Below are 57,671 nucleotides of genomic sequence, written 5' to 3'. Positions count from 1 at the left end.
TGCTTTGCGCTGAGACGGTCAAAGCGGTTATGGTCATATGAGGGTGGCGATTTACGTAGCTTACAAGCTCTGCGCCCGCATAACCGCTAGCGCCTACAATCAGCGTATTCAACATCGGGTTCCTTTATGCTCAACGTTAATGTATTTTTATTCATATTTATTGCATGAATATTGATACTATCACGACCTAAGGTGTGTCAACAATGAAAATGAACTTACCGCCATTTATCGAGATTTACCGCGCCCTGATTGCCACGCCGTCCATCAGCGCCACCGAAGAAGCGCTGGACCAGAGCAACGCGACTTTAATCAATCTGCTGGCGGGGTGGTTCAGCGATCTTGGCTTTAAGGTGGAGGTTCAACCGGTTCCGGGAACCCGAAACAAATTCAATCTGCTCGCCAGCGCCGGACAGGGCGCGGGCGGTCTGCTGCTAACGGGCCACACCGACACCGTGCCGTTTGACGACGGGCGCTGGACGCGCGACCCCTTCACGCTCACCGAGCACGACAACAAGCTCTACGGTCTGGGAACCGCGGACATGAAGGGCTTCTTCGCGTTTATTCTCGACGCCCTGCGTGACGTCGACGTGACGACGCTGAAAAAACCGCTGTACATTCTGGCGACTGCCGATGAAGAAACCAGTATGGCGGGCGCGCGCTATTTTTCTGAAAATACATCGATTCGCCCGGACTGCGCCATCATCGGCGAGCCAACGTCACTGCAACCGATTCGTGCCCATAAGGGCCATATCTCCACGGCGGTGCGGGTGCTCGGTCAGTCCGGTCACTCCAGCGATCCGGCGCGCGGCGTGAACGCCATTGAGCTGATGCATGACGCGATAGGCCGCATCATACAACTGCGCGACTCGCTAAAAGAACGCTACCACTATGACGCGTTCACCGTACCGTATCCGACACTGAACCTCGGCAGCCTGCACGGCGGCGACGCCTCGAACCGCATCTGCGCCTGCTGTGAGCTGCACATGGATATCCGTCCCTTGCCGGGCATGACGCTGAGCGATCTTGACGGCCTACTGAACGAAGCGCTGGCTCCGGTGAGTGAACGTTGGCCGGGTCGCCTGACGGTGGCGGAACTGCATCCGCCTATTCCGGGCTACGAATGTCCCCCGGATCACCAGTTGGTTGAAGTGGTGGAAAAACTGCTCGGCGAAAAAACCGACGTGGTGAACTACTGCACCGAAGCGCCATTTATTCAAACACTGTGTCCGACGCTGGTCCTCGGTCCGGGTTCTATTAATCAGGCCCATCAGCCGGATGAATATCTGGAGACGCGTTTTATTAAACCGACCCGGGAATTAATCACTCAGGTCGTGCATCACTTTTGCTGGCATTAAATGTTCATCGCCGCGTTAACACTTTTGAGTTAATCGCGGCGTTTATTTTACATTTTCATAAGTAATGCTTATTTGATCCACGAGGAATTAACTTTCGTAAATTGGCCGCGATTTATCGGTTTGCTGAACCGATTTCGCAGCAATTGACGACAGGGGTTTTACGTGGCTTTATAAAAGACGACGAAGAACAATGTCCAACATATTTCGTGGTGTAGCAAGGCGGCAAACAAGCACATCCAGGGGACTGACATAAGCCGGTAACCTCGAGTGTCGAGCGCCGCTACAACGCGAAAAGCGCAGGACAATTACAACAGAGATGGGGTGTCTGGGTTAATATGAACGAACAATATTCCGCGTTGCGTAGTAATGTCAGTATGCTCGGCAAAGTGCTGGGAGAAACCATCAAGGATGCGCTGGGAGAGAACATTCTTGATCGCGTAGAAACAATCCGTAAGCTGTCTAAATCTTCACGCGCTGGCAATGAGGCAAACCGCCAGGAGTTGCTCACCACGTTACAGAATTTGTCGAACGATGAGCTGCTGCCCGTTGCCCGCGCGTTCAGCCAATTCCTCAATCTGGCCAATACCGCCGAGCAATACCACAGCATTTCGCCGAAAGGCGAAGCCGCCAGCAACCCGGAAGTGATTGCCCGCACCCTGCGTAAACTCAAAAATCAGCCGGATCTTAACGAAGCGACCATCAAAAAAGCGGTGGAATCCCTGTCGCTTGAACTGGTGCTAACCGCCCACCCGACGGAAATTACCCGCCGCACGCTGATCCACAAAATGGTGGAAGTTAACGCCTGCTTAAAACAGCTCGACAACAAGGACATCGTCGATTACGAACGTCACCAGCTGATGCGCCGTCTACGCCAACTGATCGCCCAGTCCTGGCATACCGATGAAATTCGTAAGCTGCGCCCCAGCCCGGTAGACGAAGCAAAATGGGGCTTCGCGGTGGTGGAGAACAGTCTCTGGCAGGGTGTTCCTAACTACCTGCGCGAGCTAAACGAACAGCTTGAAGAGAATCTGGGCTACCAGTTGCCGGTTGATTTCGTGCCCGTGCGATTCACCTCGTGGATGGGCGGCGACCGTGACGGTAACCCGAATGTTACCGCCAACATTACCCGCCATGTCCTGCTACTGAGCCGCTGGAAGGCCACCGACCTGTTCCTGAAAGATATTCAGGTTCTGGTCTCAGAATTGTCGATGGTTGACGCCACGCCGGAACTGTTAGCGATGGTGGGTGAAGAAGGCGCCTCGGAGCCTTATCGCTATCTGATGAAAAATCTGCGCGCCCGCCTGATGGCGACACAGGCCTGGCTGGAGGCACGCCTGAAAGGCGAAAAGCTACCGAAACCGGCGGGTTTGCTGACGCAAAACGAACAGCTTTGGGAACCGCTTTACGCCTGCTATCAGTCCTTACAGGCTTGCGGTATGGGGATTATCGCCAACGGCGAACTGCTCGATACCCTGCGCCGCGTGAAATGTTTCGGCGTACCGCTGGTGCGTATTGATATCCGTCAGGAAAGCACTCGCCACACCGAAGCGCTGGGTGAACTAACCCGCTATCTCGGCATCGGCGACTATGAAAGCTGGTCAGAAGCGGACAAACAGGCGTTCCTGATCCGCGAACTGAATTCCAAGCGTCCATTGCTGCCGCATCACTGGGAGCCAAGCAACGACACCCGTGAAGTGCTCGACACCTGTAAAGTCATCGCTGAAGCGCCGAAAGGGTCTATTGCCGCCTACGTGATTTCCATGGCGAAAACGCCGTCTGACGTGCTGGCGGTACACCTGCTGCTGAAAGAAGCGGGCATTGGTTTCGCCATGCCGGTTGCCCCGCTGTTTGAAACCCTCGACGACCTGAACAACGCCGACGATGTCATGACCCAACTGCTGAACATCGACTGGTATCGCGGTTTGATCCAGGGCAAGCAGATGGTGATGATCGGCTATTCCGACTCGGCGAAAGACGCCGGAGTCATGGCGGCGTCCTGGGCACAGTATCAGGCACAGGATGCGCTCATCAAAACCTGCGAGAAAGCGGGTATCGAACTGACGCTGTTCCACGGTCGCGGCGGCTCGATTGGTCGCGGCGGCGCGCCAGCTCACGCCGCATTGCTGTCGCAGCCGCCAGGCAGCCTGAAAGGCGGTCTGCGCGTGACCGAACAGGGCGAAATGATCCGCTTTAAATACGGTTTGCCGGAAGTGACCGTCAGCAGCCTGTCGCTGTATACCAGCGCCATCCTGGAAGCGAATCTGCTGCCGCCGCCGGAACCGAAAGACGGCTGGCGTCATATCATGGACGAGCTGTCGGTGATCTCCTGCGATCTGTACCGGGGCTATGTGCGTGAAAATAAAGACTTCGTGCCTTACTTCCGCTCTGCAACGCCGGAACAGGAACTGGGCAAACTGCCGCTCGGTTCACGTCCGGCGAAACGCCGTCCGACCGGCGGCGTGGAATCACTGCGCGCCATTCCGTGGATCTTTGCCTGGACACAAAACCGTCTGATGCTGCCCGCCTGGCTGGGCGCCGGTACCGCGCTGCAAAAAGTGGTTGAAGATGGTAAGCAAAGCGAACTGGAAGCCATGTGCCGCGACTGGCCGTTCTTCTCCACCCGTCTCGGCATGCTGGAAATGGTGTTCGCAAAAGCGGATTTGTGGCTGGCGGAATATTACGATCAGCGTCTGGTGTCGAAAGAACTGTGGCCGCTGGGTAAAGAGCTGCGTGACCTGCTGCAAGAAGACATCAAGGTGGTGCTGGATATCGCGAACGATTCACATCTGATGGCCGATCTGCCGTGGATTGCCGAATCTATCCAGTTGCGTAATATCTACACCGACCCGCTAAACGTCCTGCAGGCAGAGTTACTGCACCGCTCGCGTCTGACGGAAGAACAGGGTAAAGAGCCGGATCCGCGCGTTGAGCAGGCGCTGATGGTGACCATCGCTGGGGTGGCGGCTGGTATGCGTAACACCGGCTAACGTTCCTTCTCTCGTCACCCTCGTGCGATGGCGCGAGGGTGATCTGAAATATAACTGTCATAAATACTTCGTTTTAAATATATTCCTGTCTGTTTTTTCCACCGTAAGAATTTTCAGGCGCTCCCTTCCCCCTTCGGGCGGGGGAGCGCTTCAGAATTTCTTAAGGTTTTGTCGTTACGTTTTGCATCACGTTTAAAGACAGGCTATTCACATGCATTCCACAAAACTCCCGTCTCCTTCTGCGTTTAGCGGAAAAGCGCTGGGCTGGGCGCTTCTCTATTTTTGGTTTTTTTCAACTTTACTTCAGGCAACCATTTTTATCAGCGGCTACAGCGGCACCAACGGGCTGCGGGACTCTTTGCTGTTCAGTTCCCTGTGGCTGATTCCGGTGATCCTGTTTCCGAACCGCATCCGCGTCATTGCGGCGGTCATCGGCATTATCCTGTGGGCAACGTCACTGGCCGCGCTCAGTTATTACGTCATTTACGGCCAGGAGTTCTCGCAAAGCGTCCTGTTCGTCATGTTTGAAAGCAACGCCAATGAAGCCAGCGAGTATCTGGCACAGTATTTCAGTCTGAAACTTGTGCTTATCGCACTGGCCTATACGGCGGTCGCGATCTTCCTGTGGACGCGTCTGCGCCCGGTTGTTATTCCTTCGCCGTGGCGCTATCTGGTGTCATTTGCCCTGCTTTACGGGCTGATCCTGCATCCGATGGCGGTGAATACGTTTATCAAGCACAAGCCGTTTGAGAAGACGCTGGACAGCCTGGCGTCACGCATGGAGCCCGCCGCGCCGTGGCAGTTTATCTCGGGCTATTATCAGTATCAGCGCCAGCTTTCTTCGCTGAATAACTTGCTCAGTGAAAACCACGCTCTGCCGCCGCTGGCGAATTTCAAAGACAGCAGCGGCGACGCGCCGCGCACGCTGGTACTGGTCATTGGCGAATCCACTCAACGTGGTCGCATGAGCCTGTACGGCTATCCGCGAGAAACCACGCCGCAACTGGACGCGCTTCGTAAGACTGACCCGAATCTGACCGTCTTCAATAACGTGGTGACCTCGCGCCCCTACACGATTGAGATTCTTCAGCAGGCGCTGACCTTCGCTAATGAGAAGCATCCGGACCTGTATCTGACCAAACCGTCGCTGATGAACATGATGAAACAGGCGGGATATAAGACCTTCTGGATCACTAATCAGCAGACGATGACCGCGCGTAATACCATGCTGACGGTGTTCTCTAAACAGACTGATAAGCAGTTCTATATGAACCAGCAGCGCACGCAGAGCGCGCGTGAATATGACACCAATGTGCTTGCGCCGTTTAAAGAAGTCATGGCCGACCCGGCGCCGAAAAAATTCATCATCGTCCATTTGCTGGGAACACACATTAAGTACAAATTCCGCTATCCCGAAAACGAGGGGAAATTTGATGGAAATACCGACCACGTCCCGCCAGGTCTGAGCGAAGAGGAGCTGGAGTCGTACAACGATTACGACAACGCCAACCTGTACAACGACAAGGTGGTGGCGAGTCTGATCCGCGATTATAAAGCGACCGACCCGAACGGCTTCCTGCTCTATTTTTCCGATCACGGTGAAGAAGTGTACGACACGCCGCCGCACAAAACGCAGGGACGTAACGAAGACAATCCGACGCGCCATATGTATACCGTACCGTTCCTGCTGTGGACGTCGGAAAAGTGGCAGGCGGCGCATCCGCGCGACTTCTCGCAGGACGTAGACAGGAAGTACAGCAGTTCTGAACTGATCCACACCTGGTCGGACTTAGCGGGTTTAAGCTACGACGGTTTCGATCCTACTCGCTCTGTCGTCAACCCGCAGTTTAAAGAGATCACGCGCTGGATTGGCAATCCGTACAAGAAAAAAGCGTTGATTGATTACGACACCCTGCCGTATGGCGATCGCCCCGGCAATCAGTAACCCACGGCAGTGCCGAATGGCGGCGGCCCCCTTACCCGGTCTACAAATGTAGGCCGGGCAAACGACGCGCATCCGGCAATAATCACTTGAGACCATCGGTTTTCAACGATACTGTTTCCCTGTCTGCGCTCTGCAAGGGATCAACATGTTTCAAGACGTCAGCCATCTTCTTTCCCGCCTGATTAATGGCCCCGCTCCGCTGCGCCAGATTTACTTTGCTGGTACCAGCGCGCCTTCACCGGAACTGGCCTATCAGGTGGATTTTCCTCGGCTGGAGATCGTACTGGAAGGCGAACTGACCGACGCCAGCGTTGGCGATACGCTGACAGACTGCGACGCGCTCTACGTTCCGGCGGGCGGCTGGAACCTCCCACGCTGGCAGGCGCCGACAACGACGCTCAGTATTCTGTTTGGCAAACAGCAGCTAGGCTTCAGCGTTGTGCAATGGGACGGAACAACCTTTCAGAACCTGACGAAGCAGCACGTTGCGCGACGCGGCCCACGCATCGGCTCTTTCCTGCTACAAACGCTTAATGAAATGCAGATGCAGCCGCAGGAGCAGCAAACCGCGCGGTTAATTGTCGCCAGCCTGCTTAGCCACTGCCGCGACCTGCTCGGCAGCCAGATTCAGACCTCATCCCGGAGCCAGGCGCTGTTTGAAGCCATTCGCGATTATATCGACGAGCATTACGCCTCGCCGCTCACCCGTGAGTCAGTGGCCCAGGCGTTTTATATTTCGCCTAACTATCTCTCGCACCTGTTTCAAAAAACAGGCGCTGTCGGCTTTAACGAATACCTTAATCACACACGGCTGGAACACGCGAAAACGTTACTGAAGGGCTACGATCTGAAAGTAAAAGAGGTGGCTCACACCTGTGGATTTGTGGACAGCAATTACTTTTGCCGCCTGTTTCGTAAAAATACGGAACGCTCGCCGTCTGAGTACCGTCGCCAGTACCACAGTCAATTGACGGAAAAGCAGGCTAGTTCAGAATAAAATGGGTTTGCTGCGGGGCGGAAAGCAGTTTACGTACCACGCTGATTACCCGCTGCGGTTCGCGCAAAAAAGCGCTGATCCCCGACTGCACGTAGCGGCTATGAATAAAACGCTCCGCGCCAGCCAGCTCGATGTCGGTAATCAACAGAACGGCGTCGGCCCGGCTGATATCCTCTTCCGTTAATCGGTTTTCTATCCCCAGCGCGCCCTGCGTTTCAATTTTAATGCTCCACTTTTCCTGCTGACAGAGCTTCTCCAGACGTTCTGCCGCCATGTAAGTATGCGCCACGCCGCTGACGCACGCGGTCACCGCAACCAGATAGCGTCCCGTTGAGCTGGACATATTAACCTCCTGTGGTCACCTCAAAACCAGCTCTCTCGGCCATGGCGCGGTAAATCGCCACGGTTTCTGCCGTCGGGGCCGGAATATCTTTCATCGCCCACGCCTGCCCGAGCAGGCGATATTTCGGTTCACCGTACAAATGAAACGGTAACAGGTGAACGTGTTTTATACCAAGCGATAACAGCAGGCTCAGCGCGTGCTGCATATTCCCGGGCGTGAGGGTATAACCCGGGATCAGCGGCAGACGCGGAATGACATGAACACCTTCCGCTACCAACAGTCGCAGATTCGCCAGCACCCGCGGCTGGTTCATGTTTACGATATCGCGCGCCTGCTCCGGCGACATGATTTTTAAATCAAAGAGCACCTCATCGCAGGCTTTCGCCAGCGGCAGAAGACGACTGGCAGGCGCATCACCCGCGGTTTCAATCGCGCAGCGCACGCCCCAGCGCCGCAGGCGGTGCAGGAAGCGGGTTGCGAAGGGAGCCTGCATCAAGACCTCGCCGCCGGAGAGGGTCACGCCGCCACCGGACGTGCGAAAGAAAATGTCGTCTTTCATAACTTCACCCTCCAGCTCATCCAGCGTGATATCACGCCCAATTCGCTCAAACGCCCCGGAAGGACACTCGTCAGCATCCCGCAGACACGGCGCGCAATGCAGGCATTTGCTTTCCCGCCGCACGGTTTCGATACGCGGCGAAATGGATTCAGGATTGGCGCACCACGGACAGGTATGTGGGCAGCCTTTAAAAAAGACTACCGTGCGTATCCCCTGTCCGTCATTCAGCGAGTAACGCTGAATATTGAAGATGCGCGCAACGTCTTCGCGACGCGGATCCAGCACCTCACAACTGATGCGCGGTGCGCCGAATGATGTCAGCCTGGATCTCCTTCGACAGCTCAACAAAGAAGGCGCTGTAGCCCGCCACGCGAACCACCAGACCAGCAAAATCCTGAGGACGTTGTTGCGCTTCGCGCAGCGTTTCGGCGTTCACGACGTTAAACTGGATATGCTGCAGCTTCAATTGGGTAAATGCACGCAGGAAATCGGCCAGCTTGCGCAGGCCCGCTTCGCCTTCGAGGGTCGCTGGCGTAAACTTCACGTTCAGCAGCGTGCCGTTAGAGAGCAGCGTGTTGTCGAGTTTACTGACTGATTTCAGCACCGCCGTCGGCCCTTGCATATCCTGCCCAAGCATGGGCGACAGCCCCCCGTCCGCCAATTGTTCACCGGCGAAGCGACCGTCTGGCGTCGCTCCAACTACCGCGCCCAGCGGCACATGCGCGGAAACGGTATAAGAGCCAGGCGTAAACTGGCCGCCGCGCGGGTTCTGATATTTTTCGACTTCTTTGCAGTAATGACGCAACAGTTCAGCGCTAATGTTATCGACATCATCAATGTCGTTACCGTATTTTTCGAAGCGGTTGATCAGCCGGGCGCGGATTTTTTCCCCTTCCGGCGTCTCAAAATTGGCTTTCAGCACTGCGAGCAGTTCATCGAAACTCAGGCGCTGCTGCTCAAACACCAGCCCGTTCAGGGCATGCAAAGAGTCGCTCAGGTTGGCGATGCCAATTCCCTGAACGCCCGAGAAGTTATAGCGCGCACCGCCGTCGGTAATATCGCGGCCCTTCTCCAGGCAGTCGCTAATAAACGATGAAAGCAGCGGCACCGGCGCCCAGTCACGATGGCCGATATCGCAAATATTGCTGCCTTCCACCATCAGAGTGATGTAGTGGCTGATTTTAGCGCGAATATGCGCCAGCAGGCTTTCATAGCTGAGTTCGTTATTGCCTTCGTTTTCAAACAGGCTGATTTCCATAACTTTCAGCAGGTTAAACATGGCGATGTCATGCAGACCATAGGTTCGTCCCGGTATCGACAACTCCACGCAGCCTACCACGGCATAATCTCGCGCATCTTCCAGCGACACGCCGCGATTCAGAAATGCCGGTACCACCACTTCATCATTGAAGATTTGTGGAATGCCGGTGCCGAGACGAATGGTCTCCGCCGTTTTCATCAGGAATGGCGTATCGATTAACGCATTGGTGCGCACGCCGAGGTTTGGCTGCGGCAATTGAACGCTCTGGTAGGCATCAAGACACAGGAAAGAGAGGATGTTTACCGCGCTGCGTCCGTTTTCGGTTAATCCGCCAAGCAACGCAGTGTAACCCGTTGGGAAACCGGCGAAATAGCGGGCGCTGCTGGTCGAGCGCAATAACACGATGTCGTTGCACTTTACCCACAGGGACTCGAGCAACTCTTTCAGAAACGCAGGATCGTCTCCCTGCGTCAGCGATGCCTGATAAAACGGCAGCATATACTGGTCGAAACGCCCAAGCGACAGCGAACTGGCGTTAGACTCATATTGCAAAATGATGTTCATGTACCAGAACAACTGACACGCCTGCCAGAAGGTCTGTGGTTTATGCGCGGCGTTATGCCGCGAATTTGCCGCGATGGTGTGTAATTCCTGACGACGCGTCTCGTCTGCGCAACTTTCTGCCATCTCCTCCGCCAGCGCGGCATAGCGCAGAATATGACGCTGCGACGCCTCCAGCAGCAACAGCGCGGCCTGATAAAAGTGATTATCCGGCGCCCGCTGACAGTGCGCGCGCATTTGCGCCACCAGTTCACCCAGCCCGTTATTCAGCAAGCGCGGATAATCAATGATAATGTGCCCCTGCCCTTTATCCGTCTGGTTGACGCTAAAAATCTGCGTGCTGACGGCGGCTTTGACCTCATCAGTCATCTGACCGTTGATGAAGTCCTTCATCGAACGCTTCTCCCAGTACGGGTACAGCGTTTCGCGATAAAGGCGTTTGTCCTCATCGCTGATATCAAAACGGTCCTGCGGTCGCGTCGGAAACTGATCGAGTTCCTTGAGCAACCAGTACGGATCCATTTCCGGAGACATAATGCCTGCGCGCGGTTTAACGGTACGGTTTCCGGCAATCAATTCTTCATCACGAATCGAAATGGCAACATGTTCAAGAATATACGCTGTCGCTTTAGCACGGCGCAGAATAACCGGCTCGCCTTCGGTTTGCTGGTGGCTGGCGGTGTAAAGCAGCGCACGTTCCAGCGAGATTTCCCGGTTGTTCTGGAACAGCGCGCTTTTCAGGCGTTGGATACGGTCTGTCATAAGGAACTCCCTGAAGTCTGACCATCAGGCTCTTAAATCCAAAACGGTTACGCGGTTTGCGCCAGATGCGCGTCAATCTTATTCATGATGGCGTCGGCACGTTTAACCGCATCGCTGATGTTGACGCGCACGATGGTCTTCCCGGCAAAACGCTCTTCAAACTTAATGCCGATATCTTTGGTCAGAATCACCATATCCGCGCTCGCCACGTCGTCTGGCGTCAGTTCATTTTCCAGGCCAATCGAACCCTGGGTCTCCACTTTCACTTCCCAACCCTTGGCTTTCGCCGCGCTTTCCAGCGCTTCGGCTGCCATATAGGTATGCGCAACGCCAGAAGGGCATGCGGTCACGGCAATAATTTTCGTCATGGTTTATTCCTCACTTAATTCATTTCAAAATCTAAATCGAGATCGTCTTCTTTTTCATCGACCTGAGAGACATTCTTCCGCGCCAGGCTTTTCAGTACGTTCACGCAGAGCGCAGTAACGAGCGCGCCAACCACAACCGCAGCGATATACCCCAGTTTTCCTTCTACCACCGGCAACACGATTAACCCGCCCCAACCGGCGTAGCACTGCGCGCCGAACAGCGCGGCGGTAACCGCGCCGCAGGCAGAACCGAGCATGATGGAGGGGATCACGCGCAGCGGGTCAGCGGCGGCAAACGGTATCGCCCCTTCGGTGACGCCCACACAGCCCATCACCAGCGCCGCTTTTCCGGCTTCGCGTTCTTCAGAAGAGAAGTTTTTACGCCCCAGCAGCGTCGCCAGCCCTAAGCCCAGCGGCGGTACGCAGATTGCGACGGCGGCAATCGCCACGACGGTATAGACCCCCTGCGCTACGCAGATGAGCATGAAGGCATAGGCCACTTTGTTCACCGGACCGCCCATATCAAAGGCCAGCATCAGCCCCATAATGACCGCTAACATGACGATGCTGCCTTGCTGCATCCCTTGTAACCATTGCGTCAGGCTGCTGGTCAGCGCACCCACCGGCTCACCCAGCCCCCACATCATGATACCCGCGGTGATAAAGGTGCCGACGATAGGGATAACGAAGATCGGCATGACCGAACGCAGCACCTTATGCACCGGGATTTTTTTCAGGTAATGCACCACGATACCGCCGATAATCCCGGCAATCAGCGCACCAAAAAACCCGGCGCCAAAGCTGTTGCCCACCCAGGCGCCAATCGCGCAGGGCGCCAGCGCGGAACGTTCAGCTATGGAATAACCTATATACGCGGCGAGGAAAGGCACCATCAGCGTCAGCCCGGCGACGCCGATGTCGAACAGTTTCTTCAGATTCGGGTCAGTTGCGGCATCCGGCACCGCACCTTTGCCATACAGCATGACGGAGACCGCCAGCAAGATGCCGCCCGCGACAACAAAGGGGATCATATGCGACACCCCCGTCATCAGATGCTGACGGGTATTTTTCAGGATCTGCACCAACTCTTTCATACGTCGCTCCCGGGCCAGTGAAAGCCCATATCCATAACGTTGTTGTGGCAAACAATAGGCAATCCGCAGCGACGCAGACAGTGGATAAAAAGGCCATTTACTGGATTTTTGTAATATCAGTACAAAAATGCGATCCGCCTCATAACTTCTACTCTTCGACAGATGACAGCTAACGCGACGAGTTGTGAGGCGACTCGCACTTTTCACCTTACATTACATTTATCCAGTTTTTGGCAGATTTGTCACATGGCAGAGCTCAACCCAGCCCTTTTATCCTGTAAGCAGAAATCCGTTATGGGAGAGAGGCAATGGCCCTGATTGTGGAATTTACCTGTGAACTGCCCAATGGCGTCCATGCGCGCCCGGCAAGCCACGTGGAAACGCTGTGCAATACCTTTACGTCTCAGATTGAATGGCACAATCTGCGCACTGGCCGAAAAGGTAACGCCAAAAGCGCGCTGTCGCTGATCGGCACCGACACGCTGGCAGGCGACCGTTGCCAGTTGCTGATTACCGGCGCAGATGAAGCCAATGCCCACCAGCGACTGAATCAGTGGCTACGCGATGAATTTCCGCATTGCGATGCGCCGCTCGCAGAGGTTAATAACAGTGAATTAGACGCGCTTCCGGCCTCGCTGACTCACCTTAACCCGCAGTCATTCCGCGCCCGCCCCGTCTGCAACGGTAGCGCGGGTGGCGTGCTGACCCCTCTCTCTTCGCTGGATCTTAACGCGCTCGGCGAACTTCCAGCAGCGAAAGACGTGGAGCAGGAACAGTCAGCGCTGGATCGCGGTCTGACGTTGTTAACGAAAAACATTGCGTTCCGTTTGCTGGACAGTGACGGTCCTACCAGCGCGATTCTGGAAGCCCACCGTTCACTGGCAAGCGACGCATCCCTGCGTCAGCATCTGCTGGCTGGCGTTTCGCGCGGCTTAAGCTGCGCGCAGGCGATTGTCGAAAGTGCGAACCATTTCTGCGACGAATTCGCCCGTTCCAGCAGCAGTTATCTGCAGGAACGCGCGCTGGATGTCCGTGACGTCTGCTTCCAGCTGTTACAGCATATTTACGGCGAAACACGTTTTCCGCCGCCGGGCCAACTGACCCAGCCAGCCGTGTGTATGGCGGACGAACTGACGCCAAGCCAGTTTCTGGAGCTGGATAAAACGTACCTGAAAGGGTTGTTGTTAAAAAGCGGCGGCACCACGTCGCACACGGTCATTCTCGCCCGCTCGTTCAATATCCCGACGCTGGTGGGCGTAGAGACAGAGGCCTTAACACCGTGGCGGCATCAGAAAGTGTATATCGACGGAAACGCAGGCGCGGTAGTGGTGTCGCCGAGCGAAGCCATCGAGCGCTATTATCAACAAGAAGCCCGGGTACAGGAGACGCTGCGTGAACAGCAGCGCATCTGGCTGACGCAGGAAGCGCGCACCGCTGACGGCATCCGGATGGAAGTCGCCGCTAACATCGCCCACGCCGTTGAAGCCCAGGCGGCATTCAGTAACGGTGCGGAAGCGGTCGGTCTGTTCCGCACGGAAATGCTGTATATGGATCGCGCCAGCGCGCCGGACGAAAACGAGTTATACAATATTTTTTGCCAGGCGCTGGAGTCCGCGCGGGGACGCAGCATTATCGTGCGCACAATGGACATCGGCGGCGATAAGCCGGTGGACTACCTGAACATTCCTGCCGAAGCCAACCCGTTCCTCGGCTATCGCGCTGTACGCATCTACGAAGAATACGCCGCGCTGTTTACCACCCAACTGCGATCGATTCTGCGCGCATCCGCCCACGGCAGTCTAAAGATCATGATTCCGATGATCTCCTCCATGGAGGAGATCCTGTGGGTCAAAGAGAAACTGGCGGAAGCCAAACAGCAGTTACGCAATGAACACATTCCGTTCGATGAGAAAATCCCTCTTGGCATTATGCTGGAAGTGCCGTCGGTAATGTTCATTATCGACCAGTGCTGCGAAGAAATTGATTTCTTCAGCATCGGCAGCAACGACCTGACGCAATATCTGCTGGCCGTCGATCGCGATAACGCCAAAGTCACCCGCCACTACAACAGCCTGAATCCGGCCTTTTTACGCGCGCTGGACTACGCGGTGCAGGCGGTGCATCGCCAGGGAAAATGGATTGGCCTGTGTGGCGAACTGGGCGCCAAAGGCTCCGTACTGCCGCTGCTCGTGGGGTTAGGCCTGGATGAAATCAGCATGAGCGCACCGTCAATCCCCGCCGCTAAAGCGCGGATGGCGCAACTGGACAGCCGTGCCTGTCGCCAGTTGCTGAATCAGGCGATGGCCTGCCGTACGTCGCTGGAAGTGGAACATTTGCTGGCGCAGTTCCGCATGAGCCAGCAGGACGCCCCGCTGGTCACCGCCGAGTGCATTCGGCTTGACAGCGACTGGCGCAGTAAAGAGGAGGTGATCAAAGGAATGACCGACAACTTACTGCTGGCGGGCCGTTGCCGCTATCCACGCAAACTGGAAGCCGATCTCTGGGCACGCGAAGCAGTATTCTCCACCGGTTTGGGCTTTAGCTTCGCCATTCCACACAGCAAGTCTGAACACATTGAGCAATCGACCATCAGCGTGGCGCGCCTCAACGCGCCGGTGCGTTGGGGAGACGACGATGCGCAGTTCATCATCATGCTCACACTCAACAAACACGCCGCTGGCGATCAGCATATGCGCATTTTCTCGCGCCTGGCCCGCCGGATTATGCATGAAGAATTTCGTAACGCGCTGGTGAACGCCGCGTCCGCCGACGCCATCGCCAGTCTGCTGCAACATGAACTTGAACTCTGAGAGGAAGGAAAATGGAGCTGTATTTAGATACCGCCAATGTGCGGGAAGTCGAACGTCTGGCACGCATCTTCCCGATTGCGGGCGTGACCACCAACCCGAGCATTGTGGCGGCAAGTAAAGAGTCTGTTTGGGATGTACTGCCTCGCTTACAAAACGCCATTGGCGAAACCGGCATTCTGTTTGCCCAGACCATGAGCCGCGACGCGCAGGGCATGGTGAGCGAAGCGAAGCGACTGAACAACGCCATACCGGGCATTGTGGTGAAAATCCCGGTGACGTCCGAAGGACTGGCCGCAATCAAGCAACTGAAAACCGAAGGGATTACCACCCTCGGCACCGCCGTCTACAGCGCATCGCAGGGGCTGCTGGCCGCGCTGGCAGGCGCAAAATACGTCGCGCCCTACGTCAACCGCGTCGACGCGCAGGGCGGAGACGGCATCCGTACGGTGCAGGAACTGCAAACGCTGCTGGAACTGCACGCCCCGGACAGCAAAGTGCTGGCGGCCAGTTTCAAAACCCCCCGCCAGGCGCTGGACTGTTTGCTGGCAGGTTGCGAAGCGATCACCCTTCCTTTAGATGTAGCGCAACAAATGCTTGATACCCCTGCGGTACAGTCGGCTATTGAGAAGTTTGAGCAAGACTGGAAAAACGCTTTCGGAAACATCAACCTGTAAAGGGGATAACGTATGGATCGCATTATTCAATCACCTGGTAAATACATCCAGGGAGCAGATGTCATCACACGTCTTGGCGACTACCTCAAGCCGCTGGCGGAACGCTGGCTGGTTGTCGGCGACAAATTTGTTCTGGGTTTCGCCCAGAGCGCGCTGGAAAAAAGCATCCAGGACGCCGGACTGACGCTGGAAATCGCACCGTTTGGCGGCGAATGTTCCCAGAACGAGATTGACCGACTGCGCGACGTGGCTGAAAAAGCGCAATGTGCGGCAGTGCTCGGCATCGGCGGGGGTAAAACGCTTGATACCGCAAAAGCGCTTGCACACTTTATGAACGTGCCGGTCGCTATCGCGCCGACGATTGCCTCCACCGATGCGCCATGCAGCGCCCTTTCCGTTATCTACACCGACGCCGGAGAATTCGACCGTTATCTGATGCTGCCGCATAACCCGCACATGGTAATCGTCGACACCAAAATTGTCGCTGGCGCCCCGGCGCGTTTGTTAGCCGCAGGTATTGGCGATGCGCTGGCAACCTGGTTTGAAGCGCGCGCTTGTTCACGTAGCGGCGCGGTTACCATGGCGGGAGGGAAATGCACCCAGGCCGCGCTGGCGCTGGCTGAGCTGTGCTACAACACGCTGCTGGAAGAAGGCGAAAAAGCGATGCTGGCCGCCGAGCAGCACGTTGTGACGCCCGCTCTTGAGCGCGTAATCGAAGCGAACACCTACCTGAGCGGCGTCGGTTTTGAAAGTGGAGGTCTGGCGGCAGCCCACGCGATCCATAACGGCCTGACGGCGATTCCTGATGCGCATCACTACTATCATGGTGAAAAAGTGGCGTTTGGTACGTTGACGCAGTTGGTGCTGGAAAATGCCCCGGTAGAAGAAATTGAAACTGTCGCCGCGCTGTGTCACTCCGTCGGTCTACCAATCACACTGGCGCAACTGGATATTAAACAGGATATTCCGGCGAAAATGCGCACTGTGGCAGAAGCCGCCTGTGCGGAAGGAGAAACGATCCATAACATGCCTGGCGGTGCGACGCCGGACGAAGTGTATGCCGCCCTGCTGGTGGCCGATCAATACGGTCAGCGCTACCTGCAAGAGTGGGAATAAGTTGAGTTTGCCGGATGACGCTAACGCCATCCGGCATCCAGGCTTACATTTACAGCAGGTCGAAACGGTCGAGATTCATCACTTTCACCCATGCCGCGACAAAGTCCTTCACGAACTTCTCGCGAGCGTCGTTGCAGGCATACACTTCAGCCAGCGCACGCAGCACGGAGTTAGAACCAAACACCAGGTCAGCGCGGGTTGCGGTGTACTTCACTTCGCCGCTCAGGCGATCGCGTCCTTCAAACAGTTCGCCAGACTCATCGGTCGCTTTCCATTCGTAGCGCATATCCAGCAGATTCACGAAGAAATCGTTGCTGAGTACGCCGACACGGTCAGTGAAGACGCCGTTCTGGCTGCCGTCGAAGTTTGTGCCGAGCACGCGCATCCCGCCGACCAGGGCCGTCATCTCCGGCGCGGTCAGGGTAAGCTGTTGTGCTTTATCAATCAGCAGTGACTCGGTAGTGGAGACATCCAGACGCGCACGGTAGTTACGGAAACCGTCAGCAATCGGCTCAAGCAGTTCAAAGGTCTCGATATCCGTCTGATCCTGACGGGCATCCACCCGGCCCGGCGTAAACGGTACGCCAATGCTCACGCCAGCATCACTCGCCGCCTTCTCAATGCCCACCACCCCGGCCAGCACGATGATATCGGCCAGAGAGGCTTTACCCGTCGACTTTTGAATCTCTTCCAGCACCGGCAATACGCGCGCCGCCGTGGCGTTAACATCCCAGTCGCGCTGTGGCGCTAAAGCCAGACGCGCACCGTTGGCGCCGCCGCGTTTGTCACCGCCGCGGAAGGTGGACGCCGACGCCCAGGCAACAGAAACCAGTTCGCTGACGGACAGGCCGGAAGATGCAATCGCCGCCTTCAGGTTAATGATGTCTTCTTCGGTTGGATGATAAACCGGCTGTGGCAGCGGATCCTGCCAGATCAGATCTTCTTTCGGTACTTCCGGACCGATATAGCGCGCTTTCGGCCCCATATCCCTGTGCGTTAATTTGAACCACGCGCGGGCGAAGGCTTCGTTAAAGGCCTGCGGATCGTTGAGGAAGCGACGGGAAATCTTTTCGAATTCCGGATCAAAACGCAGCGTCAGATCGGTCACCAGCATCGTCGGCTTACGTTTCTTCGACGGATCAAACGGATCCGGAATGATTTCCGGGGCATCCACCGCTTCAAACTGGATCGCCCCTGCCGGGCTGCGCGTTTGCACCCACTCGTATTTAAACAGGTTCTCGAAGAAGTAATTGCTCCACTGGGTTGGGGTTTGCGTCCATACAACTTCCAGACCGGAGGTAATCGCATCCGCGCCTGAACCGCTGCCAAAAGAGCTTGCCCAGCCTAAGCCCTGGGCTTCAATCGGTGCCGCTTCCGGATCCGGCCCAACGTGAGAGGCAGCTGCCGCGCCGTGGGTTTTCCCAAGCGTATGTCCGCCGCCGATCAGCGCGACGGTTTCTTCGTCATTCATCCCCATGTTGCCAAAGGTGGCACGAATAGCCGCCGCCGCAGACAATGGTTCACCACTGTGATCCGGACCTTCCGGGTTCACGTAGATCAGCCCCATCTCAGTGGCGCCCAGCGGCGCTTTCGCCAGCGCTTCCGGGTGGCGGTGAGTCAACCAGGCTTTCTCATCGCCCCAGTTCACATCGAGATCCGGTTCCCAGACGTCTTCACGTCCTGCGCCGAAGCCAAAGGTGCGGAAGCCCGAGTTTTCCAGCGCCACGTTGCCCGCCAGAATAAACAGATCCGCCCAGGAAATTTTTTGCCCGTATTTTTGTTTGATTGGCCACAGCAGACGACGTGCTTTGTCGAGGCTGACGTTGTCAGGCCAGGAGTTCAGCGGGGCGAAGCGCTGTTGACCGCGACCTGCGCCGCCTCGTCCGTCAATCGAACGGTAAGTGCCCGCGCCATGCCAGGCCATACGAATAAACAGACCGGCATAGCTGCCCCAGTCGGCAGGCCACCACGGTTGCGATTCGGTCAGCAACGCTTTGAGATCGCCTTTAAGAGCGGAGTAATCTAATTTGCTGAATTCTTTGCGGTAGTCAAAGTCCTCACCCAGCGGGTTGGAACGATTGGAATGTTGATTCAGAAGGTCCACGCGAAGTTGGTTAGGCCACCAGTCGCGGCTGGTGGTTCCTGCGCCAGCGCTCTGGTCGTGACCGCCCTTATGGAACGGGCATTTTCCGGTGGATAAGGTGTTATGGGTATCGTCAGACGTGCTCATATCTCAGCTCCCTTTTCAATGTTACCGTTACGATATACACCACAGGAGCTTAGATATAGTCGATATAATCCACAGATTCGATAGTCGATACCTTTTATATTTTACGTTAACAAGATGTGGATCAAAACGAGGCGTAAAAAAGCCCTCCTGGGAGGGCTGGGGTATTTACAGGGCAGGTCTGACGCCCAGTGTGTGGCAGATTGCGTAACTCATCTCCGCGCGGTTAAGTGTATAGAAATGAAAATCTTTTACCCCTTCACGGCTGAGAATCTTAACCATATCCATAGCAATATTGGCGCCGACCAGCTTCCGTGTTTCCGCATCGTCATCAAGACCGTTAAACATTTGTGACATCCATGCCGGAATACGCACATTGGTCATATCCGCGAACTTCTTCGCCTGTTTAAAGTTAGAGACCGGCAGGATGCCAGGGATAATTTCCACATCAATGCCTGCCGAAACGCAGCGATCGCGAAAACGCAGGTAGCTTTCGACGTCAAAGAAGAACTGGGTAATCGCGCGGTTGGCGCCAGCATCCACTTTACGCTTCAGGTTCAACAGATCTGCCTGAGCGCTTTTCGCTTCCGGATGCACTTCCGGATAGGCCGCTACGGAGATATCAAAATCCGCCACTTCTTTCAGCAGGCTGACCAGGTCAGTTGCGTACATATCCGGCTTGCCGCTGCCCGGAGGCAGGTCGCCGCGCAGGGCAACGATATGGCGAATGCCGTTATTCCAGTAGTCACGGGCGATGGTACGCAGTTCATCGCGGGTCGCGTCGATGCAGGTCAGATGCGGCGCGGCTTCCAGCCCGGTACGATCTTTAATGCCTTTAATGATGCTGTGCGTACGGTCGCGTTCACCGGAATTGGCTCCGTACGTTACCGACACAAACTTCGGCTTCAGGCTGCTCAGGCGATCGATAGAATTCCACAGGGTTTGCTCCATTTCACTGGTGCGCGGCGGGAAAAACTCGAACGAAACGTTAATCTGACCCTGGACTTCCGCCAGGCTCTGATTCAGGGCTTCCCGCTGGTTGGCGTGAAAAAAGCTCATACCTTACCTCATCAATCGCGTGTCATTATATGTTGTGTTGTGAACATCTATCCGTTTAGACGTCCAGATGTAAAAATGACGGAAAAGTGCGATGCCGTCAACCTAAAAATCAGCGTAAAAGTTGAGGAAAACTCAGGGAAGATGAAAATAATTCATGACGCCAGGGATACCCCGGTATCAGAACCGGACTGACGCTAGCCACTGCCACTGCGCAACGTCCTCTGGCAGCGTCGCCAGGCCAGCCTGAAGCGTCAGTTCACCGTTGCATAGCGGGCGGAAAACTACGCCCCGGCGCTGAATAGCGGCGAACGACGCGGGAAGTAAGCTCAGACCGTCGCCGTGGGCGATGCGGGCGAGCAGCACATCGTGCTCCAGCGGTTCTTCTATACAGGCGGGGAAATAGCCAGCGCGATGAAAAATTTTCCGCGTGTAGTCAAAGAACGCCGGATTGCGCTCACGCTTAAACCAGAATAACGGTCGGTGATTCAGCTCCTTCAGGGAAAGTAAGGCGGTTTCCGCTTCCGGCCAGCTGGCGGGCAGTGCGGCTATCAGCGGCTCCTGCCAGTCTACTGGCGTAACAGCGAGCCCGGCGGTCTCCAGCGGTAGCGCCACCAGCGCGGCATCCAGCTTGCCCCGGCGCACCAGGCGCGCAAGTTCTGGCGATCCGTGGCGTACGATATGCAGTCGCTGCACGCGCGTGCGCAACTGCGTTTCCAGCGGTGCAAACACGCCTTGTTCGAATGCGGTGCTTAATCCCAGTCGTAGCGCGCGATCGCCGCGTTGTGCGACCCGTTGCAGCATCGCGTAGGTTTTTTCCTGCATCTCCAGCAGAGGACCGACGATTTCAAGCACCCGCCGCCCTTCTTCTGTCAACGTTAACCCTTTGGTATGACGAACAAAAAGCGTTACCCCCAGCCGTTCTTCAAGCTGGCGAATATGGCGGCTCAGTGGGGGCTGCGACATAAACAATCGCTGCGCCGCACGGCTCATGTTGTTCTCTTCTGCTACCACGGAAAAGTAGCGCAGCAGACGGATATCCAGAGCATGTATCAGCGGTGGTGTCATACCAAAAAGGTATCACGAAAACGGTATTATCGATATTTTTTCGGACATCCTATCCTCACGCCACATTCTGTGCACCAGGAGAAAAAGACCATGTATTCCGAGCGTTTTATAAAGGGCCGGCAGATGCTGCAACAGGTAGACGGTAAAGGCGGCGATGCGGTTATCGACAGTTTGCGGGATATCGCGCCGGACTTCGCCCGCTATCTGATTGAATTTCCGTTTGGCGACATTTATTCCCGCTCAGAGCTGGATTTACGCAGTCGGGAAATCGCCACGGTCGCGGCATTAACCGCCATGGGCAACGCCGCGCCGCAGCTAAAAGTGCATATCGAAGCCGCCTTACATGTCGGACTCACGCAGGCGGAAATCATTGAAGTCATGATGCAGATGGCGGTCTACGCCGGATTTCCGGCTGCGCTAAACGGGCTGTTCGCCGCAAAAGAGGTTTTTGCCCGACAATAAAATAGCGTCGACCACAGGCAAATTACATAAATCGCCAGCCGGTATCGCGCCCGATGACAACGCTGATACAGGCCGGATAAGGCGAAACCGCCCTCCGGCCTGCAACACAGGTTATAACAGTTGCGCCAGGCGGTTGATGTCCGACTGAATCGCCCCGGCGGTCACGTCGCGTCCCGCGCCCGGCCCGCGGATCACCAGCGGGTTGTCGCGATACCAGCGGCTTTCGATGGCAAACACGTTATCACACGGCAGCAGCGCCGCCAGCGGATGCTCCGGGCGCACGGCTTCGACGCCTACGCGCGCTTTACCGTTAGCGTCAAAACGCGCCACGTAGCGCAGCACCAGCCCCATCTCGCGGGCGGCCTCCAGACGCTGAACCATCTGCTCATTCAGCTCATCGCCGTTTTCAAAGAAATGGTCGATGGAGCCCTCTTCGCAATGCGCAGGTACCAACGACTCGACGCGCACCTGATCCGGCTCGATATCGTAACCTGCTTCACGTGCCAGAATCACCAGCTTACGCATCACGTCTTTACCGGACAGATCCACACGCGGGTCCGGCTCGGTCAGCCCCTGCTGCCAGGCCTGATCCACCAGTTCGGTGAACGGCACGGTGCCGTCAAACTGCAGGAACAGCCACGAGAGCGTACCGGAGAAGATCCCACTGATCGACAAAATGGTATCGCCACTGTCGATGAGATCGCGCACGGTATGGTTGATTGGCAATCCGGCCCCCACGGTGGCGTTATACAGCCAGTGGCGACCCGTTTTATCAAACGCGTCGTGAATTTGCCGGTACTTGTCACTGTTACTCGCCCCGGCCAGTTTATTGGCGCTGATAACGTGAAAACCGTGGCTGGCAAAGTCGAGATATTGATCCGCCAGTTGCTCGCTCGCCGTCACGTCCAGCACCACCAGATCATCGTAGGGGTGCGCGCGCATCCATAAAAACAGCGACTCTTCATCCTGTTCAACGGCTTCGTCGCCAAAGAACGCCAGCGCACGGCTGGCATCCAGTCCTTCGTAGTTCAGCAGGCTGCGGCGACTGTCCACCACGCCCGCCAGCACAAATTCAAACCCGGTACGCGCCGACAACGTGCTCTGCTCGCGGGCAAACAGTTCCAGCCAACGGGAGCCAATATTGCCCTTACCAAACAGCACCAGACCGATACGCTTTTCGGCGCGGAAAAGAGACTGATGTAAGCCCTGAATCAGGCTTTCGGTCGGGCCTGTACGTAACACCGCGACCAGGCTGATGCCCTCTTCCGATTGCCAGGTGAACTCGACCGGCTGACCTTTTAGTTGCTGCCAAAAACGGTGGCAGTGCAGCGGGTTGCGGGTGACCCCCGCGCCGACCATTGCCACCAGCGCAAGCCCCTGCCGCAGGCGCAGTTCTCCCGGTAAGCCCGCCTCGTCAAGGATCCTCAGCGCGCTGTCGGCGACTTCAGAGGTGTAACAGAACTGAAGCAGTTGACGATCGTGATGGACGCCCACCGCCAGCGGACGCACCTGCGCGCGTTTCAGGATCTGGTCGATATCCTTATACGCCAGCTTAAAGTCCTGGCTCGCGGGCACCTGAAACTCAATCAGGCACACATCATCATGACTGGTAACGATACGCGCGCCTGTCCCGGAGGCCAGCACACGTTCAATGCGCGTGGACCCCTGATCCGGCGTGTAGCTACAGCGTAATTGCAGATCGATATCGCTGCCGGAAACGGGCTGAAGCGTGCGCGCGTGCAGCACCGGCGCGGCCAGACGCGCCAGCTCGCTGGCTTCATCCAGACGCAACAGGGGCAGCAGGCAGGCATCTTTCACCTTGCGCGGATCGGCGCTGTAAACCCCGGCGACGTCGCTCCAGATGGTGACCCGGGAAACGCCCGCCAGCGCGCCTATCTGCGTCGCCGAGTAGTCAGAACCGTTGCGCCCCAGCAGTACCGTTTCACCCGCATTGCTGCGGCTGATAAAACCCGTGACCACCAGACGTTTGCCCGGATGCTGCACCAGCAACTGTTGCAACAACGGATAAGATAAACCTTCGTCGACCTGCGGCTGCGCGGCGCGCTCGGCGCGGAGAAATTCGCGCGCGTCCAGCCAGGCGGATTCCATTCCCTGCTGATTGAGTACCGCGGACATCAGCCGCGCGGACCAGACTTCGCCGTGGCCGACCACTTCCGCGTAGACCGCATCGGTGACGCCGCTGTCCAGCAGCGCCGCCAGACGTTCCAGGTCGCTGATGAACAGACTGATCAAACTGTCCGCCACATCGGCAGGCAGCAGACCGCTGATTAGATCGCACTGATAGCGACGAAGGGTTTGTTGCACCTGATGCGCAGAGAGGCGATCGGTCTGACTGAGTTTCAGCCAGCTAATCAACTGGTTGGTGGTGCTGCCTGCGGCGGAAACCACCATCATATCGTCAGGCTGTGAGTATTCCGCCATAATGCCCGCCACGCGCAGATAACACTTCACGTCAGCCAGACTACTGCCACCAAATTTATGCAGTTGGCGACCCTTCGCCCCTGCCTGCGCAATCACACTCATGTTTACCCCTTGTTTGCAGCCCGGAAGCCATTTTCCAGGTCGGCAATTAAATCTTCGCCATCTTCAATACCGGTGGAGATACGCAGCAGCGTCTCGGAGATCCCGGCGGCAGCGCGCGCCTCGGGCGCCATGCCTGCATGGGTCATCGTCGCGGCGTGAGAGATCAAACTTTCCACTCCCCCTAAGGATTCCGCCAGCGTAAACAACGACAGCCCGCCGAGGAAACGACGCAGCGTCTGCTCATCGCCATCCAGTTCAAAACTCAACATCGCGCCAAAGCCTTTTTGCTGGCGCGCGGCAATTTCATGGCCCTGATTTTCCGGCAGTGATGGATGATACAGTTTTTTCACCAGCGGCTGGGTTTGCAGGTAATCGACAATCGCCTGCGCGTTACGCTGCGCCACTTCCATGCGCGGCGACAGCGTGCGCAGCCCGCGCAGCAGCAAATAGCTGTCAAAGGCGCTACCAGTGACGCCGATATTATTCGCCCACCATGCCAGTTCGGTAACGGTATCCGGATCTTTCGCAATCACCACGCCCGCCACCACGTCAGAGTGACCATTCAGATATTTCGTGCATGAATGCAACACCAGATCGGCGCCCAATGCCAGCGGATTTTGCAACGCCGGGCTTAAAAACGTGTTATCGACGACGCTCACCGCCCCGGCGTCCCGCGCCAACTGGCAGATCTTCGCAATATCCACCACGCGTAACAGCGGATTGCTCGGGCTTTCTACCAGTACCAGCTTCGGTTTTTCCGCCAGCGCGGCCCGTAGCGCTTGCTCGTTGCCCTGGTCGACAAACAGGACGCGATAACACCCACGCTTCGCCAGACTGTCAAACAGGCGATAGCTGCCGCCATAGCAGTCGTGCGGCGCCACCAGCAGGTCGCCAGGCTTCAGGAATACCGTCGTGACCAGATGGATCGCCGACATGCCGGTATTGGTCAACACCGCGCCCGCACCGCCTTCCAGTTCCGCCAGCGCACGCTGAACCACATCGCGCGTCGGGTTGCCGCGGCGAGAATAGTCATGAGCGCGAGGTTCATTAAAACCGGTGAAATTGTAGGTGCTGGAAAGATGAATCGGCGGGACGACACAACCGTACTGTTCGTCGTCATTTAACCCGCTACGCACTGCGATAGTGGCCTGTTTACGCGTCATGTTAGGGTGTTCCTGAGCTGAGTCGGTGAAAAGTCAGGCTTCAGAGTAAACATTGTGACAATAGACGTCAATACATCCGGACATCTAAACTTCTTTGCGTATAGATTGAGCAAACTGCAAATAGCCGTTAAAATTATATGCATTAGCGCACAACTACAGGCGCTTTACCCGTGTCATGGGATCGCCTGTACGGTAAACTATGCGGAATTCCGGCTGATAGCCACACCGCGTGTGGTCTGGCCCCATATTAATGACAAAGAGGATTAAGGTATCTCATGGCTGAATGGAGCGGCGAATATATCAGCCCATACGCTGAGCACGGTAAGAAGAGTGAACAAGTTAAGAAAATTACGGTTTCCATTCCTCTGAAGGTGTTAAAAATCCTCACCGATGAACGTACGCGTCGTCAGGTGAACAACCTGCGTCACGCCACCAACAGCGAGCTGCTGTGCGAAGCGTTTTTGCACGCCTTTACCGGGCAACCTCTTCCGAACGATGAAGATTTGCGAAAAGAGCGCAGCGACGAGATCCCGGAAGCGGCAAAAGAAATCATGCGTGAACTGGGTATCGATCCGGAGACGTGGGAATACTGATTTACAGAGACAAAAAAAGCGCCTTTCGGCGCTTTTTTCTTTGACAGCAGAATCTTATTTGCTGCCCGGGATGCTGAAACGCTTGTTGAAGCGGTCAACACGGCCACCGGTTGCAACGTCACGCTGTTTGCCCGTGTAGAACGGGTGGCATTTACCGCACACGTCCAGGTTCAGATCGTGACCAACGGTAGAGCGGATTTTCATGACGTTACCGCAAGAACAGGTAGCAGTAATTTCTTCGTATTTCGGGTGAATATCTTTTTTCATGGGGAAACCTCAGTTTAAGGCCGCGTCGCTCTTCCAGCCCTAACGCCAGACACCACGCGATGTTAATTATTTCCCGTCGCCTTCCACTCTACACCAGCAGCGCGAAATTCTCGGGTAATGGTCAATTTTTGACGCGATCAATTTGCATCAAAGGCGGCGAATCATACAGAAATTAGCCAGCTCATGCAAACTGATTCACTTGTCCACCGCAACTAATGTGTATACTAACCCGCCAGATTTCAAGTCAGGATGATGTCATGCCCGTTGCGCACGTTGCCTTACCCGTTCCGCTTCCCCGCACCTTTGACTACCTTCTGCCGGAAGGGATGAACGTCAAAGCCGGGTGTCGCGTGCGCGTTCCGTTTGGCAAGCAGCAGGAGCGTGTCGGGATCGTCGTGTCGGTCAGCGACAAGAGCGAACTGCCGCTGAATGAGCTCAAAGCGGTGGTTGAGGTGCTGGACGGCGAACCGGTTTTCTCGCCGTCCGTCTGGCGGCTGCTGATATGGGCGGCGGATTACTATCATCATCCTATCGGCGATGTGCTGTTTCATGCCCTACCCATTCTGCTGCGCCAGGGGAAACCGGCAACCAATGCGCCAATGTGGTACTGGTTCGCCACCGAAGACGGTCAGGCGGTCGACCTCAACAGCTTAAAGCGTTCACCCAAACAGCAACAGGCGCTGGCGGCGCTGCGGCAGGGTAAAATCTGGCGCGACCAGGTGGCGGACCTCGAATTTAACGACACCGCGCTACAGGCGCTACGTAAAAAAGGTCTGTGCGAGCTGGCAAGCGAAACACCGGGCTTTAGCGACTGGCGCGCCGGTTACGCGGTTTGCGGCGATCGTTTGCGTCTGAACACAGAACAGGCCACCGCCGTAGGCGCAATTCATAGCGCCTCGGACAGTTTCTCCGCCTGGCTGCTGGCAGGCGTCACCGGCTCCGGTAAAACAGAAGTCTACCTGAGCGTGCTGGAAAACGTCCTCGCCCGGGGAAAGCAGGCGCTGGTGATGGTGCCGGAAATTGGCCTGACGCCGCAGACCATCGCCCGCTTTCGCGAACGCTTCAACGCGCCGGTGGAAGTGCTGCATTCCGGTCTTAACGACAGTGAACGCCTTTCCGCCTGGCTGAAAGCGAAAAACGGCGAGGCGGCGATTGTAATCGGTACGCGCTCTTCTTTATTTACGCCGTTCAAAAACCTGGGCGTCATCGTGATTGATGAGGAACACGACAGTTCCTATAAACAGCAAGAAGGCTGGCGCTATCATGCGCGCGATCTGGCCGTCTATCGCGCCCATAGCGAACACATTCCGATTATCCTCGGTTCCGCTACGCCCGCGCTGGAAACGCTGTGTAACGTTCGGCAGAAAAAATACCGTCTGCTGCGTCTGACGCGGCGTGCGGGAAATGCCCGTCCCGCCACGCAGCATGTGCTGGATTTAAAGGGCCAGCAGATACAGGCCGGGTTAGCGCCAGCGCTGATCGCCCGGATGCGCCAGCATTTGCAGGCAGACAACCAGGTGATCCTGTTCCTCAATCGTCGGGGTTTCGCACCCGCGCTGCTATGTCATGACTGCGGCTGGATTGCCGAATGCCCGCGCTGCGATCACTACTACACCCTCCATCAGGCCCAGCATCACCTGCGCTGCCATCACTGCGACAGCCAGCGCCCTGTGCCGCGCCAGTGCCCAACCTGCGGCTCTACACACATGGTGCCGGTCGGTTTAGGCACCGAGCAGCTTGAACAGGCGTTGGCGCCCTTCTTCCCCGGGGTGCCGATTTCCCGTATCGACCGCGACACAACCAGTCGCAAAGGCGCGCTGGAGCAACATCTGGCGGAAGTGCATCGCGGCGGCGCGCGGATCCTGATTGGCACGCAAATGCTGGCAAAAGGCCATCACTTCCCGGACGTCACGCTGGTCGCCTTGCTCGACGTAGACGGCGCGCTGTTTTCCGCAGACTTCCGATCCGCTGAACGGTTTGCCCAACTGTATACCCAGGTGTCCGGACGCGCAGGGCGCGCAGGCAAACAGGGTGAAGTGGTGTTGCAAACCCATCATCCGGAACATCCGCTGCTCCAGACGCTGCTGCATAAGGGCTATGACGCGTTTGCCGAGCAAGCGTTGGCGGAACGTCAGACGATGCAATTGCCGCCGTGGACCAGCCACGTCATCGTGCGGGCGGAAGACCATAACAATCAGTTGGCCCCGCTGTTTTTACAGCAGTTGCGCAATCTGATTCAGGCCAGCCCCCTGGCAGACGAGAAACTGTGGGTGCTGGGCCCGGTTCCTGCGCTGGCGCCAAAGCGCGGCGGACGCTATCGCTGGCAGATTTTATTGCAGCATCCTTCACGGGTTCGCCTGCAGCATATTGTCAGCGGCACCCTTGCGCTCATCAACACGCTGCCGGACGCGCGCAAGGTGAAATGGGTGCTGGATGTCGATCCGATCGAGGGATAACGCCTTCACGATGCGAGGCGGATCGTAAAATTCAACACCCATCACACTTTTTATGAAAATTCTGTAACCGTTTCCATTCGCTATCTGATAAAAATGTTTTCGATGTGATTTCAACAGGGATAGTGCTGCGCCGGATTACCCTGGCGAGGAGAAAGAGTGAAACCGAAGAAGCAGGTTGTTGCCGCTACAATGAAAGATGTTGCCGAGAAGGCGAAAGTCTCAACGGCAACCGTGTCCCGCGCGCTGATGAACCCGGAAAAAGTCTCCCAGTCCACCCGAAACCGGGTCGAACAGGCCGCAATGGAAGTGGGCTATTTACCGCAGGCGGCGGGACGCAACGTTAAACGAAATGAATCACGGACGATCCTGGTGATTGTGCCGGATATTTGCGATCCCTTCTTTAGCGAGATCATCCGGGGCATTGAGATCACCGCCGCAAGTCATGGCTATCTGGTGCTCATTGGCGACTGCGCGCATCAGAACCAGCAGGAAAAAACGTTCGTTAACCTCATCATCACCAAGCAAATCGACGGGATGCTGCTGCTCGGTTCGCGCCTGCCGTTTGACGCCAGTATTGAAGAACAGCGCAATCTGCCGCCGATGGTGATGGCAAACGAATTTGCCCCAGAGCTGGAGCTTCCTACGGTACATATCGATAACCTGACCGCCGCCTTTGATGCCGTGAATTATTTACATGAGCTGGGGCATCAGCGCATCGGGTGTATTGCCGGGCCGGAAGAGATGCCGCTGTGCCATTATCGCCTGCAGGGTTATGTGCAGGCGTTGCGCCGCTGCGGTATTACCGTCGACCCGCACTATATCGCCCGTGGCGACTTCACTTACGAAGCGGGGGGCAATGCGTTAAAACAGCTGATGGCGCTGCCGCAGCCGCCGACGGCGGTATTCTGCCATAGCGATGTGATGGCGTTAGGCGCGCTCTCCTGGGCCAAACGCCAGGGAATGAAAGTGCCAAACGATCTGTCGATCATTGGCTTCGACAATATCGCCCTGTCAGAATTTTGCGATCCGCCGCTGACGACGGTCGCACAGCCGCGTTTCCAAATCGGCTGCGAAGCAATGCTGCTGTTGCTCGATCAGATGCAGGGGCAAAATGTGAGCAGTGGCTCGCGTTTAATGGACTGCGAACTGATCCTCAGGGGCTCCACTCGCGCCTTAACGTAAACCTTTCAGACACCCGCGTCTGGTCAAAGGCCCGCCGCTTAAGTAACATGGCGGGCTGACGAACGAATAAATACAGCGAAACGATAGTGGCACAACGAGATTATGTACGTCGCGGCCAACCGGCACCTTCGCGGCGCAAAAAGAGCACCTCACGGAAAAAGCAACGCAACACGTCTGCGGTATCGCCCGCAATGGTCGCCATTGCCGCCGCCGTCCTTGTGGCCTTTATCGGTGGTCTGTACTTCATCACGCATCACAAAAAAGAAGAATCAGAAACGTTGCAGAGCCAGAAAGTGACGGGCAACGGGCTGCCGCCGAAACCGGAAGAGCGCTGGCGCTACATCAAGGAACTGGAAAGCCGCCAGCCTGGCGTACGTGCGCCAACGGAACCGTCCGCAGGCGGTGAAGTGATGAAACCGGATCAACTGACCAACGAACAGCGACAGTTACTGGCGCAGATGCAGGCAGATATGCGCCAGCAGCCTACGCAGCTCAACGAAGTACCGTGGAACGAGCAGACGCCGGAACAGCGTCAGCAAACGCTGCAACGTCAGGCTCAACAGCGTCAGGTTGAGCAGCAGTACACGCAGCCGGTACAGCAGCCGGTACAGCAGCCGCGAACCCAGACACAGCCGCAAACGCGTACGGCTCAGTCAGCGCCGGTACAACAGCCGCCGAAGCAGACCTCGCAGCCGAAGCAAACGGCGTCCCAGCAGCCGTATCAGGATCTGTTGCAGACACCGGCGCATACCGCCGCTTCGCAGCCTAAAACGCAGCAGGCCGCGCCGATTTCCCGTGCGCCAGATGCGCCTAAGCCTGCCGCTGAGAAAAAAGACGAGCGTCGCTGGATGGTGCAATGCGGTTCCTTTAAAGGCGCTGAACAGGCGGAAACCGTGCGCGCCCAGTTGGCTTTCGAAGGCTTTGACTCCAAAATCACCACCAACAACGGCTGGAATCGCGTGGTTATCGGGCCGGTGAAAGGCAAAGAAAATGCCGACAGCACCCTGAGCCGTCTGAAGATGGCTGGCCACACAAACTGCATTCGACTCGCCGCCGGGGGTTGAAACCCCCAAAATCCCCCCCATCTATAGTTGCATTATGCCCCGTACACCGTGCGGGGCTTGTATTCTGCATTTGTAACCAAGGGGTCTGCTCGTGACAACAATAGTAAGCGTACGCCGTAACGGCCATGTGGTTATCGCCGGCGATGGCCAGGCCACGCTGGGTAATACCGTAATGAAAGGCAACGTGAAGAAAGTGCGCCGCCTGTACAATGACAAAGTCATTGCGGGCTTTGCGGGCGGCACCGCGGACGCATTCACGCTGTTCGAACTGTTTGAGCGCAAGCTGGAAATGCATCAGGGTCACCTGGTCAAAGCCGCCGTTGAGCTGGCGAAAGACTGGCGTACCGATCGCATGCTGCGCAAGCTCGAAGCGCTGCTGGCGGTTGCCGATGAAACCGCGTCGCTCATCATCACCGGTAATGGCGACGTCGTGCAGCCTGAAAACGATCTGATTGCCATCGGCTCCGGCGGTCCCTACGCCCAGGCCGCGGCGCGCGCTCTGCTGGAAAACACCGAGCTCGGCGCTCGCGACATTGCTGAAAAAGCGTTGGATATTGCAGGCGATATCTGCATTTATACCAACCACTTCCACACCATCGAAGAATTGACCTCTAAAGCGTAAGGATCTCCCATGTCTGAAATGACCCCACGCGAAATCGTCAGCGAACTGAACAAGCACATCATCGGCCAGGATAACGCCAAGCGCTCCGTGGCGATTGCGCTGCGTAACCGCTGGCGCCGTATGCAGCTCGACGAAGAGCTGCGCCATGAAGTGACGCCTAAAAATATCCTGATGATTGGCCCGACCGGCGTCGGTAAAACCGAGATCGCCCGTCGTCTGGCGAAACTGGCCAACGCGCCGTTCATCAAAGTTGAAGCGACCAAATTCACCGAAGTCGGCTACGTTGGTAAAGAAGTCGACTCCATTATTCGCGATCTCACCGACGCCGCCGTCAAAATGGTGCGCGTACAGGCGATCGAAAAAAACCGCTACCGCGCGGAAGAGATGGCGGAAGAGCGCATTCTCGACGTGCTGATCCCGCCGGCAAAAAACAACTGGGGCCAGGCGGAACAGCAGGCCGAGCCGTCTGCGGCGCGCCAGGCATTCCGTAAAAAACTGCGTGAAGGCCAACTCGACGATAAAGAAATCGAGATCGACCTTGCCGCAGCGCCAATGGGCGTTGAAATCATGGCGCCGCCGGGAATGGAAGAGATGACCAGCCAGCTGCAGTCAATGTTCCAGAACCTCGGCGGACAGAAACAGAAACCGCGTAAGCTGAAAATCAAAGACGCGATGAAGCTGTTGATCGAAGAAGAAGCGGCCAAGCTGGTGAATCCGGAAGAGCTTAAGCAGGATGCCATCGACGCCGTGGAGCAGCACGGGATCGTGTTTATCGACGAGATCGACAAAATCTGTAAGCGCGGCGAATCGTCTGGTCCGGACGTCTCCCGTGAAGGCGTACAGCGTGACCTGCTGCCGCTGGTAGAAGGCTGCACCGTCTCCACCAAACACGGTATGGTCAAAACCGATCACATTCTGTTTATCGCGTCTGGCGCATTCCAGGTGGCGAAACCGTCTGACCTGATCCCGGAGCTGCAGGGTCGTCTGCCGATTCGCGTCGAGCTTCAGGCGCTGACCACCAGCGACTTCGAACGCATTCTGACCGAACCGAACGCTTCCGTTACCGTTCAGTACAAAGCGCTGATGGCGACCGAAGGCGTGAACATTGAGTTTACCGATTCTGGTATTAAGCGCATTGCCGAAGCCGCATGGCAGGTGAACGAAACCACCGAGAACATCGGCGCCCGTCGTTTGCACACCGTTCTGGAGCGTCTGATGGAAGATATTTCCTACGATGCGAGCGATTTGAATGGCCAAAGCATAACAATTGATGCGGATTATGTGAGCAAACATCTGGATGCGCTGGTCGCAGATGAAGATCTGAGCCGTTTTATCTTATAATCGCGTTCAATGCATTTTCATCACTGTTGATGGGGCTGAAAGGCCCCATTTTTATTGGCGCTAACTATGACTGAACAACACATTAGCCGCACTCAGGCCTGGCTGGAAAGTTTACGACCCAAAACCCTGCCGCTGGCCTTCGCGGCCATTATCGTCGGCACCACGCTGGCGTGGTGGCAGGGATATTTCGATCCGCTGGTGGCCTTGCTGGCGTTAATTACCGCCGGGCTGCTGCAAATCCTGTCGAATCTTGCCAATGACTATGGCGACGCGGTAAAAGGCAGCGACAAGCCGGACCGCATCGGGCCGCTGCGCGGAATGCAAAAAGGGGTGATTACCCAGCAGGAGATGAAACGCGCGCTGATTATCACCGTGGCGCTCATTTGCCTGTCAGGGCTGGCGTTGGTGGCTGTGGCTTGCCATACCCTGACTGATTTTGTCGGTTTCCTCGTGCTCGGCGGGCTGTCGATTATCGCCGCCATCACTTACACCGTAGGTAATCGTCCGTATGGTTATATTGGTCTGGGTGATATTTCCGTGCTGGTTTTCTTCGGCTGGCTCAGCGTGATGGGAAGCTGGTACCTGCAGGCGCACACCTTGATCCCGGCGTTGATTTTGCCAGCGACCGCCTGCGGCCTGCTGGCAACGGCGGTATTGAACATCAATAACCTGCGTGATATCAACAGCGACCGCGAGAACGGCAAAAACACGCTGGTGGTCCGCTTAGGCGCGGTAAACGCCCGCCGTTATCACGCCTGTCTGTTGATGGGAACGCTGGTCTGCCTGGCGCTGTTCAATCTGCTTTCCCTGCAAAGTCCGTGGGGCTGGCTGTTCCTGCTGGCCGCGCCGCTGCTGGTAAAACAGTCGCGTTACGTCATGCGCCAGATGGACCCGGCGGCCATGCGTCCCATGCTGGAACGCACCGTAAAAGCGGCATTGCTGACTAACCTGCTGTTTATTGTAGGGATTATCTTAAGTCAGTGGGGCAGATAACTGACAAATATCAATTAACAATTGATGATTTTGCCAACAGTGCACTTAGCGCGATATACTAAAAATTCTCGCAGCAACTGAACGTTAAGCCTATGAAATACGATACTTCCGAGCTTTGTGACATCTATCAAGAAGATGTCAACGTCGTGGAACCGCTGTTCTCTAACTTTGGAGGACGGTCGTCGTTTGGCGGACAAATCGTCACGGTGAAATGTTTCGAGGACAACGGGTTGCTGTACGATCTGCTCGAACAAAATGGCCGTGGTCGCGTTCTGCTGGTCGACGGCGGCGGTTCTGTCCGTCGTGCGCTGGTCGACGCCGAACTGGCGCGCCTGGCGGCACAGAATGAATGGGAAGGTCTGGTGATCTACGGCGCGGTGCGTCAGGTAGACGACCTGGAAGAACTGGATATCGGTATCCAGGCGATTGCCGCGATTCCGGTCGGCGCGGCAGGAGAAGGGATTGGCGAAAGTGATGTCCGCGTCAACTTCGGCGGCGTGACGTTCTTCTCCGGTGACCACCTCTACGCCGACAATACCGGCATCATCCTTTCCGAAGACCCGCTCGATATTGAGTGATCAAAAAAGGCACCACAAGGTGCCTTTTTTATACGTGACGTAATCTGTAAGCCTGATAAGCGTAGCGCGCCATTGAGGTTATTGTGCCGGATGGCAGCGCGAGCGCCTTATCCGACCTACAAATTCTCCAAAATCACCACGATGATTACGCGAAAGATAAAGCGTAATTAGACTTCTTCCATACGGCCTAAAAGAGCCTGCAACCGATCCTGCCAGCCGTTCTGCTGCTCTTTCAGAGAATGGTTCTCGCGCTCCAGCTCTTCACGGCTGTGCTGTGCAGACTGCACTTCCTGCGCCAGCGAGTTATTTTTTTCTTTCAGCTCTTCGATTTCCATCTGCAGCAAAGTGATGGTATCAATCGCCTGCTGTACTTTTGCTTCCAGTTTCTCAAACACTTCTAAAGACATGGTCATACTCTCCTGAATTGCAAGGCGACGCTTCACGCATACGCGCACAATATCGCATAATCTATAGTGCCCGATTGTATGAAGCCCCGCCGCCCCTGTCCAGCAGCATCCCGCGCAGATTGCGGTTTGCCACACTTTTCATCCTTCTCCTGGTGACATTCGCCCTATAACTCCAAAGTGTTAACACATTGGTTAAAGAAATGATTCAGCTCACAGTTCTTATGTATTGCAAAACGCGCTTTATGGCGCGATAACGCTCATTTTATTGACGGAGCACACACATTTTAATTTCGATATTTCTCGTTTTTGCTCGTTAACGATAAATTAACAGTATGCCTACAGGGCATCGCGGACGTCAGTGACCTCCTCGCTTACAATAAACACTAATCTCTTCAGGATCCGATTATGAGTCAAACATCAACCTTAAAAGGCCAGTGCATTGCTGAATTCCTCGGTACCGGGTTGTTGATTTTCTTCGGTGTGGGGTGTGTCGCTGCGCTAAAAGTCGCCGGAGCGTCTTTTGGACAGTGGGAAATCAGCGTCATCTGGGGGCTGGGGGTAGCGATGGCTATCTACCTGACCGCAGGCGTGTCTGGCGCGCACCTGAATCCGGCAGTCACCATTGCGTTATGGCTGTTTGCTTGTTTCGACAAGCGTAAAGTTGTTCCTTTTATTATTTCTCAGTTTGCCGGCGCGTTTTGCGCAGCGGCGCTAGTTTACGGGCTTTATTACAATCTTTTCGCGAACTATGAGCTGACGCACCACATCGTACGCGGCAGCGTTGAAAGTGTTGATCTGGCTGGCACTTTCTCGACATATCCCAATCCACATATCAATTTTGTGCAGGCCTTCGCGGTTGAAATGGTGATTACCGCTATTCTGATGGGGCTTATCCTGGCGCTGACCGACGACGGTAACGGTGTTCCTCGCGGCCCGCTAGCGCCGCTGCTGATTGGCTTGCTGATTGCGGTTATCGGCGCATCAATGGGGCCACTGACCGGCTTTGCAATGAACCCGGCGCGTGACATCGGTCCGAAAGCGTTCGCCTGGCTGGCCGGTTGGGGTAACGTGGCCTTCACCGGCGGCAAAGATATTCCTTACTTCCTGGTGCCGCTGTTCGGCCCCATCGTTGGCGCTATTCTGGGCGCGTTTGCCTATCGCAAGCTGATTGGCCGCCATTTGCCGTGCGATACCTGTGTCGTGGAAGAGAAGGAAACCACGGCCGCTACACAACAAAAAGCTTCGCTGTAATGTGACTACGGGACAAAAATTATGACTGACAAAAAGTATATCGTTGCGCTCGACCAGGGCACCACCAGCTCCCGCGCCGTTGTGATGGATCACGATGCGAATATCGTGAGCGTTTCCCAACGCGAATTTGAGCAGATCTACCCGAAAGCAGGCTGGGTAGAGCACGACCCGATGGAAATCTGGGCGACGCAAAGCTCTACGCTGGTGGAAGTCCTGGCGAAAGCAGACATCAGTTCCGATCAAATTGCAGCGATCGGTATCACCAACCAGCGTGAGACCACCATTGTCTGGGAGCGTGAGACCGGCAAGCCGATCTATAACGCCATCGTCTGGCAGTGTCGTCGTACCGCCGACATTTGCGAGCGCTTAAAACGCGACGGCATGGAAGAGTATGTCCGTAGCACCACTGGTCTGGTGATTGACCCTTACTTCTCCGGCACCAAAGTGAAGTGGATCCTCGACCACGTTGAAGGCTCACGCGAGCGCGCGCGTCGGGGCGAATTGTTGTTCGGTACAGTGGACACCTGGCTTATCTGGAAAATGACCCAGGGACGCGTACACGTGACGGATTACACCAACGCCTCACGCACCATGCTGTTCAACATCCACACCCTGGACTGGGACGACAAGATGCTGGATGCGCTGGATATTCCGCGCGCGATGCTGCCGGAAGTGCGCCGTTCTTCTGAAGTGTACGGCCAGACCAATATTGGCGGTAAAGGCGGCACGCGCATTCCTATCGCCGGTATCGCCGGTGACCAGCAGGCGGCACTGTTCGGCCAACTGTGCGTTAAAGAAGGGATGGCGAAGAATACCTACGGCACCGGCTGCTTTATGCTGATGAACACCGGCGAGAAAGCAGTTAAGTCCGAAAACGGACTTTTGACTACCATCGCCTGTGGCCCGACCGGCGAAGTGAACTACGCGCTGGAAGGTGCGGTGTTTATGGCCGGTGCGTCTATCCAGTGGCTGCGTGATGAAATGAAGTTGATCAGCGACGCCTTCGACTCTGAATATTTTGCCACCAAAGTGAAGGACACTAACGGCGTGTATGTGGTGCCGGCGTTTACTGGCCTCGGCGCACCCTACTGGGACCCGTATGCCCGTGGCGCGATCTTCGGCCTGACCCGTGGGGTGAATGCCAACCACATCATCCGCGCGACGCTGGAATCGATCGCTTATCAGACCCGTGATGTGCTGGAGGCAATGCAGGCAGACTCCGGTATTCGTCTACACGCTCTGCGTGTTGACGGCGGCGCGGTCGCTAATAACTTCCTGATGCAGTTCCAGTCGGACATTCTCGGTACACGCGTCGAGCGCCCGGAAGTGCGCGAAGTCACCGCGCTGGGGGCGGCGTACCTTGCGGGTCTGGCGGTTGGCTACTGGCAGAACCTTGATGAGCTACAGGAAAAAGCGGTTATTGAGCGTGAATTCCGCCCTGGCATTGAAACTACCGAGCGTAACTACCGTTACAGCGGCTGGAAAAAAGCAGTGAAACGCGCGCTGGCGTGGGAAGAACACGACGAGTGATTGTGGAATGCCGGATCGAGGCTTCGCCTTATCCGGCCTACCACGACAAGCAGGATCCCGGCTGGATGGGACACGTTAGCATCGCCATCCGGAAAAATCTTTATGCGGGGGCAACCCCGCACACACATCAATAATCAGGCCCCTTCCCCTGTGCTACACTGCGCGCCATTCCTTTCTGCTACGAGTTTGCTATGAGACGAGAACTTGCCATCGAATTTTCCCGCGTAACCGAAGCGGCGGCGCTGGCTGGCTACAAATGGTTGGGACGCGGTGACAAAAACACCGCAGACGGCGCGGCGGTAAACGCGATGCGCATTATGCTTAATCAGGTCAATATTGACGGCACCATCGTGATTGGTGAAGGCGAGATCGATGAAGCGCCAATGCTCTACATCGGCGAAAACGTAGGAACCGGTCACGGCGATGCGGTGGATATCGCTGTCGATCCAATCGAAGGCACGCGTATGACGGCGATGGGCCAGGCCAACGCGCTGGCGGTGCTGGCAGTCGGCGATAAGGGGAGCTTCCTGAACGCGCCGGATATGTATATGGAAAAGCTCATCGTCGGACCGGGCGCGAAAGGCGCTATCGACCTGAATCTGCCGCTGGCGGACAACCTGCGCAACATCGCCGCCGCGCTTGGCAAGCCGCTGTGTGATTTAACGGTGACCATTCTGGCGAAGCCGCGTCACGATAATGTGATTGCGCAGATGCAAACCCTCGGCGTGCGCGTATTCGCCATTCCTGACGGCGACGTAGCAGCCTCCATTCTGACCTGTATGCCTGACAGCGAAGTCGACGTGCTGTACGGCATTGGCGGCGCGCCGGAAGGCGTGGTCTCCGCGGCGGTGATCCGTGCGCTGGATGGCGACATGCAGGGTCGTCTGCTGGCGCGTCATGACGTCAAAGGCGACAGCGAAGATAACCGCCGCATTGGCGAACAAGAGCTGGCACGCTGTAAAGCGATGGGGATCGACGCGGGAAAAGTGCTGCGTCTGGACGAAATGGCGCGTAGCGACAACGTGATTTTCTCCGCCACCGGCATCACCAAAGGCGATCTGCTGGAAGGGATTAGCCGCAAAGGCAACATCGCCACCACCGAAACGCTGTTGATTCGCGGAAAGTCCCGCACCATCCGCCGTATCCAGTCCATTCACTATCTGGATCGCAAAGACCCGGACGTGCAGGCGCATATCCTGTAATTGATTTGTTCGTTCGAGCCTTCCAGCCCATCCGGGCTGGAAATCTTGCGGCCAAGGAACGAAGATAAAGGGACGAGATCAGAACAGGAGAAAACCATGGCAGATTGGGTAACAGGCAAAGTCACGAAGGTACAGAACTGGACCGATGCCCTGTTTAGTCTGACCGTCCACGCCCCCGTTCATCCTTTTACCGCCGGTCAGTTTACCAAGCTTGGGCTGGAAATTGACGGCGAGCGCGTCCAGCGCGCTTACTCCTACGTGAATGCCCCCGATAACCCGGATCTGGAGTTTTACCTCGTCACCGTTCCCGACGGCAAGCTAAGCCCGCGTCTGGCGGCGCTGAAACCCGGCGATGAAGTCCTGGTGGTGAGTGAAGCCGCAGGTTTCTTTGTGCTGGAAGAGATCCCCGACTGCGACACGCTGTGGATGCTGGCGACCGGCACCGCCATTGGCCCGTATCTGTCGATTCTGCAGTGGGGAAAAGATCTGGACCGCTTTAAAAATCTGGTGCTGGTCCATGCCGCGCGCTACGCCGCCGATTTAAGCTATTTACCGCTCATGCAGGAACTGCAAAAACGGTATGAAGGCAAGCTGCGGATCCAGACGGTGGTCAGTCGGGAAACCGTCGCCGGTTCGTTAACCGGTCGCGTTCCGGCGCTCATTGAAAGCGGCGAGCTGGAAAAAGCCATCGGGCTACCGATAGATAAAGAGACCAGCCATGTGATGCTCTGCGGTAACCCGCAGATGGTGCGCGATACCCAACAGTTGTTGAAAGAAACCCGGCAGATGAGCAAACACTTGCGTCGTCGCCCAGGTCATATGACCGCAGAGCACTACTGGTAAATATTTTGCCGGAGGGCGACATCGCCGGATCCGGCCTGCTGTTTACCGTTCCGCTTTATATTTAACGTCCTGGGTGTCTTTGCCGAACTTATTTTCCCCCTGGGTGCCGATAAACGCGCCCAGATCGATAATCATCATGATAAGAATCAGCGTCGGTACAAAGCGCCCCACCGCCCATTGCCACATACCTGGCAGGATTGCCCAGTTTCCAGCCAACAACATCCACGCCAGAATCATCAAGAGCGCCCACAGTCCGGAACGCCCACGGTCGTGAAGGCGTTTTACTGTCACCGCCGCCGTCGGCCAGAGCAGGCAGACCAGGCAAAACGCCGCGGTTTGGATATCGAGCAACGACTGGCTCGCCAGCGAAAACAGGACCACCATGCCGACAAGCCACAGAACCATCCAGATCCAGAAATCACGGCGGCCAATACGCCCTTTAAATGAGAATAACCACTGCTGTATGGTCATGTAAGTTCCTTTAAAATAGAAAACGCCGACAGTTTACCCTTTTGACAAGCCAGACGGTTATCGTTTTAATCGTGAGCAGTCATAACGAAAGGTAAGATTGATGAAGCCAGGATGTTCACTGTTTTTAATGTTATTTTCAGCGATGACGTTCAGCGTGACCGCGCTGTCGGCGGAGCCTCTGGTCGCCCCCACAGCGCCATACTTGCTTGCCGGAGCGCCAACATTTGATCTCTCTATCAGCCAGTTTCGCGAAAACTTTAACCAACAGAACCCAAAGCTTCCGTTAAACGAATTCCGTTCTATCGACAGCAGTCGCGATAAAGCCAATCTCACCCGCGCAGCCAGCAAAATTAACGAGAATCTGTACGCTTCTACCGCCCTTGAGCGGGGAACGTTGAAGATCAAGAGTATGCAGATCACCTGGCTGCCGATCCAGGGGCCGGAACAAAAAGCGGCGAAAGCGAAAGCGCTGGAGTACATGACGGCCGTGATCCGCACCGTCGCACCACTGTTGACCAAAGAACAAAGCCAGAAAAAGCTGCAAAAACTGCTCGCCGCAGGAAAAAATAAACGCTACTACGCCGAAACCGAAGGCGCAATTCGCTATGTTGTGGCAGATAACGGCGAAAAGGGGCTGACCTTCGCGGTTGAACCGATTAAGCTGGCGTTATCTGAGGATCTTGAGGGGCTTAATTAGTGATAAAAAGCAAAGCCTCTCAGGGGAAAATCTCTATACTGTTTCACAGACCATGCTGCTCGCAAGAGTGGCCATCTTCCTTAATTCGCTGACAAAGCGTGGAGAATTACAATGCGACATCCTTTAGTGATGGGTAACTGGAAACTGAACGGCAGCCGCCATATGGTAAACGAGCTGGTGGCTAACCTGCGTAAAGAGCTGGCTGGCGTTGCTGGCTGTGCGGTTGCGATCGCTCCGCCGGAAATGTATATCGATCTGGCGAAGCAGGCCGCGGCCGGTAGCCACATCATTCTGGGCGCGCAGAACGTTGACCTGAATCTGTCTGGCGCATTCACCGGTGAAACTTCCGCTGAAATGCTGAAAGACATCGGCGCGCAGTACATCATTATCGGCCACTCTGAGCGTCGTACTTACCATAAAGAGTCTGACGAGCTGATCGCGAAAAAATTCGCCGTACTGAAAGAACAGGGCCTGACGCCAGTTCTGTGCATCGGTGAAACCGAAGCCGAAAACGAAGCAGGCAAAACCGAAGAAGTGTGCGCACGTCAGATTGACGCCGTGCTGAAAACCCAGGGCGCAGCAGCGTTCGAAGGCGCGGTCATCGCGTACGAGCCGGTATGGGCTATCGGTACCGGTAAATCAGCGACGCCTGCGCAGGCACAGGCGGTGCATAAGTTTATCCGTGACCACATTGCCAAAGCGGACGCGAAAATCGCTGAGCAGGTCATCATCCAGTACGGCGGTTCCGTAAACGCGTCCAACGCGGCGGAACTGTTCGCTCAGCCGGACATCGACGGCGCGCTGGTTGGCGGTGCTTCTCTGAAAGCTGATGCTTTCGCTGTCATCGTAAAAGCGGCGGAAGCGGCTAAACAGGCGTAAGTTGTCGGGACGGGAGGACCTCTCCTCCCGTCACTATCGCTTTACCAGTAACCCAGCCAGCGCCACCAGAAGGCGCCGGTCACTCCCCAGATGGTCAGATTGACCACGCTCATGACCAGCCCCGTTTTCCACCATTCCGCCAGCGTGACATAGCCTGATCCAAAGATGATAGGCGCAGTGCCCGTACCATAGTGCGTGAGCGACATCATCAGAGAGGATGAAAAACCGAGCATCAGCCCAAGCAGTGCGGGTGGCGCGCCAAGGCCTAATCCCGCGGCGAAAAACGCAGCAAACATCGCCGTAATATGCGCGGTGGTGCTGGCAAAAAAGTAGTGCGAGTAGACGTAAAGCAGAATCAGCAAAAGCGTCGCGATGCTCCAGTGAACGCCGAGATGGTCAATGGCGCTTCCGACGCTGGTCGCCAGCCAGCCCACCAGACCCAGCTTACTGAGAAAATCCGCCATCATCACCAGTGCGGCAAACCAGACGATAGTATCCCATGCCCCACGGCACTTAAGCATATCGTCCCAGCTTAATACGCCGGTCAGCAACAAAATCGATAAGCCAATTAACGCGGCACTGGTGGGATTAACAGTCCAGCCGCTGCCCATGAGCATCGCAGGGACACCCGCCCACAGGCAGAGCAACAAAATGAAAACCGCCAGGGTGATTTTTTCCGCCAGCGAGAGCGGGCCAAGCGCATCCAGTTTTTCCCGCGCGAACTGCGGCGCATTCGGCGTGCGCGTAATCGCGGGCGGATAGAGCCACCAGATAACAATGGGCATCACGACCAGTGATACGACCGCAGGAAGCAGCGCGGCAATAGCCCACATCCCAGGTCATATTCAGTACCCCATCCGTCCCCTTCAGCAGAAAGCTGACAATTAGCGGGTTAGGCGCGGTTGCGGTGATAAACATCGCAGAACTGATCGGGTTAATGTTGTAGTTCACCAGCGCGAGATAGCGTCCCATGGAGCCATTTTCACTGTTTCCCGGCTGCGAGCCGAGGCTTTCCGCAATGGCCCGCATCACCGGATGAATAATGCCGCCGCCGCGCGCGGTATTGCTCGGCGTGACTGGCGCAATCAGCGTTTCAGCGAGGGTGAGCGCCCAGGCGATACCCAGCGTTCTTTTACCAAACAGCGCAATAAATCCGTAGCCAATGCGCGCGCCCAGCCCGGTTTTCAACAGACTTTGCGACAGCATGATCGACAGGCCAATTAACCAGATCAGCTGGTTTGAAAAGCCGCTTAACGCATCATTAAGCGCTGCCGAAGGTTTACCCGGATTGGTAACACCGGTCATTGCCACCAGCATAATCGCCACAACTGCGATAGCGCCAATCGGCATTGCTTTACCGATAATTGCCGCAATCGTGCCGATAAACAACGCCAACAGGTGCCACGCCTCTGGGGTGACCTCAGGTGGGCAAGGGATAACAAACCAGATTGTCAGCGTAATCACAAGCGAGATAATGGCAGGCCAACAGCGGATGGGGGTTAATCTGTCCATGAATCTGTCCTTGAGTTTCCAGTGCGCAAATCAGCGCTTCGCTATTAACCGCCATCGCTCCATATAAAACAATTCACCATCTCACAAAACAAAAAATTAACACCGTATTGAAACTATAATTTCCCCAGCACGCTGAACCAGGCGTAATCCAATGGGAGCAGCACAAAATAAGTTGCCAGCGCCAGTGCGATACACAGCAACATGCCTGCCCTTGCCGGTACCTTCCCTAACGCCATCGCCACCACAATCGGAGACGCCTGATACGGCAACAGCGGAGTGGAATAACCCAGCACCTGAATCATAATCACCGACAGAAGCGGAAAACCGGTGGCCTCAGAGAAGCTCTGCGCCAGTGTGGTGTAAAGCGCCGGGACACCATTAGCGGTCATAATGAAGTTGAGCGCGGTGGTAATGCCGGTCAATGCGAGGAAGCTGGTAAACGGCGCCTGCGGATCGAGCGGCATGACGTGCAGGAGCGCCTCACCCACCGCATCGCCAATCCCCGTTTCCGTGACGGTCATCGCCAGCCCAAGTATGCCTGCAACGTACAGGCAGGTACGTAAGTTCACGCCCGAGGCAAACTCGTCTCCGCTGATAAAACCGATACGCGGCAGCAAGGTTATCACCGCCGCCGCCAGCCCGGTCCATGCAGGACCAATACCGTGCCAGCTCTCACTAACCCACATCACCAGCACCACCGCTAACATCCAGGCCAACCGTTTTTCGGCGCGACTCATCGGCTCAGGCGGCGTTAATTCGCGCGGCGCCTGAGGCTTGCCTGGAAATAACCCGCAGATCAGTACAATGAGCAAAGCGCCTTTCAACCAGCCCAATACCGGCGTGTGCAGAAGCAGATAGGGGAGATAATTGAGATGGATGCCGTATGCGCCTTCCGCCGCGCCGCTCATCACCAGATTCGGCACGTTAGCCGGTAGTATCGTGGCAGAAAGCTGGAAAGTGCCGAAACCGACAGCAAGCGCCAGGCCGTACCATGCGCGGGTTCCGTCCTTAATTCCGGCACGCTTCGCCATCGCCGCGACGACAGGCATCAACAGTGCGATGCGCCCCATGTTAGACGGCATCACAAAGGCCAGCGCGTAGCTCAGTAGCACCACGCTCGCCACCATTAGCGGCCAGGAGTCGGTCAATCTTGAAGACAGTGCCCTCGCCGCCCGGTCTGCCAGTCCCGTTTTCCGGATCGCCACGCCAAGTACAAAACCGCTGAACACCAGCCAGAACGCCGACGAAGCAAAACCACCGAAGATGACGTCCGGCGGCGCGATCTTTGCCATCATCGCCACGGTAAAGAACAGCAGTGCGGTGATGAACTCCGGCAACAGCGAGGTTGCCCAGAGCAGAATGGTGATGCCAATCACCAGCGAAGGAAGAAAAAGGGGATGCGAAAGCCAGAGCGACATGCCTGTCTCCTGTCGTTTTTTTCATCAAGAATACGGGGACAGGCAGGTCGAGTAAATGACAGATTAGCAGGGGCTAGCGGAGAATATCACACTGATGATCCTGAATTTCCTCTGCCGAGGCACGGTTCAGCATGAGCAGATTGCGTTGCGTCGCCAGTAAAACAAACGCGTTATCACTCTGGCGAGCCATCGCCAACGCATAGCTTCCCATATGGTCACGCGCGTCCGGCACTTCTTCCGCCAGCATCATAAACGGACTACGCTGCGCCAGTTCGCTTTCGGTCACACGACGCGCCAGATACACATGTCCGCGTAATCCGCCTGGCAGGGGGAGCCAGCGGGAACTGACATTCGCGAGATTTGCGTCCAACTGCGCGCGAACATCGGGACGCAGGCAGGAGATATGGATGTGGAAATGGTTCTGTGTCCGCCCGGTACGTGAGTTTATCGTCAAGGAAACGGCACTGTCCGGTATCTCCTTACCGTACTTCTGGCTCATAAAGCTGCGCGCCTGCCAGGCCAGCCAGAAAAAATTGGGCGTGTACGGCTCGGTCAGTAACGGACTTTCTGTACCGTTGATGCGATACGTTGGCATCAGGAGATATTGCAGCGGACCGTTGCGGTCTTTGAACACCACGTAACCGGCATCGGGTTTTACTTCGGCACACGGCGCCGGATTTTGCCGCTGCAGTTGGTTTGGCAGACATTGCTCAAAAACGATGTCGCGTAATGCGTCAGGATTACGCATAAATTTCCAGTAACCCACACCCGCAGCGGCAACAAACACCAGCAGTGCCAGCAATCCATAAACGATTTTTTTCATGACGCGTTCCCTGTATCTAAACGACCTGCAAGAGTAACGCAAAATGATGACAAATAAAAAAGCCCGGCGGCAATTGCCCCGGGCCGGTGCTCAACACGCAGATTAACGTTTACTGATCTGATCGAACGTGCCGCCATTCGAGAAATGGTCTTTCTGCGCTTTCGTCCAGCCGCCGAAGACGTCATCAATGGTAAACAGCTTTAGCTTCGGAAAGACATTTTCATATTTCTTCGCCACCTCCGCATCGCGCGGACGGTAGTAGTTTTTCGCGGCGATCGCCTGGCCTTCCGGCGAGTACAGGTATTTCAGGTAAGCTTCCGCGACCGTCTGTGTTCCCTTTTTATCCACCACTTTGTCGACGATGGAGACGGTCGGTTCGGCGAGAATCGATTCGCCAGGCGTCACAATTTCGAATTTATCTTTGCCCAGTTCGTTGGCAGCCAGCAACGCTTCGTTCTCCCAGGCGATCAGTACGTCGCCAATGCCGCGCTCAACGAAGGTGTTAGTTGAACCGCGTGCGCCGGAATCCAGCACTTCCACGTTTTTATACAGCGCTTTCACGAACGCCTGGGCTTTGGCCTGGTCGTTATTGTTGTGATGCAGCGCGTAGCCCCAGGCCGCCAGATAGTTCCAGCGCGCCCCGCCAGAGCTTTTTGGATTTGGGGTAATCACCGAAACGCCCGGCTTGACCAGATCGTTCCAGTCACGGATTTGTTTGGGGTTGCCTTTACGGACAAGGAAAACAATGGTGGAGGTATACGGTGCAGAGTTGTCCGGCAGGCGTTTGATCCAGTTTTTATCAATGCGGCCCCGTTCGGCAATAGCATCAACGTCATAGGCCAGCGCCAGCGTCACCACATCGGCTTCGATACCGTTTATCACCGACGTGGCCTGTTTGCCGGAACCACCGTGAGACTGGCGGATCACCACATTATCGCCCGTCTCCTGCTTCCAGTGGGCGCTAAACGCTTTATTGTACTGCTCGTACAGCTCGCGGGTTGGATCATAAGACACGTTAAGTAACTGAATATCCTTTGCCAGAACGCTGGTCGATGCCAGCAATAATGTTAACCCCACGCCCCATTTGTTCATCGCCCAACTCTCTTATGTTGTGTTGTGATGAAGAAAGCGTGCCAGAAAGGTATTCAAACATTAAAGAATAAAAAAAGATTGGCTATAACCTGGGGGAATATGAAAAACGGGGAATTTTGTCTGATCACCGCAGACTGCCAGTCGGCAGTCTGCGGTACACGCGTTAGTACAGTTTCTTCGCGCAGTCCAGCCAGTCACCTTTAAACGGACGCTTCATGTTCTCAATGGCGTCGATGATGTCATGGTGCACCAGTTTTTCGTTCTGAATGCCAACGCAACGACCGCCAAAGCCTTCCAGCAGCAGCTCAATGGCGTACGCGCCCATGCGGGAAGCCAGGATCCGGTCATAAGGCACCGGCGAACCCCCACGCTGAATGTGGCCCAGAACGGTTGCACGGGTTTCACGGCCTGTCTCTTTCTCGATGTAATGCGCCAGTTCATCGACATCACACATATGCTCAGTGATCGCGACGATGGCGTGTTTTTTACCTTTCGCGATACCGGCTTTGATCTCAGCAACCAGATCGTCACGGCTGAATTCCACTTCCGGCACCACCACAAATTCGCAGCCACCAGCGATAGCCGCAGCCAGCGTCAGGTCGCCGCAGTAACGGCCCATCACTTCAACGATGGAGATACGCTGGTGGGAAGACGAGGTGTCGCGCAGACGGTCAATGGCTTCTACCACGGTACCCAGAGCGGTGAAATAACCAATGGTATAGTCGGTGCCTTTGATATCGTTATCGATAGTACCCGGCAGACCGATGCACGGGAAACCCATTTCAGTCAGGCGTTTCGCCCCCATGTAGGAACCGTCGCCGCCGATAACCACCAGCGCGTCGATACCCCGTTTTTTCAGGTTTTCGATAGCCACGGCGCGGATGTTTTCGTCACGGAATTCCGGGAAGCGCGCGGATCCCAGGAAAGTACCGCCACGGTTGATCATGTCGGACACGCTGTAACGGTCAAGCTGCACCATGCGATCTTCATACAGACCCAGGTAGCCATCATAAATGCCCATGACTTCCAGTCCTTCCGTCAGTGCTGCGCGCACCACACCACGGATTGCTGCGTTCATGCCCGGCGCATCACCGCCGCTTGTCAACACACCGATTTTCTTAATCATGACTACCTCTGAACTTTGAAATGCAAATTGAAATCTGTTGCCGGAAGTCGATTCTGCACATCGAGACGATCCAACGAATATGCAAATAGTATAACAATCGCTCCCTGCTGAATTGATTCAGGTCAGGCCAAATGGCGGTAATTTATACACAAAATGCGGGCCTGGCTCTCTTTTTTTACCAACACTTACGAAAGCTCAAACCGTTTGCCTTCCCTGGGGACGACAGAACAGGGATCCTGATGAATAATCACATCCGACCCTGGAAAACGCCGCAAAATCGCCTGCTCTACCTGTTCAGCCACCAAATGCGCCTGAACGAGCGGGAGATTATCTTCCATTTCCAAATGAATCTGAATAAAGCGGGTCGGCCCTGACTGCCGCGTTCGTAGATCGTGAGCACCGCTGACGCCCGGCCAGGAGGTCACGATTTCAATAATTTCCTGACGTTCATCATCGGGTAAGGCGCGATCCAGCAACGACTGCACTGCATCATAGCCCATACGTAAGGCGCTATATAAAATATAGATGCCAATCCCTAATGCAAACAACGCATCCGCACGATGCCAACCGTACCAGGCAAGCCCGAGCGCCACGAGAATAGCGCCGTTCATCATAACATCAGACTGATAATGAAGCATATCCGCCCGCACCGCCTGGCTTTGCGTCCGTTTCACCACCCAGCGCTGAAACGTGACCAGCATAATCGTCGATATCAGGGCGATAATCGTCACGATTACCCCTACGCCGGGCTCATTCATTGGCGTAGGCGTGATTAGATGCTGAATGCCGGTCAAAAACAGAAACAGCGCCGAACCGGAAATAAACATGCTTTGCGCCAGCGCGGCCAGCGATTCCGCTTTTCCGTGTCCAAATGTGTGTTCATCGTCCGCCGGTTGCAGCGAATAGCGCACCACTAACAGGTTGGTGAGCGACGCGGCGATATCCACCAGCGAATCGACAAGCGCAGCCAGAATACTTACTGACCCGGTGTACCACCACGCAAAAATTTTGATCAAAAGTAACAGCGATGCCATCACCGTCGCGGCGATCGCGGCCCGGCTGACTAACCGCCCATAAGATTGATTCATAAACACTCCTGCCTTTACATGCCGGTAGTATAACGGAAGGCGATAAACAGTAATGGAATATGACGATGACAATTTTCAGGCAAAAAAAAACCCCCACATCATGTGGGGGAAGACAGGGATGGTGTCTATGGCAAGGAAAACAGGGTTTGTTACTGGGAACGTGAGTTGCTACTACTCAATAACTTCAACGATGAACTTTTTTGCCATTGCGTCACGTCGCGCAACTGCTCCATTCGTTGTTGATGTTTCTCGTTTAAAACCGCTTGTTGCTCGGGCGTGAGCAGGCGATACATCTGGTTGCGGACTTTAGCCATTTCGACCTGTCGGGCAACCTGGGCCTGCGCCATTTTTTCTGCCTGAGCGCGTACAGCGTTTTCATCAAATTTTTCTGCGGTGACAAGGCGATGCATTGTCTCCATTTCGCTAACATTAACAGGAGGCTGTTCGTGCCGGGCCTGTTGCATCAGATCTCGCATCTGTTGACGTTGATGTTCGGTTAAACTTATGCCGTCAAACATATGGCTTTGTACAGTGCGCGGCGCCGAAGGTTCGCCCGGGTGCCAGTTATCGCCTGTAACGACTTCAGCAGCATGGCTCAATGTACTGAGTGCCAGCGTTGAGGCCATGACGGCAGCGGTAACTTTGCGCATCACTTGCTCCCAAAATCTTTTCTGTCGCGATTCAACGAGAGACAGTCTACGATTCGGGCTGCAAACATGCGTCAGGGGGTGTAAAACAACGTAAAGTCATGGATTAGCGGCGCTTGATGTCGTAATTTCTGCCTCGGAGGTACGTAAACAATGAATAAAATCCTGTTAGTTGATGATGACCGAGAGTTGACATCCCTTTTAAAGGAACTGCTCGAAATGGAAGGCTTCACGGTGCTGGTTGCCCATGATGGGGAACAGGCGCTGGAGCTTCTGGACGACAGCATCGATTTACTTTTGCTTGATGTGATGATGCCGAAGAAAAACGGTATCGATACGCTGAAAGCGCTTCGTCAGACACACCAGACCCCCGTAATTATGCTGACCGCCCGCGGCAGCGAACTGGATCGCGTTCTCGGCCTTGAGCTGGGCGCAGATGATTATTTACCCAAACCGTTTAACGACCGCGAACTGGTTGCGCGTATCCGCGCGATTCTGCGCCGTTCACACTGGAGCGAACAGCAGCAGAGCAGCGATAACGGCTCGCCGACGCTGGAAGTCGACGCGCTGAGCCTGAATCCGGGCCGCCAGGAGGCCAGCTTTGACGGCCAGACCCTGGAGCTCACCGGCACCGAGTTCACCCTGCTTTACCTGCTGGCGCAGCATCTTGGGCAGGTGGTCTCGCGTGAACATTTAAGCCAGGAAGTGCTGGGTAAACGCCTGACGCCTTTCGACCGCGCTATTGATATGCATATTTCGAACCTGCGCCGCAAGCTGCCGGAACGTAAAGACGGGCATCCGTGGTTTAAAACCCTGCGTGGTCGCGGCTATCTGATGGTCTCCGCTTCATGATAGGGAGCTTAACCGCGCGCATCTTTGCCATCTTCTGGTTGACGCTGGCGCTGGTGTTGATGCTGGTACTGATGTTGCCCAAGCTCGACTCGCGTCAAATGACCGAGCTGCTGGACAGCGAACAGCGCCAGGGGTTGATGATAGAGCAACACGTAGAAGCTGAACTTGCGAACGATCCACCCAATGATTTGATGTGGTGGCGTCGCTTGTTCCGCGCGATAGACAAGTGGGCGCCGCCGGGACAGCGGTTATTGCTTGTGACCACCGAAGGACGGGTGATCGGCGCAGAACGCAGTGAAATGCAGATCATTCGTAACTTCATTGGTCAGGCGGATAACGCCGATCATCCGCAGAAGAAAAAGTATGGTCGCGTAGAGATGGTAGGGCCGTTCTCGGTGAGAGACGGCGAAGATAACTACCAGCTTTACCTGATTCGGCCGGCCAGCAATTCCCAATCCGATTTTATTAACCTGCTGTTTGACCGCCCATTGTTGTTGTTGATTGTCACCATGCTGGTGAGTTCGCCACTGCTGCTGTGGCTGGCCTGGAGCCTGGCGAAACCAGCGCGCAAGCTGAAAAACGCGGCGGATGAGGTGGCCCAGGGTAACCTGCGTCAGCATCCGGAGCTGGAAGCTGGCCCGCAGGAATTCCTTGCAGCAGGGGCCAGTTTCAACCAGATGGTGACCGCGCTGGAACGCATGATGACCACCCAACAGCGTCTGCTGTCGGATATCTCGCATGAGCTGAGAACGCCGCTCACTCGCCTGCAACTGGGCACCGCGCTGTTGCGCCGCCGCAGCGGCGAAAGCAAAGAGCTTGAGCGCATCGAGACCGAAGCACAGCGTCTGGATAGCATGATCAACGACCTGTTAGTGATGTCGCGCAATCAGCAGAAAAACGCGCTGGTCAGCGAAACGATGAAAGCAAATCAGCTGTGGGGTGAGGTGTTGGATAACGCCGCCTTTGAAGCTGAGCAGATGGGTAAATCGTTCACGGTGAACTTCCCGCCGGGACCCTGGCCGCTGTATGGCAACCCGAACGCGCTGGAAAGCGCGCTGGAAAATATCGTTCGTAACGCGCTGCGCTATTCCCATACGAAGATCGAAGTTGGCTTCGCAGTGGATAAAGACGGCATTACGATCACGGTGGATGACGACGGGCCGGGCGTTAGCCCAGAAGACCGGGAACAAATCTTCCGGCCGTTTTACCGGACAGACGAAGCGCGCGATCGCGAATCTGGCGGAACAGGACTGGGGCTGGCGATTGTTGAAACTGCAATTCAACAGCACCGTGGCTGGGTGAAAGCCGAAGACAGCCCGCTCGGCGGGCTACGGCTGGTGATCTGGCTGCCGCTGTATAAGCGTTCGTAACTCACGTTGTCGTGCCGGACGGCGACGAAAACGCCTTGTCCGGCCTGCACATCGTTGTATGCCCGTAGGTCTGTTAAACAACGCCATCAGGCACGTTTCGTTGCCGGATGGCGATAAAGGTTTCAGCCGCGCAGACGCCGCGACTGATCTTCTATCTTGCCGCTCAGGCGGCGTTTCTGCATTGTTCTGGTCCAGCTTTTCGACAGCCCTGCCGCCGACAGCAAACGATGATACTGCTCATCATCGAACGGCATATGCCATGCAATCGCGATGGCTTCCTGCACCGACACGTCGCTAATACGAGAGACCAGCTCCAGCGGCGCGTCCGTCGACACGTTCCCGGCGGCAATCACGCTGCACAGCCAGCCGGTTTTACCGCTGTTTTGCATCTGGCTTGCCATATCGCTGATGCCGAAATGGAAGTTAAGCTTATGACACGGCGAACGAGGCTGCGTAACCTGGATCAGCGCCTCGCCCCAGCGAAAAATATCGCCAATAAAGACGTTCTCTTCGGTGAGTCCTTCGGTTGAGAGATTTTCACCAAATGCCGGAGCCACGAACCGCTCCGCCTGCATAGGGAATTCACGCGCCCACCAGCCGTAATGCTCGCGGGGGTAATGACACAGCGCGCGATCCGGCCCGCCGTGGATTTTCTTTTCCGCCTGCTGGTCGCCTTCCAGACCGAGTTCGGTCAGCTTAAGTTCGCCATCCACCTGAATTTTGGCGATCGCACTGGGGCGGTTTCCCGCGTAGTCCTGAATCTTGCCGGTAAATACCTCTACTGGATAGCGCATCTGGTCCCTCTCCCCGATAAATTTGCCCTATTTAACCACAATTATTTTACCTCGGGTGCGCAAAATGAGAGCACGGTTCACATGATGCAGTAAGAGACATGTTATCAATGAACGGTCTTTTGAAACGCCATTTCAGAATAAGGAGTCAACAACGTGACAGGTCAAACGCAGTTTGCTGGCGTCTGGTGCCCCTCCATTACGCCAATGGATAATGACGGCAAAATCGATCTCAACGGGCTTAAGCAACACCTGAGCCGCCTGACAGAGGCCAGAATCGACGTCATTTTACTGATGGGCAGTATCGGGGAATTCGCCTCCTTCTCGTTAGAAGAGCGTCTGTTATTGATTCGTGAGGCGCGCGCCATGAGCACGCTAAAAATGGTTGCTAACGTCTCCTCAACCTGTACGCAGGACGTGCTGCTGATGGCGAAGGAAGCGTATCTCACAGGCTATGACGCGGTGATGGTTTTGCCGCCGTATTACTACGGCCAGACGCCAACCCAGCTATTGCGCTATTTTCGCCAGCTTGGGCAACAGCTCAGCGGCAAATGGTTCGCCTATAACTTTCCGGCGCGTACCGGCTGCGATTTAACGCCGGAGCTGGTCGCAACCCTCGCCGGCGAATTCCCGAACTTCGCCGGTATTAAAGATACCGTCGACTGTCAGTCGCATACCCGCAGCATGATCCAGGCGACGCGCGCGGTACGCAATGATTTCGCGGTACTGTCCGGTTATGACGAATATTACATTCCTAACCTGCTGGCAGGCGGTGCGGGGATTATTTCCGGGCTGAACAACGTAATGCCGGAGTTGTTTGTCAGCGCGCGCGAGGCATTCAGGGCGGGCGACCTCGCCACCCTGCGCGATATCCAGCAGAAGATCGGCGTTTATATGTCGATTTACGCCATCGGCGAGGATTTTGTCACCACCATTAAAACAGTGGTATCGCGCAAGTTTGGCTATTGCACCGGCGTGTCGCGCAACGCGGGTGGAGAACTGAATGCGCAACAATGCCAGACGATCGATACCGTTTTTGGCAGATAAAAAAACAGGCCCGGCGGCGCTCTCGCTCACCGGGCCTGCTGATGCGTACCGGATGGCGTCACCGCGCCATCCGGCAGACAAATTATTTTTTAGCCGCGAAACGCGCCGCAGCTTCGTCCCAGTTCACCACGTTCCAGAACTCTTTGATGTAGTCCGGACGGCGGTTCTGGAATTTCAGGTAGTAAGCGTGCTCCCACACGTCCAGACCCAGGATCGGGAAACCGGATGCGCCAGAAATCGCTTCACCCATCAGCGGGGAGTCCTGGTTGGCGGTAGAAACAACAGCCAGTTTATCGCCTTGCAGCACCAGCCACGCCCAGCCGGAGCCGAAACGGGTGGCAGCGGCTTTCTCGAATTCCGCTTTGAAGTTATCAACGGAACCGAAGTCGCGCTCGATAGCGGCTTTCAGGTCGCCCTGCAGGGTGGTGCCTTTTTTCAGGCCTTTCCAGAACAGGCTGTGGTTAGCATGGCCGCCTGCATTGTTACGCAGAACCGTTTTCTTGTCCGCAGGCACCTGATCCAGCTTCGTAATCAGTTCTTCAACCGGCAGCGCGGCCAGTTCCGGCAGGCTTTCCAGCGCTGCGTTAGCGTTGTTAACGTAAGTCTGGTGGTGTTTGGTATGGTGGATTTCCATCGTCTGCTTATCGAAGTGCGGTTCCAGTGCATCGTAAGCGTACGGCAGGGATGGCAGTGTATAACTCATAATCATCTCCATTATTGTCGAGCGGCTGGGTGTTAATGCCGCGTAAGCAGTTGGTTCATTATAGTTAATTAAATGATATTGAAAATGATTATCAATGCCGTAGTTTTTGTAGGGATATCTTTTTTTCTCACTTTACCTGATATGTGAGCCAAATCACTCAGTTAACGTCCTGATTGCCATCAACGCCGTGACTGCGGCAACCGTTAAAAGGTTATGTATCTGCGCACTTTTTAAACTCATGACGTCGGATGGGTAAAACCGACGATAAAAACAATGAGGATGACGTGATGAGTAACGCGATTACGATGGGTATCTTTTGGCATTTGATAGGTGCGGCCAGTGCAGCCTGTTTCTATGCCCCGTTCAAACAAGTTAAACAGTGGTCATGGGAAACCATGTGGTCGGTGGGAGGCATAGTCTCCTGGCTGATCCTGCCCTGGACCATCAGCGCCATGTTGTTGCCTGACTTCTGGGCCTATTTCAGCTCCTTCAATCTTTCTACTCTGCTGCCCGTGTTCCTGTTCGGCGCCATGTGGGGTATCGGCAACATCAACTATGGCCTGACAATGCGCTATCTCGGCATGTCGATGGGCATTGGTATCGCGATTGGCATCACGCTGATTGTCGGTACGCTGATGACGCCTATCATCAACGGCAATTTTGATGTGCTGATCAACACCGAAGGCGGGCGGATGACGCTGCTGGGCGTGTTGGTGGCCCTGATTGGCGTCGCGATCGTCACCCGCGCCGGTCAGCTTAAAGAGCGTAAAATGGGCATCAAGGCCGAGGATTTCAATCTGAAAAAAGGCCTGCTGCTGGCAGTGATGTGCGGCATCTTCTCTGCCGGGATGTCCTTTGCGATGAACGCTGCAAAACCGATGCACGAAGCGGCTGCCGCGCTGGGTGTCGACCCGCTGTATGTCGCTCTGCCAAGCTATGTGGTGATTATGGGCGGCGGCGCGCTGGTTAACCTTGGCTTCTGCTTTATTCGTCTGGCAAAAGTAAAAGATCTGTCGATAAAAGCCGACTTCTCGCTGGCAAAACCGCTGATCGTCTCCAACATACTGCTCTCCGCGCTGGGCGGTCTGATGTGGTACTTACAGTTCTTCTTTTACGCCTGGGGCCACGCGCGCATTCCGGCGCAGTACGACTACATTAGCTGGATGCTGCACATGAGCTTCTACGTACTCTGCGGCGGGATCGTCGGACTGGTACTGAAAGAGTGGAACAACGCCGGACGTCGTCCTGTCGGCGTCCTGAGTCTGGGCTGTGTGGTCATCATTATTGCCGCCAATATCGTTGGTCTGGGAATGGCCAGTTAATCGGTTTGAGTACTGAGATGACGCCACTGACTGGGCGTCATCCCGGTTTCCCGGGTGAACACCACCGAAAAATAGTTACTGTCCTCAAACCCGCACTGCATCGAAATTTCACTGATCATCAGGCGGCTGTGCTGAAGCAAATATTGCGCATGGCAGACGCGCACCTGGCGCTGATACTGGTTGATGGTCATACCGGTCTGATTGCGGAACTGCTGGCGCAGCACGCGCTCGCTACACCCTTCCCGATCGCAAAATACATCCAGCGCGAACGGGCGCTCAAGGCTTCCCGCCAGCGCGGTGATCAGTTTATCAAGCAGGGTTTCGCTGGAAGTGGTTGGCAGGTTGTCGGTAGCGTAGCGGTGACGCTTCAACGTCATCACCAGTTGCCCGAACAACAGTTCCGCCATGTCATTAACCAGCGGATCGTGCTGATGACTTTCATGCTCAAGCTGGTTAATCACCTGGCGCGCCTGGGTCATTCCGGCGCTGCCCAATCGCCAGTGCGGCTGTCTTGGCGTACCGTTGAAACCGGGAATGGCGCTCTCCCAGGCAAGGTTCAGCTTAAGCCGCTCCGGGCAATAGATAATATTCTGCAGCACGAGGTCATTAACCGAGGTGTAGGAGTGCTTGTCTTCCGCGCGAATGTAAAACAGATCACCACGCGTAATCCGGTACGGACGATCATTGAGCACGTGCAGCCCATTACCACGCCACACCATTACCAGTTCACAGAATTCATGGGTATGTTCAGCAAACACGCTCTGCGGATAGCGATCGGCGACGGCGACAGCCTGTTCATCACCGGCAAAAAAGTCTTTTTTTAACAGGACTAACTGATTCGCCACCAAAGTCTTCCCTGCCGGATGTCGGTTACCGCCTTACCCGGCCTACAAAAAGCGTGACACGCAGGCCGGATAGAACGCTAACGCGTCGCTATCCGGCCTCATCATTGCATCATTACTAACAAATCTCGCAGCAAAAAACGGTGACTGCATTCGCGTTACTGAAGTAACGCATCGCGCCCCTGACGGATATCGCGTGGCGACCAGTTAAACTCGCGACGAAATAGCGTCGAAAAGTGGTTACTGTCGCCGAAACCGCAGTGATAGGCGATGTCCGTTACGCTTTCATCACTGTGTCGCAGGAGGTGGCGGGCTTTGATAAGACGCAGACGATTAAGATAGCGCTGGGGCGTCAGCCCGGTGTGCTGCTTGAGCTGACGATGCAGAGTACGCAGCGACAGCGAGAACCGGTCAGCCAGCGCCTCCCAGCATACTTCTTCGGCGAAATGGTCTTCCAGCCACGCCATCAGTTGATTCAGTCGCGCGTCGTTATTTTCCGCCCCTTCCATCAGACTGCTTCTGCGCAGTAATACCAGCAGTTGCATAAACACAATTTCGCGGTTCGCCAGCGCGGGGAGATCCATTTCTTCATCGCGTTGTTCCATCTGCGCCACCAGGTGGCGCACCTGTTGAAGCACGCTTTGGTTCACCCGCCAGTGTGAAGGGTACGCCCCATCCTGTTCCTGGGGCAGCAGTTGATCCAGCCCGGACAAAAACTGGAACGCATCGGGCGAACGGTAGAGCACATTGGTCAGGCAAAGGTTATCGGTGTGTTCATATAAGTGCCGATCGTGATCGCGAACAAAACAGACGGTGCCGCCGCTAATGGTATACGGCTGTCCGTTAAACACATGGATGCCTGTGCCATGTTCCACAATCACAATTTCATGAAAATCATGGTGATGCTCCGGAAAGGCAGACTGTGGCAGCCGGGGCTCAATGGCGACAGGCGCTTTACCTGATGGGAAAAAATCCACGCTGTGCAGTACGGTCATGATGATCCCTTCCGGATGAAATGAACATGGCAAAATAGTAATTAAGGGTTATCAACCTCACCTTAAATTTTCGACACGAAACTGAGCAAACAGCGTCAATTTTTCAAGAAAAGGCGGGAAAGATCCGGAAATGCGGTCGACATCACATCAGGAAAACGGGGCGGTATAACTGGAAACTGTGAACGCTATCACGTTCATCTTTGCTTTCTTGCCAGCGGCTAATTATGGCTGTCAGTAACAAGAAGGTGAGCCATGACGAGGTTTTTTAGACTGAGCGCAATGAAACTCAGAAGGACCTCGCTATGACTTTTCGCC

The 57,671-nt window shown here is 55.6% G+C and carries 51 protein-coding genes and 1 pseudogene (2 of these 52 cut by a window edge); 27 read left to right on the top strand and 25 right to left on the bottom strand.

Annotated features, from left to right (window positions below):
* Positions 1–115, bottom strand: the 5' portion of a protein-coding gene (argC, locus tag OOJ60_RS20955) for an N-acetyl-gamma-glutamyl-phosphate reductase (RefSeq protein ID WP_205613131.1). Its footprint begins 890 nt before the window's first position; the window shows 115 of its 1,005 coding nt (coding positions 1–115); the start codon lies at positions 113–115; the stop codon falls past the left edge of the window.
* Between the two features lie 88 nt (positions 116–203).
* On the opposite strand from argC, the gene argE reads away from it, so the two are divergent.
* The 4 genes from argE to OOJ60_RS20935 all read left to right on the top strand — a co-directional run bounded on the left by argE (position 204) and on the right by OOJ60_RS20935 (position 7,284).
* Positions 204–1,355, top strand: coding sequence for an acetylornithine deacetylase (argE, locus tag OOJ60_RS20950; protein ID WP_042292646.1), 1,152 nt, complete (start codon positions 204–206; stop codon positions 1,353–1,355).
* A gap of 335 nt (positions 1,356–1,690) precedes the next feature.
* A complete protein-coding gene (ppc, locus tag OOJ60_RS20945) occupies positions 1,691–4,342 on the top strand; it encodes a phosphoenolpyruvate carboxylase (RefSeq protein ID WP_205613130.1) in 2,652 nt (883 codons plus the stop codon).
* Positions 4,343–4,553: 211 nt separating this feature from the next.
* Positions 4,554–6,287 carry a phosphoethanolamine transferase CptA gene (locus OOJ60_RS20940; protein ID WP_200035863.1) on the top strand — a complete coding sequence of 578 codons (1,734 nt, stop codon included), beginning with the start codon at positions 4,554–4,556 and terminating at the stop codon, positions 6,285–6,287.
* Between the two features lie 145 nt (positions 6,288–6,432).
* Positions 6,433–7,284, top strand: coding sequence for a helix-turn-helix transcriptional regulator (locus OOJ60_RS20935; protein ID WP_181822213.1), 852 nt, complete (start codon positions 6,433–6,435; stop codon positions 7,282–7,284).
* Here OOJ60_RS20935 and OOJ60_RS20930 read toward each other — a convergent pair.
* From OOJ60_RS20930 to OOJ60_RS20910, 5 genes are read right to left on the bottom strand one after another with little or no spacing between them, the layout of a single operon-like run.
* Positions 7,271–7,627, bottom strand: coding sequence for a PTS fructose-like transporter subunit IIB (locus tag OOJ60_RS20930; RefSeq protein ID WP_042292636.1), 357 nt, complete (start codon positions 7,625–7,627; stop codon positions 7,271–7,273). The two genes, OOJ60_RS20935 and OOJ60_RS20930, sit on opposite strands and share 14 nt — an antisense overlap.
* Position 7,628: 1 nt before the next feature.
* Positions 7,629–8,507 carry a [formate-C-acetyltransferase]-activating enzyme gene (locus tag OOJ60_RS20925; RefSeq protein WP_060571013.1) on the bottom strand — a complete coding sequence of 293 codons (879 nt, stop codon included), beginning with the start codon at positions 8,505–8,507 and terminating at the stop codon, positions 7,629–7,631.
* Complete coding sequence (locus tag OOJ60_RS20920; RefSeq protein ID WP_205613129.1) at positions 8,473–10,770, bottom strand: formate C-acetyltransferase; 2,298 nt, start codon at positions 10,768–10,770, stop codon at positions 8,473–8,475. Before OOJ60_RS20920 ends, OOJ60_RS20925 begins: the two co-directional genes overlap by 35 nt.
* 47 nt (positions 10,771–10,817) lie before the next feature.
* Positions 10,818–11,138 (bottom strand): PTS fructose-like transporter subunit IIB, encoded by a 321-nt coding sequence (locus OOJ60_RS20915; RefSeq protein WP_012907781.1) that lies wholly within the window; start codon positions 11,136–11,138, stop codon positions 10,818–10,820.
* A 14-nt stretch (positions 11,139–11,152) separates the two neighbouring features.
* Entirely contained in the window at positions 11,153–12,232 is a 1,080-nt protein-coding gene (locus OOJ60_RS20910) for a PTS fructose transporter subunit EIIC (protein ID WP_205613128.1), read from the bottom strand.
* A gap of 308 nt (positions 12,233–12,540) precedes the next feature.
* Between OOJ60_RS20910 and ptsP the strand changes: the two genes are divergently transcribed.
* From ptsP to gldA, 3 genes are read left to right on the top strand one after another with little or no spacing between them, the layout of a single operon-like run.
* Entirely contained in the window at positions 12,541–15,042 is a 2,502-nt protein-coding gene (ptsP, locus tag OOJ60_RS20905; RefSeq protein WP_205613127.1) for a phosphoenolpyruvate--protein phosphotransferase, read from the top strand.
* Positions 15,043–15,053: 11 nt separating this feature from the next.
* Positions 15,054–15,716: a fructose-6-phosphate aldolase gene (fsa, locus tag OOJ60_RS20900; RefSeq protein WP_042292623.1), complete on the top strand. Its 663-nt coding sequence runs from the start codon at positions 15,054–15,056 to the stop codon at positions 15,714–15,716.
* A 12-nt stretch (positions 15,717–15,728) separates the two neighbouring features.
* Entirely contained in the window at positions 15,729–16,832 is a 1,104-nt protein-coding gene (gene gldA, locus OOJ60_RS20895; protein WP_042292621.1) for a bifunctional L-1,2-propanediol dehydrogenase/glycerol dehydrogenase, read from the top strand.
* Positions 16,833–16,881: 49 nt separating this feature from the next.
* Here gldA and katG read toward each other — a convergent pair whose 3' ends face one another.
* From katG to OOJ60_RS20880, 3 genes are all read right to left on the bottom strand, one after another.
* The gene (katG, locus tag OOJ60_RS20890; protein ID WP_042292618.1) at positions 16,882–19,062 is read right to left on the bottom strand and encodes a catalase/peroxidase HPI; all 2,181 of its coding nucleotides are present in this window, start codon (positions 19,060–19,062) and stop codon (positions 16,882–16,884) included.
* 165 nt (positions 19,063–19,227) lie between these two features.
* Positions 19,228–20,118 carry a methylenetetrahydrofolate reductase gene (gene metF / locus OOJ60_RS20885; protein ID WP_042292615.1) on the bottom strand — a complete coding sequence of 297 codons (891 nt, stop codon included), beginning with the start codon at positions 20,116–20,118 and terminating at the stop codon, positions 19,228–19,230.
* A 177-nt stretch (positions 20,119–20,295) separates the two neighbouring features.
* On the bottom strand, positions 20,296–21,183 hold the full coding sequence (locus OOJ60_RS20880) for a LysR family transcriptional regulator (protein WP_205613126.1): 888 nt from the start codon (positions 21,181–21,183) through the stop codon (positions 20,296–20,298).
* A 90-nt stretch (positions 21,184–21,273) separates the two neighbouring features.
* Here OOJ60_RS20880 and OOJ60_RS20875 point away from each other — a divergent pair, with 90 nt between their 5' ends.
* A complete protein-coding gene (locus tag OOJ60_RS20875; protein WP_042292612.1) occupies positions 21,274–21,645 on the top strand; it encodes a carboxymuconolactone decarboxylase family protein in 372 nt (123 codons plus the stop codon).
* A 111-nt stretch (positions 21,646–21,756) separates the two neighbouring features.
* Here the strand turns inward: OOJ60_RS20875 and metL are convergent, their stop codons facing one another.
* Both metL and metB read right to left on the bottom strand, forming a co-directional pair.
* Positions 21,757–24,189 (bottom strand): bifunctional aspartate kinase/homoserine dehydrogenase II, encoded by a 2,433-nt coding sequence (metL, locus tag OOJ60_RS20870; protein ID WP_042292609.1) that lies wholly within the window; start codon positions 24,187–24,189, stop codon positions 21,757–21,759.
* Between the two features lie 2 nt (positions 24,190–24,191).
* Positions 24,192–25,352 (bottom strand): cystathionine gamma-synthase, encoded by a 1,161-nt coding sequence (metB, locus tag OOJ60_RS20865; RefSeq protein WP_042292605.1) that lies wholly within the window; start codon positions 25,350–25,352, stop codon positions 24,192–24,194.
* Between the two features lie 275 nt (positions 25,353–25,627).
* Between metB and metJ the strand changes: the two genes are divergently transcribed.
* On the top strand, positions 25,628–25,945 hold the full coding sequence (gene metJ, locus OOJ60_RS20860; RefSeq protein ID WP_012907792.1) for a met regulon transcriptional regulator MetJ: 318 nt from the start codon (positions 25,628–25,630) through the stop codon (positions 25,943–25,945).
* A 54-nt stretch (positions 25,946–25,999) separates the two neighbouring features.
* Here metJ and rpmE read toward each other — a convergent pair whose 3' ends face one another.
* Positions 26,000–26,212: a 50S ribosomal protein L31 gene (gene rpmE / locus OOJ60_RS20855; protein ID WP_012907796.1), complete on the bottom strand. Its 213-nt coding sequence runs from the start codon at positions 26,210–26,212 to the stop codon at positions 26,000–26,002.
* 257 nt (positions 26,213–26,469) lie between these two features.
* Here rpmE and priA point away from each other — a divergent pair, with 257 nt between their 5' ends.
* The 7 genes from priA to rraA all read left to right on the top strand — a co-directional run bounded on the left by priA (position 26,470) and on the right by rraA (position 34,448).
* On the top strand, positions 26,470–28,668 hold the full coding sequence (priA, locus tag OOJ60_RS20850) for a primosomal protein N' (protein WP_205613125.1): 2,199 nt from the start codon (positions 26,470–26,472) through the stop codon (positions 28,666–28,668).
* A 156-nt stretch (positions 28,669–28,824) separates the two neighbouring features.
* A complete protein-coding gene (cytR, locus tag OOJ60_RS20845) occupies positions 28,825–29,850 on the top strand; it encodes a DNA-binding transcriptional regulator CytR (RefSeq protein WP_060571005.1) in 1,026 nt (341 codons plus the stop codon).
* 86 nt (positions 29,851–29,936) lie between these two features.
* Positions 29,937–30,914: a cell division protein FtsN gene (gene ftsN, locus OOJ60_RS20840; RefSeq protein WP_205613124.1), complete on the top strand. Its 978-nt coding sequence runs from the start codon at positions 29,937–29,939 to the stop codon at positions 30,912–30,914.
* Between the two features lie 91 nt (positions 30,915–31,005).
* Positions 31,006–31,536 (top strand): ATP-dependent protease subunit HslV, encoded by a 531-nt coding sequence (gene hslV / locus OOJ60_RS20835; RefSeq protein WP_042292596.1) that lies wholly within the window; start codon positions 31,006–31,008, stop codon positions 31,534–31,536.
* A 9-nt stretch (positions 31,537–31,545) separates the two neighbouring features.
* Positions 31,546–32,877 (top strand): HslU--HslV peptidase ATPase subunit, encoded by a 1,332-nt coding sequence (gene hslU / locus OOJ60_RS20830; RefSeq protein WP_042292592.1) that lies wholly within the window; start codon positions 31,546–31,548, stop codon positions 32,875–32,877.
* Positions 32,878–32,943: 66 nt separating this feature from the next.
* A complete protein-coding gene (gene menA, locus OOJ60_RS20825) occupies positions 32,944–33,870 on the top strand; it encodes a 1,4-dihydroxy-2-naphthoate polyprenyltransferase (RefSeq protein WP_042292589.1) in 927 nt (308 codons plus the stop codon).
* A gap of 92 nt (positions 33,871–33,962) precedes the next feature.
* Positions 33,963–34,448, top strand: a complete 486-nt coding sequence (rraA, locus tag OOJ60_RS20820; RefSeq protein WP_181822225.1) for a ribonuclease E activity regulator RraA — start codon at positions 33,963–33,965, stop codon at positions 34,446–34,448.
* 167 nt (positions 34,449–34,615) lie between these two features.
* Here rraA and zapB read toward each other — a convergent pair whose 3' ends face one another.
* Positions 34,616–34,861: a septal ring assembly protein ZapB gene (zapB, locus tag OOJ60_RS20815; protein ID WP_120714923.1), complete on the bottom strand. Its 246-nt coding sequence runs from the start codon at positions 34,859–34,861 to the stop codon at positions 34,616–34,618.
* Between the two features lie 399 nt (positions 34,862–35,260).
* On the opposite strand from zapB, the gene glpF reads away from it, so the two are divergent.
* The 4 genes from glpF (at position 35,261) to fpr (ending at position 39,681) form a co-directional block, all read left to right on the top strand.
* A complete protein-coding gene (gene glpF, locus OOJ60_RS20810) occupies positions 35,261–36,106 on the top strand; it encodes a glycerol uptake facilitator protein GlpF (protein WP_205613123.1) in 846 nt (281 codons plus the stop codon).
* A 21-nt stretch (positions 36,107–36,127) separates the two neighbouring features.
* Positions 36,128–37,636: a glycerol kinase GlpK gene (gene glpK, locus OOJ60_RS20805; RefSeq protein ID WP_205613122.1), complete on the top strand. Its 1,509-nt coding sequence runs from the start codon at positions 36,128–36,130 to the stop codon at positions 37,634–37,636.
* A 191-nt stretch (positions 37,637–37,827) separates the two neighbouring features.
* A complete protein-coding gene (gene glpX, locus OOJ60_RS20800; protein ID WP_042292574.1) occupies positions 37,828–38,838 on the top strand; it encodes a class II fructose-bisphosphatase in 1,011 nt (336 codons plus the stop codon).
* A gap of 96 nt (positions 38,839–38,934) precedes the next feature.
* Complete coding sequence (gene fpr, locus OOJ60_RS20795) at positions 38,935–39,681, top strand: ferredoxin--NADP(+) reductase (RefSeq protein WP_042292566.1); 747 nt, start codon at positions 38,935–38,937, stop codon at positions 39,679–39,681.
* A gap of 42 nt (positions 39,682–39,723) precedes the next feature.
* Here the strand turns inward: fpr and OOJ60_RS20790 are convergent, their stop codons facing one another.
* A complete protein-coding gene (locus OOJ60_RS20790) occupies positions 39,724–40,152 on the bottom strand; it encodes a DUF805 domain-containing protein (RefSeq protein WP_181822229.1) in 429 nt (142 codons plus the stop codon).
* 100 nt (positions 40,153–40,252) lie between these two features.
* On the opposite strand from OOJ60_RS20790, the gene OOJ60_RS20785 reads away from it, so the two are divergent.
* Both OOJ60_RS20785 and tpiA read left to right on the top strand, forming a co-directional pair.
* Complete coding sequence (locus OOJ60_RS20785; protein ID WP_042292561.1) at positions 40,253–40,849, top strand: YiiQ family protein; 597 nt, start codon at positions 40,253–40,255, stop codon at positions 40,847–40,849.
* 111 nt (positions 40,850–40,960) lie between these two features.
* Positions 40,961–41,728 (top strand): triose-phosphate isomerase, encoded by a 768-nt coding sequence (gene tpiA, locus OOJ60_RS20780; protein WP_060571000.1) that lies wholly within the window; start codon positions 40,961–40,963, stop codon positions 41,726–41,728.
* 41 nt (positions 41,729–41,769) lie between these two features.
* Here the strand turns inward: tpiA and OOJ60_RS20775 are convergent.
* From OOJ60_RS20775 to cpxP, 7 genes and pseudogenes are all read right to left on the bottom strand, one after another.
* Positions 41,770–43,240 (bottom strand): annotated as a pseudogene (locus tag OOJ60_RS20775) (DASS family sodium-coupled anion symporter).
* 113 nt (positions 43,241–43,353) lie between these two features.
* A complete protein-coding gene (locus tag OOJ60_RS20770) occupies positions 43,354–44,658 on the bottom strand; it encodes an SLC13 family permease (protein WP_205613121.1) in 1,305 nt (434 codons plus the stop codon).
* A 73-nt stretch (positions 44,659–44,731) separates the two neighbouring features.
* On the bottom strand, positions 44,732–45,481 hold the full coding sequence (locus tag OOJ60_RS20765; RefSeq protein WP_205613120.1) for a CDP-diacylglycerol diphosphatase: 750 nt from the start codon (positions 45,479–45,481) through the stop codon (positions 44,732–44,734).
* Positions 45,482–45,583: 102 nt separating this feature from the next.
* Entirely contained in the window at positions 45,584–46,573 is a 990-nt protein-coding gene (locus OOJ60_RS20760; protein ID WP_181822230.1) for a sulfate ABC transporter substrate-binding protein, read from the bottom strand.
* Between the two features lie 163 nt (positions 46,574–46,736).
* Positions 46,737–47,699 carry a 6-phosphofructokinase gene (gene pfkA, locus OOJ60_RS20755; protein ID WP_042292548.1) on the bottom strand — a complete coding sequence of 321 codons (963 nt, stop codon included), beginning with the start codon at positions 47,697–47,699 and terminating at the stop codon, positions 46,737–46,739.
* Between the two features lie 185 nt (positions 47,700–47,884).
* Positions 47,885–48,787, bottom strand: coding sequence for a CDF family cation-efflux transporter FieF (gene fieF, locus OOJ60_RS20750; RefSeq protein ID WP_042292546.1), 903 nt, complete (start codon positions 48,785–48,787; stop codon positions 47,885–47,887).
* Positions 48,788–48,936: 149 nt separating this feature from the next.
* Complete coding sequence (gene cpxP / locus OOJ60_RS20745; RefSeq protein WP_042292543.1) at positions 48,937–49,437, bottom strand: cell-envelope stress modulator CpxP; 501 nt, start codon at positions 49,435–49,437, stop codon at positions 48,937–48,939.
* 150 nt (positions 49,438–49,587) lie between these two features.
* On the opposite strand from cpxP, the gene cpxR reads away from it, so the two are divergent.
* Both cpxR and cpxA read left to right on the top strand, forming a co-directional pair.
* Entirely contained in the window at positions 49,588–50,286 is a 699-nt protein-coding gene (cpxR, locus tag OOJ60_RS20740; protein WP_042292540.1) for an envelope stress response regulator transcription factor CpxR, read from the top strand.
* On the top strand, positions 50,283–51,656 hold the full coding sequence (cpxA, locus tag OOJ60_RS20735; protein WP_042292539.1) for an envelope stress sensor histidine kinase CpxA: 1,374 nt from the start codon (positions 50,283–50,285) through the stop codon (positions 51,654–51,656). The genes cpxR and cpxA overlap by 4 nt, the downstream gene beginning before the upstream one ends.
* Before the next feature lie 122 nt (positions 51,657–51,778).
* On the opposite strand, the gene yiiM is transcribed toward cpxA, so the two are convergent.
* Positions 51,779–52,450, bottom strand: a complete 672-nt coding sequence (yiiM, locus tag OOJ60_RS20730; RefSeq protein ID WP_060570996.1) for a 6-hydroxyaminopurine reductase — start codon at positions 52,448–52,450, stop codon at positions 51,779–51,781.
* A 153-nt stretch (positions 52,451–52,603) separates the two neighbouring features.
* On the opposite strand from yiiM, the gene OOJ60_RS20725 reads away from it, so the two are divergent.
* Positions 52,604–53,494 carry a dihydrodipicolinate synthase family protein gene (locus tag OOJ60_RS20725; protein ID WP_205613119.1) on the top strand — a complete coding sequence of 297 codons (891 nt, stop codon included), beginning with the start codon at positions 52,604–52,606 and terminating at the stop codon, positions 53,492–53,494.
* A gap of 82 nt (positions 53,495–53,576) precedes the next feature.
* Here the strand turns inward: OOJ60_RS20725 and sodA are convergent, their stop codons facing one another.
* A complete protein-coding gene (sodA, locus tag OOJ60_RS20720; protein ID WP_042292530.1) occupies positions 53,577–54,197 on the bottom strand; it encodes a superoxide dismutase [Mn] in 621 nt (206 codons plus the stop codon).
* A gap of 287 nt (positions 54,198–54,484) precedes the next feature.
* On the opposite strand from sodA, the gene rhaT reads away from it, so the two are divergent.
* Positions 54,485–55,519, top strand: a complete 1,035-nt coding sequence (rhaT, locus tag OOJ60_RS20715) for an L-rhamnose/proton symporter RhaT (RefSeq protein ID WP_181822231.1) — start codon at positions 54,485–54,487, stop codon at positions 55,517–55,519.
* On the opposite strand, the gene rhaR is transcribed toward rhaT, so the two are convergent.
* Both rhaR and rhaS read right to left on the bottom strand, forming a co-directional pair.
* Complete coding sequence (rhaR, locus tag OOJ60_RS20710) at positions 55,516–56,364, bottom strand: HTH-type transcriptional activator RhaR (protein WP_205613118.1); 849 nt, start codon at positions 56,362–56,364, stop codon at positions 55,516–55,518. The genes rhaT and rhaR overlap by 4 nt on opposite strands.
* Positions 56,365–56,519: 155 nt before the next feature.
* A complete protein-coding gene (rhaS, locus tag OOJ60_RS20705; RefSeq protein WP_042292528.1) occupies positions 56,520–57,356 on the bottom strand; it encodes an HTH-type transcriptional activator RhaS in 837 nt (278 codons plus the stop codon).
* A gap of 302 nt (positions 57,357–57,658) precedes the next feature.
* On the opposite strand from rhaS, the gene rhaB reads away from it, so the two are divergent.
* On the top strand, positions 57,659–57,671 hold the start of the coding sequence (rhaB, locus tag OOJ60_RS20700; RefSeq protein ID WP_205613117.1) for a rhamnulokinase. The gene runs 1,457 nt beyond the window's last position; only the first 13 of its 1,470 coding nucleotides appear in the window; it begins with the start codon at positions 57,659–57,661; its stop codon lies off the right edge, out of view.

The organism is Citrobacter sp. R4 (genome assembly GCF_026719175.1).
GTDB classification, from domain to species: Bacteria; Pseudomonadota; Gammaproteobacteria; order Enterobacterales; family Enterobacteriaceae; genus Citrobacter_A; species Citrobacter_A sedlakii.
Note: the sequence above shows the minus strand (reverse complement) of the source record. Positions and strands in the feature narration are given on the sequence as shown.

What these genes read in the sequence shown, in the direction of transcription:
- argE (WP_042292646.1), top strand. Translation starts at nt 204, where the DNA reads ATGAAAATGAACTTACCGCCATTTATCGAGATTTACCGCGCCCTGATT.
- ppc (WP_205613130.1), top strand. Translation starts at nt 1,691, where the DNA reads ATGAACGAACAATATTCCGCGTTGCGTAGTAATGTCAGTATGCTCGGC.
- OOJ60_RS20940 (WP_200035863.1), top strand. Translation starts at nt 4,554, where the DNA reads ATGCATTCCACAAAACTCCCGTCTCCTTCTGCGTTTAGCGGAAAAGCG.
- OOJ60_RS20935 (WP_181822213.1), top strand. Translation starts at nt 6,433, where the DNA reads ATGTTTCAAGACGTCAGCCATCTTCTTTCCCGCCTGATTAATGGCCCC.
- OOJ60_RS20930 (WP_042292636.1), bottom strand. Translation starts at nt 7,627, where the DNA reads ATGTCCAGCTCAACGGGACGCTATCTGGTTGCGGTGACCGCGTGCGTC.
- OOJ60_RS20920 (WP_205613129.1), bottom strand. Translation starts at nt 10,770, where the DNA reads ATGACAGACCGTATCCAACGCCTGAAAAGCGCGCTGTTCCAGAACAAC.
- OOJ60_RS20915 (WP_012907781.1), bottom strand. Translation starts at nt 11,138, where the DNA reads ATGACGAAAATTATTGCCGTGACCGCATGCCCTTCTGGCGTTGCGCAT.
- OOJ60_RS20910 (WP_205613128.1), bottom strand. Translation starts at nt 12,232, where the DNA reads ATGAAAGAGTTGGTGCAGATCCTGAAAAATACCCGTCAGCATCTGATG.
- ptsP (WP_205613127.1), top strand. Translation starts at nt 12,541, where the DNA reads ATGGCCCTGATTGTGGAATTTACCTGTGAACTGCCCAATGGCGTCCAT.
- fsa (WP_042292623.1), top strand. Translation starts at nt 15,054, where the DNA reads ATGGAGCTGTATTTAGATACCGCCAATGTGCGGGAAGTCGAACGTCTG.
- gldA (WP_042292621.1), top strand. Translation starts at nt 15,729, where the DNA reads ATGGATCGCATTATTCAATCACCTGGTAAATACATCCAGGGAGCAGAT.
- katG (WP_042292618.1), bottom strand. Translation starts at nt 19,062, where the DNA reads ATGAGCACGTCTGACGATACCCATAACACCTTATCCACCGGAAAATGC.
- metF (WP_042292615.1), bottom strand. Translation starts at nt 20,118, where the DNA reads ATGAGCTTTTTTCACGCCAACCAGCGGGAAGCCCTGAATCAGAGCCTG.
- OOJ60_RS20880 (WP_205613126.1), bottom strand. Translation starts at nt 21,183, where the DNA reads ATGACACCACCGCTGATACATGCTCTGGATATCCGTCTGCTGCGCTAC.
- OOJ60_RS20875 (WP_042292612.1), top strand. Translation starts at nt 21,274, where the DNA reads ATGTATTCCGAGCGTTTTATAAAGGGCCGGCAGATGCTGCAACAGGTA.
- metL (WP_042292609.1), bottom strand. Translation starts at nt 24,189, where the DNA reads ATGAGTGTGATTGCGCAGGCAGGGGCGAAGGGTCGCCAACTGCATAAA.
- metB (WP_042292605.1), bottom strand. Translation starts at nt 25,352, where the DNA reads ATGACGCGTAAACAGGCCACTATCGCAGTGCGTAGCGGGTTAAATGAC.
- metJ (WP_012907792.1), top strand. Translation starts at nt 25,628, where the DNA reads ATGGCTGAATGGAGCGGCGAATATATCAGCCCATACGCTGAGCACGGT.
- rpmE (WP_012907796.1), bottom strand. Translation starts at nt 26,212, where the DNA reads ATGAAAAAAGATATTCACCCGAAATACGAAGAAATTACTGCTACCTGT.
- priA (WP_205613125.1), top strand. Translation starts at nt 26,470, where the DNA reads ATGCCCGTTGCGCACGTTGCCTTACCCGTTCCGCTTCCCCGCACCTTT.
- hslU (WP_042292592.1), top strand. Translation starts at nt 31,546, where the DNA reads ATGTCTGAAATGACCCCACGCGAAATCGTCAGCGAACTGAACAAGCAC.
- menA (WP_042292589.1), top strand. Translation starts at nt 32,944, where the DNA reads ATGACTGAACAACACATTAGCCGCACTCAGGCCTGGCTGGAAAGTTTA.
- rraA (WP_181822225.1), top strand. Translation starts at nt 33,963, where the DNA reads ATGAAATACGATACTTCCGAGCTTTGTGACATCTATCAAGAAGATGTC.
- zapB (WP_120714923.1), bottom strand. Translation starts at nt 34,861, where the DNA reads ATGACCATGTCTTTAGAAGTGTTTGAGAAACTGGAAGCAAAAGTACAG.
- glpF (WP_205613123.1), top strand. Translation starts at nt 35,261, where the DNA reads ATGAGTCAAACATCAACCTTAAAAGGCCAGTGCATTGCTGAATTCCTC.
- glpK (WP_205613122.1), top strand. Translation starts at nt 36,128, where the DNA reads ATGACTGACAAAAAGTATATCGTTGCGCTCGACCAGGGCACCACCAGC.
- glpX (WP_042292574.1), top strand. Translation starts at nt 37,828, where the DNA reads ATGAGACGAGAACTTGCCATCGAATTTTCCCGCGTAACCGAAGCGGCG.
- fpr (WP_042292566.1), top strand. Translation starts at nt 38,935, where the DNA reads ATGGCAGATTGGGTAACAGGCAAAGTCACGAAGGTACAGAACTGGACC.
- OOJ60_RS20790 (WP_181822229.1), bottom strand. Translation starts at nt 40,152, where the DNA reads ATGACCATACAGCAGTGGTTATTCTCATTTAAAGGGCGTATTGGCCGC.
- OOJ60_RS20785 (WP_042292561.1), top strand. Translation starts at nt 40,253, where the DNA reads ATGAAGCCAGGATGTTCACTGTTTTTAATGTTATTTTCAGCGATGACG.
- tpiA (WP_060571000.1), top strand. Translation starts at nt 40,961, where the DNA reads ATGCGACATCCTTTAGTGATGGGTAACTGGAAACTGAACGGCAGCCGC.
- OOJ60_RS20770 (WP_205613121.1), bottom strand. Translation starts at nt 44,658, where the DNA reads ATGTCGCTCTGGCTTTCGCATCCCCTTTTTCTTCCTTCGCTGGTGATT.
- OOJ60_RS20765 (WP_205613120.1), bottom strand. Translation starts at nt 45,481, where the DNA reads ATGAAAAAAATCGTTTATGGATTGCTGGCACTGCTGGTGTTTGTTGCC.
- OOJ60_RS20760 (WP_181822230.1), bottom strand. Translation starts at nt 46,573, where the DNA reads ATGAACAAATGGGGCGTGGGGTTAACATTATTGCTGGCATCGACCAGC.
- pfkA (WP_042292548.1), bottom strand. Translation starts at nt 47,699, where the DNA reads ATGATTAAGAAAATCGGTGTGTTGACAAGCGGCGGTGATGCGCCGGGC.
- fieF (WP_042292546.1), bottom strand. Translation starts at nt 48,787, where the DNA reads ATGAATCAATCTTATGGGCGGTTAGTCAGCCGGGCCGCGATCGCCGCG.
- cpxP (WP_042292543.1), bottom strand. Translation starts at nt 49,437, where the DNA reads ATGCGCAAAGTTACCGCTGCCGTCATGGCCTCAACGCTGGCACTCAGT.
- cpxR (WP_042292540.1), top strand. Translation starts at nt 49,588, where the DNA reads ATGAATAAAATCCTGTTAGTTGATGATGACCGAGAGTTGACATCCCTT.
- cpxA (WP_042292539.1), top strand. Translation starts at nt 50,283, where the DNA reads ATGATAGGGAGCTTAACCGCGCGCATCTTTGCCATCTTCTGGTTGACG.
- yiiM (WP_060570996.1), bottom strand. Translation starts at nt 52,450, where the DNA reads ATGCGCTATCCAGTAGAGGTATTTACCGGCAAGATTCAGGACTACGCG.
- sodA (WP_042292530.1), bottom strand. Translation starts at nt 54,197, where the DNA reads ATGAGTTATACACTGCCATCCCTGCCGTACGCTTACGATGCACTGGAA.
- rhaT (WP_181822231.1), top strand. Translation starts at nt 54,485, where the DNA reads ATGAGTAACGCGATTACGATGGGTATCTTTTGGCATTTGATAGGTGCG.
- rhaS (WP_042292528.1), bottom strand. Translation starts at nt 57,356, where the DNA reads ATGACCGTACTGCACAGCGTGGATTTTTTCCCATCAGGTAAAGCGCCT.